Here is a 57,671-nt window from a genome sequence, read left to right as displayed (position 1 = left end):
CACCTTCCGGATAACGAACATCGGTTATGCCCACACGTGCGGCCACTGTCTGAAGTTCGCAATTCCCATTTACCTCGCAGGTTAAACAATCCAATGGGTGATCCGTCAGGACCAGCTCAATGATATTTTTCCGCAAGCGCTGAATGTTCGGTGAATCGGTGTAAATGAACTGCCCTTCTGCCACAGGCGTATGGCAGGAAGCGAAGACCTTCGTCGGACCGTTCTTTTCCAACGCAACATCCACACTGCACACCCGGCACGAGCCGAAAGGCTCCAGATTGGGTGCGTCGCACAAAGTGGGGATCGAGTCCTTACCGAGTGCTCTTCTAGCTAACGAAATCATGGTTTCGCCGGGAACGATCTCGTGAGGTTTGTTGTTGATGTAGGCTATCTTAGACATGGCTCACCTCCTTGGTAAAATAGGGTTCCAACTCTTCTTCAAAATATTGCAAAGCGTTTCGCACCGGAAGCGGGATGCCACCTCCATGGGCACAGAGCGATCCTTGGGTTAAGGTGTGCAAAAGATCGTCAAACAGTTCAGTATCGATTCGGTAACTACTCGTATTGGCAGACTCGAGCATCTCATGAGCCCGCTTGGTTCCCAAACGACAGGGGAAACATTTGCCGCAACTTTCAACAGCAGCAAAATCCATCAGTTCAACCAGGTAAGTCATAATAGGAAACGTTTCGGGAATACAAACCACAGAGGCGTGTCCTAATAAAAACCCGCCCGATGCAAAGGATTCGAAATCGATCGTCAGCTCATCGATCTTGCTTGCCGGAACCATCCCGCCCAAGGGGCCACCAATGTGTAACGCTTTGACCGGCTCTTTGAATCCACCACCCAATTCGTTTACAACCGTCGAGAGTGGCGTACCCATCTCTACCTCATAAATGCCGGGTCGATTGAAATAGCTGTCCAGGCTCACCAGTTTGGTTCCGTTGGACTTCTCGGTTCCCAAAGCAGCGTAAGCAGCGCCACCGTTTTTGATGACATAAGGCACCACCGCCAGCGTTTCCACGTTGTTCACAATGGTCGGCTTATTAAACAAACCCTTTTGGGCCGGAAATGGCGGACGCACCCGCACTTCAGGACGTTGACCTTCAATGCTGCTGATCAGCGCCGTTTCTTCGCCGCAAATGTAAGAGCCTTGCCCCGGCACAATCTTGAAATCGAAATTGAATCCACTTCCATTGATGTCCTGACCTAACAGTCCGGAACTGCGAAAGTCCTCGATGGCGGATTCGATAATCGGAAAGGATTCCGGATACTCGGCGCGAATGTAAAGAACGCCCCACTCTGCTCCCATACAGTAGCCGCCGATAATCATTCCAAAGAGAACCGCATGAGGCCGCTGCTCCAGGAGGTAACGATCCGAGTAGGCACCGGGATCACCTTCATCGGCGTTGCAGATAATAAACTTCAGATCACTTTTCGCATTGCGGGCGAATTCCCATTTTACCCCCATGGGAAATCCAGCTCCACCCCGTCCACGAACTCCTGCTGCTTTCACTTCTTCCAGGACTTCAGCGGAATCTTTAGCCAGTGCCGTCTTCAACAAATCCGCGTAGACCTCCATGCCTTCAAAGGGAGCGGTCAGCACTGCATGGCCGTGAGACCCGACAGCATAATCATCCTGATTCTTACCTTCGCCCTTAAATACAGATTCAAAACCATCCTTATCCAAGGCACTGTAATTCTTGCCATCGTAATGAAACGCACCATTTTCGTGACAGCGTCCCAAACAAGTCATGTGGCCGATCTCCTCTTCTTTAAATTTCCCCTTGAGGTCGGAAATTAACCCATCCTGAGTCCCCGCACACAAACAGGCCGATCCGTTACAGACATAGACCTTCTTACCCTGGTTTTCCGGTTTAAGGAAGTCGTAGAAGGTCGCAGTTCCATAGATATTGGCCTTCCCAATGAGGAATTCATCGGCTAACCGATTCAGTTCTTCCAATGAAGGCGTACCACCGCCATTTGCGGCTAATTCACCTATTTTGGTGAACAGATTCTCTTGGACGCCTTTGCGGCCTGTCAGGTCACTTAAGTTTTTGGACATGCTTGGTATCTAATCGGGATGACTAAAATAGTTAAAAGAAGATGATTCCATGTATGCATACCGAATCAAGCGAAACGAGCGAAATCGAAGCTTTCTGCGCTCGGGAAAGTGCTAAGTAATTAATCGGCGCAGTTTGGTCAAATATTCGGGAATGGCTTTAATTGGATCTTCCTCACCCTCGTACTCAAGGGTGATGTAGCCACGGTAATTGGCATTCCGCAAAATGCCAATGACGCGCCCCAGGTCAGACGGTTCTTTTTTCCCATTCACAGGAATGTCGGTTTTGATCTGGGCATTCACGGTGTATGGAGCGATGCGAGCGAGTTCACGATAAGGATCGTCGGTTGGCGCAATATTCCCCGAATCAAAGTTTACTCCAAACCAGGGAGAATCGACCGCATCAATAATCGGCATCAATCGATCGATTTCGATTAGAAAGTCATGGTTCTCAATTCCAAGGATCACGCCTTTTTCGGCAGCGTAATCACAAGCAATTTTCAAATTCGAAATGATATTCTCAACGGCTTTCGCTTCACTGACATCTCCGACAGGTTTACCACCAAAAACACGAATCACGGGCGCACCCAAGATTGAATAATGATCGATCCAGGTTCGCGTATACTTCATTTGGCTACGACCTTCATCGCTCCCTGGATCATGCGTAAAATTGTTCCCAATGGCGCCGCCACTTATTCCCAGCCCATGGATATGAGCTCGTCGCTTCATCTCATTCAGCACCTCGGTCGTAAGCGGATGCGGCATAAAATAACCCGTCAACTCGACTGCATCGATTCCCAGAGTCGAGGCGTAATCGATGAAACCCAAAAGATCCATTGTACCAACCGCGTTAGGATCTTTCCTCGTATCGGGCAAAGACCTGCGCATGGAGTATGCCGCCAGGCTCAATTTCAAAGGTGCCTCGCTCGAACGAAGCACAGGTTGAATTGCCTGAGCCAAGGGTACCACACAGAGTCCTGTTAAAAATGCACCTGCGTTAGTGAGAACTTCGCGTCGGGATAGTTTATTAGTGAAAGAAGTGTTGGGTTCCATAGTGGGGTGTAAGGTGGTGATCTGCTCGAAATTATTTATGAAATGAGCAAGTATCCTAGCTCATACATTAGGTGTGGCACAGAAAATTCTTCATCTCTTTTAAAGGATAGGATCCATTCTTTTTACCTTTTGAAATCCTCAAAGTGCGGTAGTGGCACGTTGACACAACTGAAGGGGCATTCCAAATGGATCGCGCAACATAATGAGGCGGACATTTTCTACCGGATTGCGCTCTTCAACATAGCTGCAACCAGCAGCCAAAAGGCGTTCTTTCTCTGCTCCGGCATCCCTGACGGAGAATGCCATATGATACTGGAGATGATGCATATTTAAATAATCAGGCATCGGCGCTTCAGGATTAGAATACACTTCCAAAAACATATGTCCTGTTTCGTCCGCCAGAAAACGGGTAAAAGGCATATGATCAAGGGCTACCACGGCTAGAAGGTCGCAGTGTTCACAATACCAATCGCTGACCGCGATGGAATCTTCGACGTTAATCGCGTAATGCTCAAACTTCATAGTGCTTGAACCGAGCAAAAAAAGTCCCGGCAATCAAGTGAAGAGCATGAGTCACCCACAAGGAAATACTTCTAAAGAGCTATTCCAAATGGAACAATCTTTCCAAACTCATCCTCAGATTTCACAAAATCCAATCCTAACACATCTACCGATTAAAGATTGAAACTCCCTATTAAATCACCCATCCCAAGTCGCCAAATAATTTGGATTCACAGAATAAACCCCTTTCTGATAGTTTGCTGTACCAAGGCATGAAACAATTCATAAGCACTCTATTGACGTTATCAATAATCCCCTCAGTTGCCTTTGCCCAATTGGGAGACAAAAAAGATGGGGATGGAGATATTCAGATAGATCCCATTCCCGCAGAACTTATACCACCTTCTCCATTTCTTTCAGTCCATGAAGCGATGCAGACATTCGAACTCGCGGAAGGGTTTGTCATAGAGCCGGTGGCTGTAGAGCCGCTGATTGAAAATCCCGTAGCGCTCGCCTTTGACCCAAACGGACGGATGTGGGTAGCGGAAATGCGTAGCTATATGCCAGATATCGACGGCAATGGTGAGGATACGCCGAATGGCCGCATCCGGGTATTGGAAGATACAAACGGTGACGGTCAGATAGACAAGACCACGGACTTTCTAAGCAACCTTGTTCTTCCACGCCTTGTATCTTTTTCACAAGGCGGAGTCATTTTTAATGATGGGGATGCGCTTTATTACATCAAACGTGCCGGACTAAAACCGGTGGGGGAACGCGAATTGATCGATCCGGACTATGCGAAGGGTGGCAATCCGGAGCACAAGGCCAATGGTATGGTATACGGTCACGATAACTGGTTTTATAACGCCAATTCAACGAGCCGCTACCGCAGAATCGACGGCACATGGATAAAGGAAAAAACCTCAAACCGTGGACAGTTCGGAATCTCCAAAGATAATGTCGGACGATTTTTCTATAACTCAAATAGCACCCTGCTGATAGGCGATACGTTTACTCCAGGTTTCTTAAACAGAATGCGAGCCAATCAGGTAGGCAGTAATCGGGTTTACTCATCACGGATTAATCCTGGAACTAATCGGGCCTACCGCGAAGGTAGCCTGAATGCAGCGGGAAAACTGGTGAACGCAACTGGGGCGAGCGGCGTGGCCGTTTATCGGGGAGACAATTTTCCTGAGCAGTTTAGCAACTACGCATTCGCCGGTGAATCTACCTCTAATCTCGTTAAGGCGATTGAATTAACGGGCTTGAATCAGTTTCAACAATCCGGAACGCATCCGTATGGAGAAAAGGAATTCTTAACCTCCACCGATGAACGCTTTCGACCGGTTAATGCCTACACAGCACCAAATGGAACGCTTCTCATTGTGGATATGTACCACGGATTGATTCAGCACAAAGCCTACGTCACCTCCTACCTGCGGAAGCAGTACGAAAGCCGGGATCTCGACAAACATAACAACCTAGCAGGGCGGATCTACAGCATTCATTGGAAAGCAAATCCCGCAAACGAAGTTCCAGCGCTGGAAGGGAAGTCTACAGCTGAATTGCTCCCCTACCTGTCTCACCCAAATGGTTTTTGGCGCGATACGGCACAACGGCTCATCGTGGAATCTGGTGAGGTATCTCTTGCTGACGAGATAACCAAAATAGTAACCGATAAAACTCAGCCTCTCGGCCAAATCCATGCACTATGGACACTTGAAGGCTTGTGTCATGTCAATGCCACCGCCATCAATGCTGCGTTTCGCTCAAACGACTCAAGCGTACGCATGACGGCATTCGAACTGGCTCCCAAATGTCAGAAAGATTCAATTAACCAGATAATTGCCACCTGCATTGATACACCGGACAATGATCAAGTCTACAAGGCACGTAGCCTGGCACGCCTGGGTAGTGAAGAGGCCTGGCAGGCTCTGATTAGCATCATCGAGAATCCAATTGATAAAGACTTGATGGTTGAGGTCATTTTCAAAGGAATTGAAAGGCACTTCGAGGCATTCCAGACATTTCTCCTGAGAAAGAATAAGGAATCGATCACCCAATTCTCCGTAGCTCTCACCGAGATGGACAAATTGTGGAAGGCAAGAAATGAAGTAAAAGAAATCCGTTTGAAAGGAAAAGCACTTGACGCTTTCGTCCAAGGGAAATTGGTCTATGAAGGAAAGGCTGTATGCATGGGATGTCATGGAATGGACGGAGAAGGTTTACTGAATCTTGGACCACCGCTTGCAGGCTCGGACTGGGTGACAGGTGACGGCGACCGACTCATCAAAGTGCTCCTGCACGGTCTACAGGGTCCCATTGTTGTGAGTGGGACGACCTACACACCACAAGCTGTTATGCCCGGCCTTGGATCAAATCCAACCATTTCCGATAAGGAGATCGCCAACGTGATCACCTATATTCGCAACGCCTGGGGCAATAGCGCAGATCTTGTTAAGGATAGAACCGTTACGAGCATAAGAAAAGAAACTGCTTCGCGAGGCGACCAGCTTTATAGCGCTGAAGACTTTAATTAGCCGGTTCAGTCCAAAAGCACATTCCTATCAAAGGGAGTAAGCTCCCAAACCATTAGTGCTTGTAGAAACCAACCTTTCAAAAGAATTTGATTTGAAAATAAAGCCTATGAAAGAAGTAACGATAGCAAAAGAGCCGGTGGAGCTCTGCAAAATTCTGAAATTCGAGAACCTGGTTGAAAGCGGAGGTCAAGCGAAGTTTGTCATCAATGAAGGGCAGGTAAAAGTGAACGGAACCGTTGAAACCCGAAAACGAAAAAAGATGGTAGCGGGTGACACCATTGAATTTCAGAACAAAACCTACATCATTAAACTGGACGAAACATCAGCTGAGTGAAGCCAGGACCATTCTCCTTCGATACCCTACTATCGCTTCTACTCATTTGTTTGGTTCTCTAAGAATAATAACGGAGGACCTTCTTTTACCAACTGGAGAAATTTATCCTCATGATTAGCCATCATCCCTACCGGAGAATAGGCTGCGCCGAGAACGATGTCTTTGTCACCATCGCCATCAATGTCACCAGAATCCATGGTTAACCAACGGCCATTGTAGGTGGCAGGGTGTGTCTTCGGGGCGAAAGTGAGCGGTTCAGTTTGTTCGAGAAAAACGAAGTTCTCTGGTTTTTCAGGATAGAAGTCCGGATGGAATGAAATGGCCGCGATGTCCAAGTCTCCATCGAGGTCAAAGTCTTCTATTTCGGCACCGTAAACACCATACATCGGATAGAAATAAGCCTCTTCGAATTTCAGATCTCCCTGATTGAGGTAGATGCGAATTCCTTGATCGCGTTTCAGTGTGTTGTAGGGATCAGAATCACCATTGTCGCCGTTGAGTGTGATCAAGTCCATCCGACCATCGTTATTAAAATCGCGCAGCACCAACCCCGTGTACCCATAAGATGGATTCCCCTCAATAATGATATTTCTTTCAAAGCTGCCGTTTGCCTGGTTCAGAAAAATACTCACGTTTTCGCGAGCTGCGCTCATCATAGTTACAATGTCGAGAAATCCATCTTCATTGAAGTCAAAGGCCTCGCTTTGAACGATTCCCGCTTCAGAGCTGAGAATTTCCGCTTCAGATAACAACTCCCCGTTCGATAGATCTCGTCTAAACAAAGACAGGTTTCCTGTGTAATCACCAAAGTTGCTCACAAGAAGTTCCTCCACCCCATTATTTTGAAAATCTGCAAAAGAAAAATCTGATGGCCGATGAAGATTATCCAAAAGAATCTTTAAGTCATAGTGCACGCCACCACGCAGCTTCGCGTGCTGAACCTCGCCATAGGATTTTCCGATTTCCGATGCGAAGAGATCACCAATATTGAGCAGGTAGATTTCGTTATCCCGGGTTATCGCTTCAATCAGAAAAACACCTGGCGCTTCGTGTGAATCATGAAAATCCAAATCCTTATCCAGTATGGTGAGCCGTTGCGCACCACTATCATGAATCAAAAGGAATCCGTTCTTTTCATCGATGGATACGAGCGACGTGATGGCCGCCTTTTGTCGGTACTGGATCGACTTAACCGAAAATAAAGAAAGGTCCTCGACAACTTTCGGTTTGTCGACCTGGGGGATCGCCGCTTCCGGCGCATGACTCATATAATACTCCCGCAACATTTTCCATTGTTCCCCGGAAAGCATGGGAGTATCAGGCAACAAATGAGCCGCACGAACAAACTCCTCCCGGGCCTCAATGACGTCCATGGTTCGCTCCGAGCTGCCTTCCAAATAAGAGTAATCCACAACACCCAGAAAGAACCCCATATAGGTTAGCAAAAATTCCCAGCTCTCTTTCGGTAGCAGGTCCGGTTCGGGAAATGAATGGCAGGCGATACAATATTGTTGGGCGAGTCCTTCACCAACTGATTTCTCAACCAGTTCCTCATTTTTTCCACAGCCAATAAATAAAAGGGATAATCCAAAGTGAAAAATCAGAACTTTAAATTGAGCGGTTGAAGCATCAAATGTTTTACAGGGTGTCATTGGAATATTCTCACGAACTCAACCAAGGCGGAGAACATTTTTACCTGGAATGTTCTTATCAAAGGTCAGCAACTTCAGTTCGTGTCGCTTGGCAATTGCCAGTAAATGCGCGTCGGTAACTTGTTTTGGTCCTGAAACCCAGGTTCCAAGTTGTTCATTCTCAATATCGTCTGCGACGGTTTCTATATTATAAAATTCCCTAAATGCCGCGATGGCAGAAATTATTTTTTGCATTTTCTTCTCTCCTGAAACAGTCATCAAAATCCTTAAACAGCCCGTCATAACCAGTGGCGCAACTCGAAGACCATGATCTTTATTTTCAAGCATCCATGTTCGCATAACGGCATAGTGCTCGTGATCTTCATATACACCAGCAATCAACGCATTTACGTCGAGTAGATAGTTCATTCGGATTCTTCAAGGAGCTTCGCAACTTGCGCTGAAGCGAGTATCTGTTTTTTCTTGAAAGAAAGAACAGGGCCGCCATCGATCTTGCTTTTTTTAACGAAGTTTCCATCTGAAGAGCTCGTGTGTAATGGCTCAATCAATATTCCCGCACCCGTATCAAAAATATTGACCGGACTTCCTGCCGTAATCCCGTACTTTCTCCTCAACTTGCTCGGTAGAACCAACTGTCCTTTAACTGAAATCGACTTAATCATAAAAAAGTCTTACTTTTACTTCTTACTTTTGTCAAGCAGACCTCTACTTGAGTAGATTTTGGAAGATCGTGGAGACTTACCCACTACGAATTGATTTGCCCAATTGATGTTCAAAAACGAAAACTGACTTGTGAACCCTTTAATACCCCTATGCTTCGGCACTCTTTTGATTTGTGCCTCTACTCTGGCCCAATCTCCCATCAAACACGCTGACGATCAGTGGCCAATGGCCTCCGGTCCCTCGGGAACCTGGACTACCACAACAGACCAGAAAATCCCAACAGAATGGAGTGTAAGCAGCGATTCCAACATCCTTTGGAAAACCGTGTTACCGGAAGGCGGGCAAAGCGGGATTGCCGTTTGGGAGAACCGAATATTCCTCACCATCAATAAACCACTGCCAATGGGCACTCCGTTGGAAAAGGCGGAGGGAAGTGATATCATTGGTTATTGTCTGAATTCTCAAACCGGAGAAATTCTTTGGACCAAGGACATTCCCAGCCCTAAGACAATGCCTTACTCGGGGTTGTTTTCCGATAACACCAGCGCAACTCCCATTACGGACGGAAACCATGTATGGTTCATCAACCAGGGCGGAACCATGGTCTGCCTCGACATGGAGGGGAATGTAGTTTGGACCCGATCCTTTGAATCACGCTCAAGACACAATGCCAAACAATCCGAACCGATCCTCGTCGATAATCAGTTACTCTTTGTTCTGATGCGTGACGCAGATGATCCATTGCGGCGACCGATGAAAGCCGAACCTGGAAATCGCAATTCGCCGGCGGAAGATTGGCCTTGGACTTTTATTCGAAGCTTTGATGCAGCGACCGGAAAACCACTCTGGACCGAGTCAACTGGAACCTCCGTTCACAACACACCGCGATTGGGATACATCAACGGCCAACCACACATATTTCACGGACGAGGTGGTGGACACCAACCTCCGGAAGTTCCCTATGGATTTAGTATGTCCAAAGTATCCGGGGAAAACCTCTGGAATTATGACTCCACAGGAACTGCAACCTATGCCGTATCACACTTCAATGAGCATTACGCCTACGGTTTTGATTCGGGCAATCTGCTTAAGCTCGATTCTCAAACCGGAAAACTGGCAGCCAAATTCCCGGTCTTCGAAATTGCAGACATCCGGCTTTGGAACAGCTCAAAGAATAAATACGAAACACACCGGGATTCTCCTTTCACGAAGGTGATAGAAAAATTTAAACCGGAGCCCACGAACCAAACACCCATACTGGTCGGAAAATATTTTTTATTCCTTACCCACGCAGGTCATTGCATCGGTCGCGTGAATACAGAGACCGGCAAGTCTGAATTCCTCCAGGTTCCTATCCAGGTAGTTCGCCAGCCCAAAGCTCACGATCAGATCCTCTGGGACAAACACATCCCCAGCAATGGCACCAATTCAAGAGGCATCGAAACCGCCAACGACAGGCGTTCAAAAGGCGACGGTTGGGGTCACGTCACAGCAGGCAGCCCGATCGCAGTAAATCAATACGTCTTCTTCCCTACCATGATCGGCATGACCTACGTTATCGATTCAGAAGCCAGCACGTTCGATGATACCGCTTTGGTATCAATCAACGACCTTGGCCCCGCCGGAGAAACCTGGAGCCTTAATTCACCCAGCTATTCGCAAGGCAAGATCTTCCACCGTGGGTTGAAGCATATTGTTTGTATCGGTGAAGGCAATTGATAGCCGGCTACTTCGCCAGATAGGTCTCTATATCGGAAGCTGCTTTCGTTCGAACACCTGGTTTTTGTAAAAACCCAAGATCGCGAAACCAGTCGATGAAGCGGTCCGGCCAGGTACCATAGGGGATGCCTCCACGATCAGTAATTCCACCTCCATGCCAGCCGTTGCCGTACATGTGTATTTCGATGTTGGGTACCTCTTTATCGAGCATGGCCATGTAGTAATCGAAAGACCACTTGGTATGACTCGCGTTTCCATAGCTGGCGGAAACAAGGAAGGCGGGAGGAACATCCTTGGGGATTACGACCGTCTCAGGACTCTTGGTAATTGCTGATGGGCCGGTGTAAATAAGACCCACAAAATCAGGTCGGGAGGAAACCCCGGCAAGAGAGTCGTTTGGCCCATTGTTTTCAGCGTCGAACTTCAGGTACTGCAAAGCAGCGTTTGCCGAAGGTTCTCCACCAGCCGAGAATCCCATAGCACCGATCTTGTTCGGATCAATCCCCCACTCCGCTGCCCGTGAACGAACCAGGCGAATGGCTTGCAGGGTATCGCTCACGGCATCCACCTCGGCATTGTAACCGTCATCCCGCAAACGGTAGCGCAAAATAATCGTATTGATCCCGTAGTTGAAAAAATACGGCACGAGGTCCGTTCCTTCCGAACCAATGATCAGACGTTTGTGACCTCCACCGGCTAACACAATCATTCCTACGCCCGTGTTGCTGTTCTTGGAGACGGTGTGAACTTCGATCGACGGATTGTGCACGTTAACAATACTTTGGATGCGACCAGGCACTTCATGCATAGCGTACACTTCCGCTTCCCTGACCCGGTCCTGTTTCAGAAACGGTGAATTCGGCGGATAAATGGGGATGACAATCCCACCTGGTGAAATTGCCTGTGGCTGATAGGGCTTATCCGTCGCTTCTGCTGCCCGGGGGATTAACTGCGGCTCTGGATCCACTCCAAAAACGTTCAATCCCCACATGAGAAAGATATTAATTAATAAGATTAACTTAGATGCAGATTGAGAAGGCATAATTAATTCTGATTGCGGGGTTATTGGTTAGCCCAATTTTCCTTCACATACTCCAACCACCAAAGGATACCGGCGTCAGGATGCAAGGTATCAATGCCCTGGTTCCATGGAGCCTCTAGATTGTCACTAGAACCAAGATTTGAAAAACCACCAGGATTGGTAAAAGGTCCTCCGACACTTTCGTCAGGTGCGCATTGTAACCAGGTACTGGCTAGCATGATTCCGTTATATTCGTTCATGCCAGTGAGAGATTGTTCCAGTTGCCTCGCTTTCATTTCATTCGTGTAGCGACCAATCCGGGAATAATTATAGTAGGTCTCGTCTGAGACGTGGGCCTCTTTACTGAAATCACTCCAGTATCCACTGAGTGGCACGGACTCCTTGGGTGTCGACTCACTATCAAACCAGGGCTTACCGGGTTTCTGCGGACCGAAGTGCATATTCAGATCTTCGCTGCGGGTCTCCTGGCGTGTGTTGTTCGCTACCACCAAATCCGGATTAGCGGCCTTGGCCGCCAGAATAAATCCTTCGGTTTTCCATTTCATTTCCCGACCCGCCATACCCTCGTTGTCGGGGTCAAGAATCACATGCCTGAAATTATTCTCATTCAACCAACGTGCGGTATTGGCAATGGCCCGATTGGCATCTTCCTGAGCCCAACTGGACAAATCCTCTTTCGCACGGGAAGTACTCCAGTAAAGACAGCCAACAATCGTGATCACGCCTTTCTCCTCAGTAGCCCGTAAGATTCGCTCAAAGCGGTTCCTATAAACCGGGTTCAAACTGCCGTCCGGCAAATAGCCTTTGACGTCCCCAAACCGGGATCCCATTAAAAACACCGAAACGGTATTTACTCCATAACTGTGATAGAGATCCAGGACATTGATAAGATCCTCCGTTGTGGAATCACTGATTAACGCGTTAGAACAGCGTAAGCCGATAATCTTAACGGGTTGGTCATCAAATAGGATATCCGTGCCATCTACCCGCACCTGATTTTCTCCCAAAAGAATTCCGAGAGGGAATAGAAGAATCCAAAGATGCAATACCCAGTTCCAACCCAGCCTATAGTTTAGGATGATCATTTTATCCCAGCTTTTGAACGGATAATACAAGCCTTTTACTACACCGCCTAAAGTTTCTCTAGCAATATGCATATCATAGAAACGGATACTTAATGACAGAACTGGATAATTCCCCGTTGCTTGCAGAGGAGAGTAGCATTTTTAAGAGCATTGGATTCCTTCCTTCAATCAGGCAATTTTTAGCGGCACGACCTCTTGATCAATAGTGGCACCAAGCTCTTCCCGCGCCTTACGTAAATCGTACTCTTTCTGTAATCCGAGCCAGAATTCGGCGCTAGTTCCAAAGTAACGAGACAAGCGCAAAGCTGTATCAGGAGTAACCGACCGCTTTCCTTTTATGATTGCTGTTATGCGACTGTGCGGAATGCCAATATCCGTCGCCAAACGATACTGCGTAAGGTTCATTTCATCGAGAAACTCTTCACGAAGGATGATACCTGGATGTGGAAACTTCAATTTACTGGTACTCATAATAAAAACGGGCGTTTTATGGTTAACGGTAATCTGTTATCTCAACATCGTATACATCTCCATTTTCCCACCGGAAACAAATGCGCCATTGTTGGTTGATTCGTATACTAAATTGTCCACGTCGATTTCCGGAGAGAGCCTCTAGTCTGTTTGACGGTGGGATTCGAAGATCTTTGAGGTCACTAGCTTGACTGAGCATCGCGAGCTTGTTGAGAGATCTCTGTTGGATGTTACCAGGTAGTCGCCGTGAACGCTGTTGATTCCATATTTTTTGTGTTTCATTGTCAGCGAAACTTTTAATCACAGTGAAAGATTCGCTATATTTACGTGTAGCGTCAATGTTTATTTACGCATAGCGTTAATATCACGCTAACTATACGGCTCATAGAGGAATTAAATTCCTTGGGTTTTTCTACTCACTAACCAAAAACTCCACAGCCTCCGGAATCCATCCAGTGTCCCAGGCATGCTTGCGGTTCGGTTCCATTACGTAGCGATGGGGGATATTGTTCTCAACCAGAAGCCGGTGAATCTCGACCCCGCCGATCGCACGCGTTCCTTCGGTGCTATAATAAAACAGGCGAGCTTTATCTCCGAGATCCTTGCCACGTTTTTTAACAAGATTGGATAGGCGATTGGCTTCGAAGTTTTTAACCGTCCCCCACTCACGAGCTATGCGCTCCGCGCGTTCCTCTTCCGTAATGGGTCCCGTGTCAGCCCGAATTCCTATGTCCCAACCCACGGCTTTTCCGAAGAGTTTGGGATTCCTAAGAATCAGCGCTATGGCACCCCACCCCGACTTACTAAAGCCGATCAATAGGCGGCCATCCGCATTAGGCTGCGTAGGGTAGTGCTCATCCACAAACGGAATCACTGTTTTCAGAAGATGACTCTCATCCCGTTTGTGCGGATTTAGGTCGTGATCGGCGAACCAGGGCTTGGTGGTAAAAGCCGGAGCTACACAAATCAGCTGATGCGTATTGTGGTAGTTATGTTTTTTTACTTCCACCAGTCCATCACCGTGATTGCACAAACCGTCCTCGTGGACAGGCAAGACGTAGAGAACACGGTAAATAGTTTCCGAATCGAAATTGTCGGGTAACAAAACCCTGAGTGTCGTATCTCCCGCCTGAAATGGGGAAACCAATCGATACTCTTGGAATCCCTCAGAGGTCACCTGAAATGATTCGTCCGAAGCACTTACTAACGAAGCAGCAAAAAAGAGAAATAGGGCAGAAAGTAGTCTCATAGATTATTTATAGAGTAAGTAGAATTGGTTTTGCGATACACAAAACGGTGGACAAAGTATTGAGATTGCTGACTCAATCAAAATAGTAAGAACTTTTCGATGACCACCCATACAAAAAAACCACCCGCGGTGACCTTGTCGAAACCGAACGTCCTGCTAATCGTTGCCGATGATATGGGTTACGGTGATTTCGGAACGTTTAATCCAGGTGTTGTTCAGACTCCGAACCTGGATACTCTAATGGGCCAAGGCACCTGCTTTCGCCAGCATTATTCTGCATCGCCCATCTGTTCTCCGGCTCGAGCCTCACTTGTAACAGGAAGAGTTCCTCATCGCACGGGCGCAATCACCCAACATGAACTTCATGGACTGGACCGGATCGCGTTGAGGGAAATAACCATGGCCGACATGTTTAAGAATTCCGGATACGCAACCGGACTGGTGGGCAAGTGGCACAACGGTGCTTTGGACCGAAGATACGAACCGAACGCCCGGGGCTTTCAGGAGTTTGTCGGATTTTGTGGTGGGTGGTCCGACTATTATGATTACACTCTACGCGTTAACGATTCTTATCGAAAATCGGACGGAACCTATTTGACCGACGTGTTCACTGATGAAGCGTTGTCCTTTATCAAACGACATCGGGAGGATCCTTTTTTCCTCCAGCTCGCTTACACAGCCCCGCACGCACCCTTCCAGGCACCAGCAGAGTTAGTTGAAAAATACAAAGCCAAAGGTTTTGACCGGATCACCGCCACCACTTATGCGATGATCGAAGTTATGGATCAAGGTGTCGGTCGTATCCTTCAATACCTGGAAGACGCACAACTCGACGAAAACACCATCGTCCTGTTCACGAGTGATAATGGCCCCGCCTTTTTTAACCCCTCCCGTCAGCTCGAGCCGGGAGAGAACAACTTCAATGAGCGCTTCAATTGCGGCATGCGAGGAAGTAAGGGTTGGGTCTATGAAGGTGGTATCCGTGTACCGATGATTGTTCGATATCCAGACCGAATAAAAGCGAATCAGTTGAACGACGACCTCGTCCATTTCACAGACTGGCTCCCTACACTCATTGGTCTATCAGGCATCGATCCATTGGAAGGCCCAGCGTTCGATGGGCATGATATTTCCCCTATGCTACTAGGCGGCAGTGTAGATATAGACCCTCGACGTTTCTGGCAATGGAACTTCTACGTTCCGAACATCGGCACCAACGCAGCGATGCGCGACGGGGATTGGAAACTGGTGCGCCCAATGATAAAAGGAACCCGCTACTTCAGCAAGGAGCTCTACGTCAGCGAGGAAGACGAACTACGTACTAAGGCATTTTCTGCCGCCGACTCTCAGCACAAAAAAGATCCGCAATCCATTACCGAATTGCTCCCCATCCCTCGAGTTAAACTGCCAGATCCTGAGCCACCCGAACTCTATAATCTCGCAGAAGATCCTGGCGAACAAAACGACCTGGCAGAGAAATTCCCTGACAAAACAAGTAATATGTTGAGCCAACTTGAAACCTGGTTCGAAGACGTAGAGGCAGAACGTCTAACCATTCCGGGAGCGCTGCATAGGTAAACATAAACTCTTTTATGACCTGATCAAAATCTAAAGATAGAACTAAGCTTTAGAGTAGTATCCATCTGCTTGCGCACAAAGCCGGTCCTTTCATCAAGATAACTCTGGTTCAGCACCAAAAACACCCGCTTCCCTGGTTTGTATTCCCAGACCAACCGGCTGTTGATACCCATTGTATTCGAAACATTATCGTACTGCACCAAGTTAGACCAACTAAAGTCGGGAGTAAAATTGATCAGCGCTGTAAGTGAGGTCAGTTTTATATCAAAGTCCCCGGTTGGCAGTTCGACATCCTGTTTAGAGTAGCTGAGCACGGCCCCAAAATGCTTGGACGGTAAATAGGTTAGCTCGGACGTATTCTCAATCCTGGTACCATTATAAAAATCCCCGAAAGAAAAATCGTGATTCAATTGAAGCTTTCTCCTGGTGGAGGTTTGAAACGCAAGAATCCCTCGCGTCCATGAATAATCTCCGGCCGGAATGAGAACGTCATCCGCTTCGCCATCGACATTGTAGATCGGGAACTGGCTGTTAGGTACGTCGGCTGAACTCTCCATTTCAAAAATGATTTCGTCCCCTGACTCGAACAAAAGTTGGAGGGGTGTGAAAATGTGACGGGAAGATGCAAGCTTGTTGGAAAGGTCCGTGATATATTCTCCTTCGTATGAGTAATACATCTGGCGCAGCCACTCTTTCGACTCTATGTAGGGTTTGTACAACAGTCTTGTGTAGTATCTTCGAACTCCTGTCCGCGGAGCAAATCCAAGAGCCGGATGAAAGTTTTCATCCACATGCGCGAAGGCCATTTCGGCTTCGAATTCAGCAGCTGGAAGAATCGCACTACCGCCCACTACAGGAGCCAATCCACTTTCAAAATTCGGATGGTCCGAATCCGTGGCCATGGCAAAAGCATTCACTTCCAGTCGGTATTTATTGAGGAACTGGTTCGTCAGGTACTGAAAATCTCCCCCGAGCAGAAGATTATTGTATTCGGAATTGGGATCACCGTGTGTAGCTAGGACTCCGATTGAGGACTGGTCAAAGATCTGCCGCTTTACCCGCCCCACAAAAGCGTTCTGGCTATTCAGCTCTCCGTTGGCGTCCACTACCGCATTGATGACACCTATATTGTAGTCTCCTATCCTACCAGACAGCTTGGCCGCACCTAGCAAAGGCACGACCTCTCCACTGTTGTTCAAGCCAATACGTCGACTGAAAAACGGAAGGATGACAGGAGATGCTCTCGATCCCGTCCTCCGACTGAATCTGCCGGCCAGGCCGCCGTAGTTGAATACCCCGGCATCTTCTAGAAAGAAGCTGCGCTTTTCGGGAAAGAACAGGGAAAATCGTGTCAGATTAACCTGCCTAGCATCGGTCTCGGCGGCGGCAAAATCAGTATTGTAGCTCAAAGTTGCACTCATCTTGGGAGTGATCCGGTAACGAATGTCTCCTCCCCATTCGAAATCGAAATCATCCGTCCCCAGAACCTTGTCGTCCGATTGCTTACCAAGAATGTATGGATTGATCTCAAGCCCCAGTCCCTGTTTGAGACCACTTAAGCCATTGAGTTTTCCTGCTTCCGACATGTAATAGCCGCGAACAGAATTTCTCGGAGAGGACCATATACCCTGTTGATCCAGGCGCTTGATCCTCCTGACCACATTGAGGCCCCATTGGGAAGCTTCTGGATCAAAGCTAAACGTCGTAAGCGGAAAAGCCATTTCGGTCTGCCATCCATAATCCGTTATCTGAGTTTTTGCCTCCCAGACGCCATCCCACTGGGAATTGTAGTTAGCATTGTTGGTGGCTAACGCGTCATGGCGAGTTCCGTTCGGATTCGCGATGAACGAATAGGCATTTCGCTCATCATTGAAGGTATCTAGGTTTACAGTGATGGAGTCATCATCCCACAGAGTATCATCCCGACGCATATAACGGGCTACAATTTTATCCGGTTCCGTATCCCAACACCAGAGTGCAAAATAAAGATAGTGATCGTCGTATGCCACGCGAAAGAATGTCTGCTGGTCCATATGGGTATACGACTGGGGCTGATTCTGCAGTAATGGGCCAGCAAGCGGGGCAGTCTGCCACACCTCCTCATCAAGATGGCCGTCTATCTTCGGCGGTGTTTCGACACGCACGGCAGTGATTTCTGGCCGGTAGTCCCTATCCAAACGATAGGGAGGAATCTCCTGGCGTTCGGGAATAGGTGAATCGGATGCAAGTAGGATCCTATTGAAAACACACAGGCAGATGAAAATTCTCAGCAGATTAATAGACATGGATGGCGATCGAAAAACCCTTTGAAAAAAGGGTAGCGTTCAATACCAAATTGATCCTCGATCACAGTCGAGTCATTCTTAAAATGAAAAACTGTCGATTTCTCCCTCCGGATTGGTGAATTCTCCATTTCGCTTCCGAAATATAGTATTCCGGCAATTGAGATTGCCGACTGATAGGATGCCATTCCAATATTGAACTCATACCAACCACCCCGACATGAGATTCCTCGCCACTCCCCTGCTTCTGCTTTCCTTGTTCATGTCAGGATGTGGACCCCAAGTTGAAGATCGAGCTCCCAACTTCGTCATCATCTTCACCGACGACCAAGGTTACGCTGACCTCAGTTGTTTTGGTGGTGAACACGTCTATACACCAAACATAGATCAGATGGCAGCCGAAGGTATGAAGCTCACCAGTTTCTATATGGCCGCAGCTCTCTGCACGCCTTCCCGCGCAGCATTGATGACCGGAAGCTATCCCAAACGAGTCGATCTGGCTTACGGAACTGACTTCGTTGTATTGCTGGCCGGAGACGGCAAAGGTCTGAACCCCGAGGAAGTGACCATAGCTGAAGTGCTTAAATCGGTCGGTTACAAAACCGGCATTTTCGGGAAATGGCACCTGGGTGACCAACCGGAATTTCTTCCAACCAGGCAAGGATTCGACGAATTTTTCGGTATCCCCTATAGCCACGATATTCATCAACAACATCCCCGACAGGATCACTTTTCTGGACACATTAAAAAAGCACGGGCTCGATGATAACACCCTGGTAATTTTCACATCCGACAATGGTCCTGCCGTAGGAAAAGCCACGCCCTTACAGGGTAAAAAAGGAAGCACCTTTGAAGGGGGCATGCGCGAACCCACCGTCATTCGCTGGCCGGGAAAGATCCCAGCAGGCAAGGCAAACAATGAATTGATGACCGCCATGGACTTGCTCCCACCTTTGCCAAACTAGCTGGAGCTCAAATCCCAACCGACCGGGTAATAGATGGCAGAGACATCTGGCCTGTTCTAACCCAAGGTGCCCCCACACCGCACGAGGCATTCTTTTATCACAGTTCCACGAATCTTAGAGCAGTCAGATCTGGAAACTGGAAACTACACGTCGAGGAAGGCGTACCCAAAGCGTTATACAATCTAGAAAGCGATATTGGAGAATCAAAAAATCTTTTAGACGGGAGTGATACCATCACAAATCGATTGCTCGCCTACATTGAAACGTTTGAAAACGACCTGGCGCAAAACAGCCGACCGTCCGCTTGGGTAGAAAACGCGGTACCCTTGTCAAAATAAGTGTTTACACAATTCAGCTACGCATGGGTTGCTTAAATACAATTTGGGTAATCAGAGACCTATCGAAACTTCGAAGGACTCCACCCAACCCAACGTTTGAATAAAGTAGAGAAGGTAAAAGGGTTTTCGTAACCAACTGCTCGGGCAATGGTTTCAATTTTGTCGTTGGTCGTGCTTAGCAAGGTTTTGGACCGTTGCATCCTTAGAAAGGTCAATTGCTGCATGGGACTTCTGCCGTAATGTTTGCGGCATAATCGACGCAGGTGCTCCTCACTTAGGTGGGCTATATCCGAGAGTTCCGCCAAACTCCACTTACGAGCCAAGCGAGGCTCGACCTGCTGCCAGAGTTTCCAAAGTCGATCGTCGTAATCGTGTGGTTGAGCGAAGCGCAGGACATACTGGTGAATCAAATCGATCCAGTGATTCAGCGCGCCAGGATTATTTAGACCTCTACTCTCAGCATGCAGTCCATTGATGGCTGCCAACATCGGTGTATGATCGTAAGATCCAAGCACAGGAGAATTTTCGGAAACAATGGGTTTTATTTCTCTAGACTCAAGATAACGCACCCAACAAAAATGCCAGGGCGTACCTTCAAGGCATTTAAAAGTGTTCAACACAAAGGGCGGCAGGAGACAGGCTTCACCTGCACGAAGATGTTTCCAGTTTCCGTCGACAAGCACCTTCCCTTCACCTGCGAAACAAGCCATCATATAGGAACCAGATTGATTGGTCCGCATGAGCTCAAAAGGAAACCGAGCCCATAGAATGCCGACATGAGCAATATGGTGTTGAGAAAGCAATGGACAAATCGGGCTGTCCGATAGCCAATCACGCTTATCCGAATCATCCGAGCGGACCACCTGATACTGAGAGTCAGCCAGATTTTGAATATCCTCCAAAGGAACTGATTGCTGAGAGTCGAATATCATATTTTAGGCGAATCAATGTAGGATAATAGATAGTATTTCTATTTTAAAAGCTTATTTAGGGGTTATCAATTATCTGCAATGTGTATATTCGATATATTCATGTTGAGCAAAAGGAGTTGCCGGATAGATTGAGAAGCAGTAAATATCTCCACATGCCAAATAAATGGACAGGAAAAGGAAACCCCTACACAAGAACTGAAGTGCTGGAGCGCTTGCATGATACTCTCAGCAAAGGCGAACCGATCATTGCCGCTGGTGCAGGAACGGGCATCAGCGCCAAGTTTATAGAGAAAGGCGGAGCCGATGTCATCATCATTTATAACTCGGGACGCTTTCGTATGGCAGGCCATGGATCCACCGCCGGGTTGATGTCCTACGGTGATGCGAACGCCATTGCCATGGAGATTGGTGAATTCGAAGTGCTGCCGGTGGTCGAAGAGATCCCCGTGATCTGCGGGGTCCATGCCACAGATCCACGACGCCGTATGTGGCACTGGTTACTCCAGGTTCAGAACATGGGGTTCAGCGGGGTTAACAATTTTCCCACTCACATGATCGTAGATGGCCAGTACCGCCAGACCCTTGAAGAAACCGGCATGAGCGTGAAAAAGGAATTCGAAATGGTCGCCATGGCCCGCAAGATGGATATGTTTTCCATTGTTTATGTCGCCAAACCCGAGGAGGCTAAAGCCATGGCCGAAGCCGGGGCGGATGTCATCATTGCGCATGTGGGTTGCACCGTCGGCGGTTCCATCGGCGTAACCGACGCCGCGATATCTCTCGATGATGCCGCTACCCAAACTCAAGCAATCATCGATGCCGGAAAATCCGTGCGCGACGACATTATTTACCTCAGTCACGGTGGCCCCATACTCAGCCCATCCGATGCAGCGTTTATTAATGAACGTACCGATGCCGTTGGATTCGTGGGTGCCTCCAGCCTGGAACGTATTGCAGTCGAAAAGGCCCTGGTAAACATCACACAAGAATTCAAATCCATACCGGTTAAGCGCAAAGGCTGATATATCTATGTTTTCAACAATACTGGTCATTTGGAATGCCTTCATCCGATCGGCGGCGGAGCCAGGATGCTTCTGCCCTACCAAGACAGCTCAAGGTAAGGCTACTGCGTCCTCGAAGTGCCGGTCGTGTATCTTGGAATTCATACCCATACAAATTTAAGAACTAACACGGACAAAATACCCCATGGCAACAATCGCAATTCTAGGAACACTCGACTCCAAGGCCGACGAACATTTATTTGTCGCAGACCGGATTCGGGATCGAGGACACCAGGTAGTACTCATTGATGTGGGAACGGGTGGTGAGCCAAAAGTAACTCCCGACTATTCCAAATACGACGTGGCCACAGCAACCGGACTTGACCTCGTTCCTCTCATGAAACGGCACGACCGCGGTGAATGCGTGGTGGCCATTTCTAAAGCCGTACCCGTATTTCTGGCACAGCTTGTCGAAGCGGGGAAAATTGACGGTGTTATTTCCCTCGGTGGCGGAGGCGGTACAGCGATCGGAACAGCAGCCATGCGAGCACTTCCCATCGGATTTCCGAAACTTATGGTGTCTACGGTAGCGAGCGGAAATACGGCTCATTACGTAGGGACGAAAGACATTGTTATGATGCCCAGTATTGTGGATGTGAGTGGATTGAACCGTATATCACGAATGATTTTCACCCGAGCGGCAGGCGCTATTTCCGGGATGGTTGAAGCAAAGGTAGATGAAGAGGCAGGTAGGCCTCTCATTGTAGCCAGTATGTTTGGAAACACCACCACCTGCGTGAACCTCGCAAAAGAAGTTCTCGAAAATGCCGGTTACGAAGTGCTGGTCTTCCACGCCACCGGATCAGGCGGTCAGGCAATGGAGAGTCTAATCGAAAGCGGCATGGTCTCAGGCATCCTCGACGTTACGACCACTGAATGGGCGGACGAAGTGGTGGGAGCTACCTTATCCGCCGGACCAACCCGCATGGATGCCATGACCAAGGCCAAGGTACCTGCAGTGGTCGCGCCAGGCTGTGTCGACATGGCAAACTTTGGTCCACGCGAGACAGTACCCGAGCAGTTCGCCGATCGTACCTTCTACATTCACAATCCCCAGGTCACACTCATGCGAACCAATGCGAATGAGTGTTCGAAGATTGGTAAGATCATCGCAGAAAAAGCCAACGCTAACTCTGCGCCAGTAGTTATCCTCAATCCACTCAAAGCCGTCAGCGAAATCAATGGAGAAGGATTGGCTTTCCACGACCCAGATGCCGACAAAGCTTTGTTCGAAGCCATTCGTGAAAATGCAGAAGTGGAAGTGATCGATTTCGAACTCGAAATCAACGACCCTGAATTTGCTAAAGCCTGCGCAGAGAAATTATTAGAACTGATAAATCAATCCTAATTCATTTCAATTATAGCGTATCAATCCTTTGAATGCTTATCATCTTTTATAATAACCATGTCCGATAAAACAAACCGTTTCATGCAAGCCGCAGACGTCAAACAGGAGAAAGATCCTTGGGCTACCGTCGAATGGCTATCCAATCAAGAACTTGTAGGAGCTGAAGAGCTTCTGATGGTGCGGGCCACCATAGAGGCTGGCCATTCCCATCCCTTCCACCGACACCCTACTCGAGAAGAAATAATTTACGTAGTCTCAGGCCAGGCCGAGCAGTGGGTTGAGGACGAATACCGCATTTTAAAAGCCGGTGAAATGGCACTCATACCCCAAGACGCCGTTCACGGAACCTACAACCCTTTCGATGAAGACGTAACTTTCCTGGCCATCCTCTCCCCCTTGAAAGGTGGAGAACCCAATATCGTAGACGTATCCGAAGAATCCCCCTGGACCCAGCTACGCGCCCAACACAACCGACCGCCGGTAAGCTAACCTGAATTTTTCACCGATGCAGGAAAATCGATTCCAAAGGCAATTTCCAGATAAGTACCCCATATGAAAAACTACCTATTCCTTCTTTTCACTTTGGCTCTCTTTGCAACCACCTTGCAATCCGCCGATCCGATTCGGGTCTTTATACGCGCAGGAGAAAAAACACACGCCCCCGGCGCCCATGAGCATCCTCAATTCCTGAAAAACTGGACGGCGCTACTCGAATCACGCGGAGTTCAGTGTGATGGCAGCCTTGAGTTTCCTACACAGGAACAACTTAACAATTCGGACGTGCTCATCCTCAACGCGAAGGAGGCGGCAATATTACCAAGGGCGAGCAGCGCAATAACCTGGAATCATTTCTCAAGCGCGGTGGAGGGCTGGTTGTTATTCACGCCGGGGCCGTTTCGCGCGATCCCGATTGGTACAAATCCATCATCGGCGGCTCCTGGCGCTTTGGTACCACTCGCTTCCTCGAAGCGCCTATGAGCTTGTATTTCACCAATCTGGAAAGTCCGATCACCAAGGATCTTTCCAACTTCGATCTCGAGGACGAGATATACTACGACATGGACATGCTTCCGGAGGTGAAAGTCCTTGCCGCCGTCTACACTCCCAAGGGTAAGGACACTAAAGGTAAAGGAAACTTGGATGCCCAAGCCCGGGCAGCTGAAGCAGTTGCCAAAAGAAAAGGCGTAAACATCTACGATATTCAGCCACAAATCTGGACCTACGAAAACCAGCTCGAAGGAGGTTCACCCTACCGGTCCTTCGTTCACATTCCCGGACACTGGAATAAGAATTTCTCGCACACGGGTGTTCAAACCATGATTCTTCGCGGTATCGCTTGGGCAGCCAAGCGCGACAACGTAGACGAACTTTGCAAACCCAATGAACTGGGTGACGCACTCCGCTACGTGGAAGGTGGCGTCCCCCACCCCGAAGTTCTTCCAACGCACCTCGAAATACATCCGGAATTTGAACTGTCTCTCGTGGCCTCCGAGCCGCTTATCAACAATCCCATGAAAATTAATTGGGATCACCAAGGTCGCCTTTGGGTTGCTGAGACTCCCGAGTATCCCAATGGTAGGCGCGAACAGAATGTGGTTCCATGGATGGATTCCGGTTCATTGGTACCCGGGGTCTACGACCGCGATCCCTTCGACCGAATTAGTATCCTGACCGATAGCGACGGCGACGGTGTCATGGATAAGAAGAAGGTCTTCGCCGACAAACTGGAACTGGTTAATAGTTTTGTCTTTCATAAAAACGGCGTCATTGCCGCTAGTGCTCCCGACATCTGGTTTCTCGAAGATACCGATGGGGACGACCTCGCAGACAAGCGAACCAAGCTCTACACCAATCTTGGAATCCGCGATACTCACGCTGTCATCAATAATCTCCATTACGGCGCAGATGGCTGGGTGTATGCGACACATGGATACTCAAGCTCCCAAAATGTCACCTCAGGGGACGGCAGCCAAGACTTCGGTGCGATCGGTAGTGGAGTCGTTCGTTTCAAAGCCGACGGAACCGCCTTTGAGCAATACGCATCGCGCAGTGGAAATACCTGGGGAATGGACACCACCATGGCGGGCGAAGTTTTCTACACTCAACCTACCACCGGCAATCCGCTCCTCCACGTTGTTTTACCCGAAGCCATTCTGGCCAAGGGCAAGCTGCCCGGAGTCATAGGAACCAACGGTCTTCTCCCCGGAGCCCTAACCTTTCCAGCCATGCAATGGGAACAGCAAGCTTACGTGCAAATCGACCAGGTCGGTCGCTATACCGCGGGAGCAGGCTGCGTCATCTACGAAGGAGGCGCATGGCCCGATAAATGGAATCACAGCTACTTCACCACTGAACCGACCCTAAACATAATCGGCCATTTCAACATGGCCAAAGAAGGAATCAGTTACAAAGCCACCAAGGAAGCAGGTCGTGAACAAACGGAATTCATTCGCAGTACAAACCTTTGGTTCCGTCCGATAGACGTTATGACCGGACCCGATGGAGCGATGTATGTCGTGGATTTTTGTAATCAAGCCGTTATACACAACGATACGCGTGGGCCTACCCACGGACCGGCAAACGCAGCTGTCCGGCCCGATCGCGACCACTATTACGGACGTATCTGGAAAGTTCAGCACAAACAGGCCAAGGCTATAGGACCGACTTCATTGAATCCCAAAGACGTTGCCGCGTTAAAGAAAGCGACTCAAAGCCCGAACGAACAAATTCGAAGCACGGCTCAACGTCTGCTACTCGAACGAGACAGCACTTCGCCCAGTTTCGTTGGAAGCGATGCCGTGAGAAGCTACGAAAAGGCATCCCAATTGAGTCCAACAGAAATCGTTGCTCAAGCGAAGAGTGCCCAGGACGACTGGACCCGATCCGCATTAGTATCGGCATCCGTTGACAAGGCCGTGGCCGTTCTGACCGCAACCCTCAAGACGGATCCCAACACGTCGTTACTGGCCTTCACCTCCGCTCTCACACCTGCGGCACTCAACGGCAACAAGGCCGCGGCCAACGCAGCCCGACTACTCAAAGCCTGCGGTCAAGCTGGAGCGAATGTTGCTTCCACGAAAGGCATAATCTTGCGAGGTCTCGCCGAAAGCACCCAAGCCCCACCACCACTCAACCGATCTCTGAAAACTTCGTTGGCATCTTTACTTAAGGACGACGAAGTCAGCACGCTCGTACTGCCTATGGCTGTTAGATGGGATTCCAAAGGAGAACTCGTCTCACAAACGAAAGCGCTCACTCGTTCACTGCTAGACAATCTCAAAAAAACCAACCTGAGTGAATCGCAACGAGCTATGGTCGCTCGAAGCTTAGTCAGTATCCGTGGTAGCGATATAGCGATACTGCCAGCCATAAAAACCATCCTCAACGGCCATGGCAGTGACTCTCTAAAAGAGGGTATTCTCGCGGCGATTGGAGATGTGGAAGGAGCAGATTTAGGGAAGATACTGATCGATTACTTCATCGCTCAACAAGGTCCATTAAAGTTGAAAACTTTCGACCAAATCATCAAGCGCCCAAAATGGACCCAGGAATTACTCAAGCTGATAGATGACGGAACGATTCCACCCGCAGATCTTGGCCCCGGCAACCTGTCGCGTATGAGGAAACATCCGGATAGTGACACCTCTCGTGCCGCCTATATAATTCTCTATAAAGTGGCTCCTGAAATTGCAGAAAAAGATGATCTAATCGCAAATCTCCTTCCTGATGTGGATAAACCTGGAGATCCCAATAAAGGAAAAGTTTTATTTGCCGCCTGTACTGTCTGCCACCAGCTCGGAGGAGTTGGAACGGCGGTCGGCCCCTCCCTGGACGGAATGGGCGCCCACGGAGCGGCAGAGCTACTCGGCCAGATCATTGATCCTAACCGCGTCATAGAACAAAACTATTTGGCTCACAATATCACGACTAAGAGCGGTGAGACCTTTGTCGGCATCATATCATCAGAAAACGCGTCTTCCGTAAACCTCGCAACGCAAGCTGGAGTTAGGGAAATCGCCACCTCGAATATCGCCAAGCGTGAGAACACCAACCGCAGCTTAATGCCGGAAGGATTCGAAGCTCTGGGAGCCGAAGGCCTGCGCGACATTCTAGCCTTTATTAGAAATCAAGCCAGCCCTCAACAAGCACAGCAAACAAACACCGCCAAACCGGCCACGCCCTCTGCCCCCGTTCAAAGTAAGCCCAAGTGGCCACCCCCCATCCCGGCGACACCCGTCGAGTGGGAAGCAGGTAAAACCTCCGTCCTCATCATTAGCGGTGGATCCTCGCACGAGTTTCACAAATTCTTCGGAGAGACCGATTCCAAAACGCTGGAAGCAGCAGGACTCACCGTTCACTACACAGAAGACAATGCGCAAGCGACCAAGGAACTGGCCAATGCCGATGTCGCCATCATAAGCGTCAACCGCACAGATTTCGACACTCCCGAATACCGCAAAGCACTTATGGATCGCATCGCCGCGGGCAAAGGCGTCATCATGCATCACCCGGGCACCTGGTACGGTTACAAGGATTGGCCTGAGCTCAACATGAAGGTCGTAGGCGGTGGCACACGCGGACACGACAAGCTCGGCCCGATGGACGTTCGCGTGGTCGATAAGCGTCACCCAATCATGAAAGGCGTATCTGCCGAATTTGGATTCGCCGATGAACTTTACATGATGAATGCGGGAGGTCCTCCTGAGGGAGCCAGTAAGATTCAAGTGCTCGCCGAAACAAGCGTCAGCGTGAAATCTGGCGAACGCCACCCTGCAGTCTGGATCACCGAGCATCCGAAGGCTAGAATAGTCGGCTATACCCTAGGTCATGACGAACGAGCCCACGATCACATCGACTACAAAAAAATCCTGATCAACGCAGCCAAATGGGTCGCACGGGAGTAGCACATTTTCAATTTCGTGGTGCAAAGCCACATACCCACATCATCAAGCCCTAAAACGATGTCACCTCGAATACTGCCCCATATTAAAACTGCACTGGGCCTAAGCATTCTGTTTCTTGGAGCAGCAAACCTGCCGGCCAAGAAAACCCATTCCTTCCGAACGGAAATCTGGACACCCGAAGAAGAGCTCGCTGGCTTTGAATTACCAGAAGGATTTATAATAGAACTCGTGGCCAGTGAGAAGGACGGCATTGTCAATCCGATCGATCTGACCTTCGATGACGCAGGAAGACTCTGGACGCAGACTGCGATCATGTATCCGCTGGATCCTTTTGCCGACGTGCAATTTGGCGAGATCCGCAAACTGATGGAAGATCCCGATATCATGCAAAAGAATCCGGAGTTCGAACGTATTCGGAAGTTTTATGAAGGAAAGGAACAGGGGGACGACAAGATTCTAATCATAGACGATCCGCACGCAAAAAATCCATCCAAACCACGCGTGTGGGCCGACGGTTTGGCCATACCACAAAGTATTCTTCCTTACAAGAATGGCGCCTATGTGGCTCAAGGATCCGAGCTGTTCTTTCTAAATGATACTGACGGAGATGGTTTTGCAGATGAACGGAAAAGGACACTGACCGGTTTCGGGTTTATCGATACCCACACCATGGCTCATTTGCTGATTCGCAGTCCTGGAGACTGGATTCATTTCAGTCAGGGTGCTCTGAACTGGAGCAATGTAGAATCCCTGGTCAGCGGAGATACATTGCAAATAGATTACAGCAAGATTGTACGCATGTCGATGGATGGAGCGCGGCTTGAATTGGTTTCATCCGGTTTAAATAACATCTGGGGATTCCAAATGCGGGCCAATGGCCTGTATTATGGAACAGAAGCCAATGATCTAAGCTGGTCGGTGGTTCCCATGGAGCCAGGTACCGGATATAAAGGAATTGGAAATGCCCGCCTACGTCCCTATCAGCCTTGGATTCCTGAATTGCACGATTTCCGTGTAGGGGGAACCGGCATTTCGGGACTGGAATTCGCCGATGGGATGGAAAACAGTTTTCCTCCCGAATGGGGAGATGTCGCGCTGCTGGCAAATTGTATTACCAGCAGCATCAACGCCGTACGCATCGTCCGTAATCCCGATGGGACCGTATCGGCTGAGCATTTGCCAGACCTGCTTAAATCGAAGGACGATTGGTTTCGTCCCGTGAACCTGGAGTTTGGACCCGACGGCTGCCTCTACATCGCCGACTGGTACAACAAAATCATTTCACACAATGAGCTTGCCCGCAGTCACCCCGACCGGGACAAATCCCACGGCCGCATCTGGCGTATCCGTCACGAAAGTCAAAAGCCCGGCAAGATTCCCAACCTCTACGAAGTACCCACCAAGGATCTGGTCTCCCATTTGAAGGGCCCATCGCTCTGGGAAAAACGTGCGGCCTGGCATCAGATTACCGACCGTGCCGCCAAGGAACTCGCACCCCAGTTGATCAAACTGGCCAAGGACAAACGAGCGGATGTCACCACACGCATCCACGCTCTATGGTCCCTGGAAGGGCTCCATCATTTTGATTCCCGCCTGATGAAAACACTCCTCGATTCTTCCGAGGACGAGTTGCGCCGGGAGGCGATTCGGTCACTGGCCAGCTTCGATATACCTCCGTCACGTATGGCAGACTATTTGGAAGATTTCATAAACGACAAGAACGTGATGGTGCGCTCGCAGGTATTGCGCACCCTGGCGGATTATGGCCAAGCCAACAACGAAACCATCGACATCCTTTTGAGCTATTGCCGGCCGGACATTCCCGGTGAAGCTTTGGGCGGACCTTACGAACGCAAGTTTGAACGCTACCTGGCCCGCGTGGCACTGGAAAAATATGAAGACGAATTGACCGTTTATCTCGAAAGCCCACTTTCGCAAAAACAATCGGCCGAGCATCGTTTCTGGGCCATCCAGGCTCTGAGTCCGGAAAAGCGTGAGCCCTACTTTCTGGCGCTCTGGGATTCAATTCAGGCCAAGCCCTGGGATGCCCCAACCTTTATCGAGATCATTAATAACCTAAATACCTCGGCCATTCGAAAGGTCGTTGAACCCCCATTCGGAAACTTGTGGAATGCCAGGCACCTGGTAACAACGGCCAACCAGGTTCTCGGACAAGTCGACTCCCAAGCATTAAAACCATTGCTGGAACCTGCTGTGGGTTATTTGCTCACTACACCGGACCTTAACGACCAGGCAATCGGATTGAAGGCGGCAGTAGGCTATAGGATTTCCAGCTTTGAGGATTCAATCATTCACCTGCTCGAATCTCCCGCTTCGGATACCGTGGTTTTAACTGGAGCCATCGCCGCCCTGGAAAGAGAACCAACAGCAAAAACAAAAGCCGCCTTTCAAAGCCTGTTCGAAAATCCATCCATGAGTTTTGACCTGCGACTGGCCGCCATCAACGCGCTGATTAAGGCAAAAGGAAATGTAGATTTAAAGCTGCTCAATCCTTTCCTGAGTTCCTTAAGCGACTTTCAAAGAGACGCGTTCATAAAGGCCTTATCCGCATCCAGACCCGGTTCTCAAACCTTGCTGACTCTGTTGGAAAAAGGCATATTGAAGGAGGACCAGATCGATACCTGGAATCTTGAACGTATGGTTGGAAACAAGATCAAATCCAAACGACTTGAGACACTCCTTCAGCAACGCCAAACCGAGAAGATTGCAGCTTATCAGGAAACTTACGATGCCTTCATGGATATTGCCGAGTCTGAGTCAGGAGATCCTCAATTGGGTAAACCACTTTTCACCGCGATCTGTCTTGCCTGCCACAGTGTGGGGTCTGAGGGACCAGGATGGGCGCCTGCATTGGATGGCTCTGGTTATCGCGACCATGAAGCCTTGCTCACCGCCATCCTGGATCCGAACGCTGCCATGGAAGGTGCCTATACGGTACGTCGCGTCCAGAAAACGGATGGCAGCCTGGTGGAAGGCTATTTGGAAAAAGAAAATGAACGCGGTGTCACGCTTCGTTTTATGGGAGGCGGTTCACTGTTTATTCCAAAAAACGAAATCAAAAGTCTGGATCAGGTCATGGGACGTTCCACCATGCCGGAAGGGTTGATTGACCAATTACCCCACGAACAAGTGGCCGATCTCCTCGCCTACATTCGAACGCTGAAATAGAAATGGGATCATTTTAATTATCAAACTGTAGGAGGGGGGGTTATCCCCCGATTTTCAAACGATTACAAACAATCGGGGGATAAACCCCCTCCTACAGTGTCAACCTTATAGAATATGAGAGACCCTTCAAAAGGTCATGCAGCTCTACGCAAAGGCAGATGGTCCGCCCAAGACACGATGTATTTCTTAACCATCTGTCTGAGGACTGGTCAGTCGGGTTTGGATTCGAAGGAACTATTCGAATCGAGTCTGACCCATTTGAAAACGCTCGAAAAAGACAAATGTCGGGCCGTCCATGGCATCGTTCATATGCCGGATCATGTTCACCTACTAGTTGAATTAAACACCGAAACAAACTTGCAAGATCTGGTTCGTCTATACAAAGGACGAATGACCCCGGAATTGAGAAAAAACGAATTAAAATGGGAGAATGGTTACTTTGATCGTCGACTGCGTCCTGAAGATTCCGTCGGCTCTGTGTTGCGATACATGCTGATGAATCCTTATCGAAAAGGCTTGATAACCACTGACAGCGAATGGCCTTATTTCCACTGCAGGGAGGAAGCCAAGTCGTGGATTAATATAGCTGGAGAAAAGAATCTGCCCATGCCAGAGTGGATTGGATCAGCAGGAAAGAAAAACATAAATGCCTAACCGCTACATTCAAAATTTATTTTCAAACTGTAGGAGCGGGATTATCTCGCGATATTTTCGAACGACCTCCAAGCAATCGGGGGATAAACCCCCTCCTACAACAATCTCCATTACCCCATGAAAATACTCCTACTTTTTACTGCGCTTCTTACTATCCCCTCGCCTCTCGTCCTGATGGCCTCGTCACATGCGGCTTCGCCGCCAAACGTCGTGGTCATCTTTGCGGATGATCTTGGCTATGGCGACACGGGCTGTTACGGTGCGACCAAACTCAAGACGCCGAACATCGACCGCCTGGCAATCGAGGGTCGCAGATTCACCGATGGGCATTCCGCATCGGCCGTTTGCACGCCTTCGCGCTATAACTTAATCACAGGCGAGTACGCGTTCCGCGGAGACCACTGGTCACCCGTGTTCCTGAAAGTTGGGCTACTTATTGATCCGGATCAGACAACCGTGGCCGATGTCATGAAACGTGCGGGTTACGCAACATCCATCATCGGCAAGTGGCACTTGGGCTTCGGCGAAGAGACACCCAACTGGAATGGAGATTTGAAACCTGGTCCCCTTGAATTGGGATTCGATTACTATTTCGGCGTACCCGTAGTGAACAGCCACCCACCCTTTGTCTATGTGGAAAACCACCGCGTAGTCGGACTGGTTCCGGAAGATCCGTTCGTCTACGGTCAATTGGCGAACACGGAGATGTTTCCCGAAAAGAGAAAACTCGATGACATTGGTGGAGCCGATGCCGCACACGCGCTTTACAAGGATCGCGAAGTCGGAACCAAGCTCACCGAGAAATCGGTCCAATGGATCCGCGAACACAAGGAAGATCCTTTCTTCCTCATTCTTTCTACCACCAACATCCACCATCCCTTCACGCCGGCTCCAAGATTTGTAGGCACCAGTGAATGTGGCCGTTACGGCGACTATGTCCATGAACTCGATTGGATGGTTGGTGAGGTCATGAATACTCTTAAGGAAGAGGGGCTGGACGACAGTACACTTGTTATCTTCACCAGCGACAATGGTGGTATGTTCAACGTCGGAGGACAGGACGCCTGGAAGGCTGGACATCGGCTGAACGGAGATCTACTCGGCTTCAAATTCGGTGCCTGGGAAGGCGGACACCGTGTTCCATTCATCGCACGCTGGCCTGGGAAGATCCCTGCTGGCTCGGTTTCCGATCAACTGATCAGTAATGTGGATCTGCTGGCAACCATGGCTGCCTTGACTGAGCAAACCTTAGCCAAAGCCGAAGGCCCGGATAGCTTTAACGTTTTACCTGCTTTAACTGGATCTCCCAAGGAGCAGATTCGCGATCATCTGGTCCTGAGTCCCTCAAGAAAAACGAATCTTTCCATTCGAAAAGGCAAATGGATGTATATCAGCGCTCAGGGAAGTGGAGGATTCAGTGGAAAACTTGAAACCGACTACGAACGTGGCGGCCCTGGCGCTCATTTGCTCACAAAGCATGTGAACAGCGATATCGAAAACGGCATATACAAAGCCGACGCTCCACCTGCTCAACTCTACGACTTGGAAAAAGATCTATCTCAGACAATAAATTTATATAATCAATACCCCGAAATCGTTCGTGAAATGAAAGCCCTCCTTGACCAATGCGTAAAAGCCAAGCGCACTGCACCGGAACGAGGGTGACTTAGCTGTAGGAGGGGGTTTATCCCCCGATCTTTCGAAGGCCTCCAAGCAATCGGGGGATAAACCCCCTCCTACAATTTTAATACACCAATACCCCATGAAAAAACTCATAACTCGGGAAAAATAGAAAGACACATTGATTATATTAAAATAGTTGGCTCTTGGATCCTTTATTCATAACTTATTACGAAACTGTAGGAGGGGGTTTATCCCCCGATCATTGTACGACCTCGAAGCAATCGGGGGATAAACCCCCTCCTACAGTTTTCTATATAATATACCCTATGAAAATACTCCGACTCTTTATTTCACTTCTCATTATCCCCTCGCCTCTCGCCTTGGTGACCTCGACCCTTGCGGCTTCGCCGCCCAACGTCGTCGTCATCTTTGCTGACGATCTAGGCTACGGCGATACGAGCGTTTACGGCGCGACAAAGATACGAACGCCAAATATTGATAAGTTGGCTCTACAAGGTCGGCGCTTCACCGATGCTCACACCGCTTCAGCGGTTTGCACCCCGTCACGTTATTGCCTTCTCACCGGTGAGTATGCGTTCAGAGGAGATCACTGGTCGCCCGTGTTTCTGAAAGTGGGACTCATTTTTGATGAGAACAAAAAGACGGTGGCCGATGTGATGAAGGATGCCGGCTATGCTACAGCCTGCATCGGGAAGTGGCACTTGGGCTTCGGAGAAGGGACTCCCAATTGGAATGGCGATCTCAAACCGGGACCACTCGAACTGGGTTTCGATTACTACTTCGGCATGCCCGTAGTCGGTAGCCATCCGCCGTTTGTCTATGTGGAAAACCATCGCGTGGTAGGCCTGGATGAAAACGATCCATTCGTTTACGACACCGTAGCCAAGACCAAACCCTTTCTGGAAAAAATGGGAATCGACCAGATTGGTGGCGCTGAAGCTGCGCATGCTGTGTTTGACGACACCATGGTCGGAACTGAACTTGCAGGAAGAGCTGTTAAATGGATCAAGGAGCACAAAGACGAACCGTTCTTTCTCTATTTCCCCACCACCAACATCCATCACCCATTTACTCCACACCCCCAATTCCGCGGCACCAGTGAGGCTGGTCGTTACGGCGACTTCGTCCACGAGCTGGACTGGATCGTTGGGGAAGTGACTCGCACTCTGGATGAAGAAGGATTGGCGGACAATACACTGGTCATTTTCACCAGTGACAACGGTGGCATGATCAACCTGGGAGGCCAGGATGCCTGGAAGCTGGGGCACAAACAAAATGGAGATCTCCTCGGCTTTAAGTTTGACGCCTGGGAAGGTGGACACCGCGTGCCCTTCATTGCTCGCTGGCCCGGAAAAATTCCCGCCGGAAGCGTATCAGATCAGTTGGTATCCAATGTCGATTTGATGGCTACGCTCGCCGCCGTCACGGGTCGGGAGCTGCAAGATGGCGAAGCCCCAGATAGCTTCAATATTCTGCCAGCATTAACTGAAAATACGTCAGTCCGGGTTCGTGATCACCTGGTGCTTGCACCTCAAAAGAGTACCCACCTGTCTCTGCGAGCTGGTGACTGGATGTATATCAGCGCACAAGCTGGTGGAGGCTTCACTAGTCCCCACGCAGGAACCCATCTTTTCGGTGGCCCTGCTGCCATCCACTTTGCAGGCGAAGTGAACAGCGACCTCGAAAATGGAAAAATAAAACCGGACGCACCCAAAGAGCAGCTCTACAACTTACGAGCAGACCCCTATCAGGCGACCAATGTCATCCGGGATAATCCAGTCATTGCCCAAACCATGCGCGAGCACCTGGCTTCCATTCAATCAGGCAAGGGCACACGGTAGATAAAAGTTTATTATCAAAACTATGATCTATCAATTGGCTTGTTTTATAGGCGTTGGGAATACAATTTGAATGGAATATCAGTCGGCTCAAAAAAGTATTCAAAGACCTAGAACTAGTTGCCCTTTTTCTTATCCCCAAAATGTTTCCCATGAAAACCAGTTCCTTCCCAAAAACAGTAATCGCAGGTTCTTTGCTAATGCTAGCCAGTTATTGTTCTACTGTCGCTGCGGCGAAAGAGAGTGAAAAACCCAATCGATTTCGAGGTCATGATGGCTCCGGCGTTTATTCAGCTCCCACTATTCCCAGCAGTTGGTCAGAGGAAGACTATTTATGGAGTATTGAGCTTCCCGGTGATGGACACTCCTCCCCCATTATCTGGAAAGATCATTTGTACCTTACGAGCAGCGTAGCAGGCCAACCCAATTCACTTTTGTTATGTTTGAACCCGAAAACAGGTAAAGAAATCTGGAGATTGTCCTTTGAATCCGCATTCCGGAAACTTCACCAATTCAATACCTTTGCATCATCCTCTCCGGCTGTTGACACCCAACATGTCTACGTCGCCTGGAGCGATGCGAATCGCTTTCAACTGGCTGCAGTCAATCACAAGGGCCAAGCCGTTTGGCAACGCGACCTTGGAGCCCACGACACCCAACACGGCGGAGGTATTTCTCCTATTGTATTTGAAGATTTGGTCCTCATTGCAAACGACTGCCGGAGTCCCAGTAAGATTCATGCGTTAAATAAATTCACCGGCGAAACCGTTTGGGACATTGACCGGGCATGGGATCCAAATGGAAAGACCTCGTACAGCACCCCTCTACTATATCGATCTAAGGACGGTCAGACGCAAATAATTTTTAATTCAGCATCCAGTGGAATGACAGCGATCAATCCACGCACGGGTGAAACGATCTGGCAGCTACCAGACTTATTTCCAAAAAGAACCATTGGGTCGCCCATTCTAGTCAGCGACTTAATCATAGCCAGCTGTGGAGATGGCAATGCAGGCCACTTCCTGGCAGCAGTTCGACCACCCTCCAAAAAAGGTGGCGTACCTGAGGTGGTTTATAAAATCCAGAAGTCCGCACCCTATGTGCCGACACCCGTCGCCAAGGATAATAAACTCTTCCTGGTGAGTGATGGCGGCATAGCCACCTGCATCGACGCCCCCACGGGTGAGGAAGTCTGGAAAGGCAATTTACGTGATACCTTTTTCAGTTCACCCATTCGAATCGACGATCGGATTTTTGCGGTATCGCGACGAGCGGAAGTGGTGGTTTTCAAAGCGGACGATTCGTTTGAAATACTGGGACGTACTTTGATTAATGAAGCCACCCACTCTACACCCATCGTGGATAACGGTCGTTTGTATCTGCGCACGGTTTCGAAATTGTATTGTTTAGCAGGAAAGTAGATTATGAAAGGTGACGAATCTTAAGATGAAAATCCCGGTAAGCTTAACCCTACTGTTCACCACCCTTATTTCGTATTCCTTAACCGCTGCCACCATCATGACTGTGAGCGGCCCCATTGACTCTCAAGAATTGGGGATGACCTTGGAACACGAACATATTTTAGTGGATTTTATTGGGGCGGAAGAAACAGGTTATCACCGCTGGGACCGTGCAAGCGTGAAGAAACAGGTTTTAGCTCACCTTCTCCAGGCACGATCATTGGGATTCAATAGTCTGGTGGAATGTACGCCTGCATTCCTGGGTCGCGATCCGCTTTTATTGAAGTCATTGGCCGAGGAAACAGGACTGAACATAATCACCAATACCGGCTACTATGGGGCCCGAGAAAATAAGTTTATCCCCTCGGACATTCAGAAACTGACGGCCGATGAGTTGGCTGAGTTGTGGATCAAGGAATTCAAGACCGGAATTGAGGGAACGGGCATCCGTCCCGGATTCATCAAGATCGGCGTTGATCGTGATCCTGAATTGTCAGCCATGCACGAGAAACTTTTGAGAGCGGCGTGCAGAACCCACCTGGCAACCGGACTTACGATCGCATGTCACACCGGACCCACGATCGCTATTTTTCAGATGGCCGGAATACTGCAGGAAGAAGGAGTCGCTACAGATACACTCATTTGGGTGCATGCCACTCAGGATACTCCCGAGAATCAAATCAAAGCAGCCGAAATGGGATTATGGGTTTCCATAGACAATGTAACCGATGCGGACAATCGTATCGAGTATGTGGCGACAGGCTTAAGCAGGTTAAAGGAAGCGGGCTTACTTCATAGAGTTCTCATTTCCCACGACGCAGGCTGGTACCGACCCGGAGAACCCGATGGCGGCAGTTTTCGCCCCTACACAGCCATCTCTGAAAAACTGATTCCTAAACTTCAATCAATGGGTTTTAACCAAGCAGACTTGGATCAACTGTTGGTTGAAAATCCCAGCCGGGCATTTGCGATTCAGATCAGAAGGTAGGCGGTAAAAAGACATCATCACAGGGAAGAAATTCTTGTCCTCCCACAACGGAAACATCGTTTACAAATAACCGTTGGAAGAATCGTTTTGCGTCTCCAAAAGATTGACTGTGTTTCAGAATGCAGAGGAGCCCATCAGACATGCCACGGTGATAACTGATACCAAATTCGATTTGGTATCAGTTAAAGAACGAACAGGAATTGGATTGAGCGACGTTTCATAAGACTCGGTAGAGCGAATAAGTGTGGCTGCTGTATGGCAAATGCATCTTGTGGGTCCTGCGGATCATTTCAAAAATAGATAAACAAGCCAATCCCGGCAATCATGAAGCAGATTTACCTGCCTTCGTTGAACAACAAATAGGTCCCGGACTTTCCAGCCAACGCCAGGTCTAGATCTCCATCACCATCGAGATCATGGGTACTGATCTGCAAACCAATGCCAACAACACCCGAGTCATCGATAGTATGGCGTTCAAATGAGCTACTGGATTTGTTCCAATCATAGTAATAAACCACGGATGGATCGGTGCCTCCTTCGTCCCTTCCATTGTGGGCAAAAACCCGTTTCCCAGTGATAAGCTCATCTTCACCGTCTCCATCAATATCGGCCCAATGTAATGCATGGGGCTGGGAAAAAGAATCGTCGATCAGGTGTTCCTTCCATTGGGGTTCTCCCTTCGAATCCACACCCTGACCTTCCCACCAATAAAGTCCATAAGCATGGCCTTTCCCCCAGATAACATCATTGATTCCATCTTCGTTCATGTCGCGAACAAGACAAGGAACCGAGGCATGCCAGTTTTCACCACCGTGGGGATGCCAGATCCATTTCTGGCCAAGCGGGTCTCCTTCGGGGCGTTCGTACCACCCCATACCCACCATAATGTCTTCACGTCCGTCACCATTGATATCACCAAAAGCCAGACCATGGCCGTTGCCGGAATCGCCGATGAGATGTTTCTTAAGCGTAGGCACCCATTGTTTTTCGGTAACCATCTTTTTGTCTTTGACCACTTGAACTTCCCGCTCCTCTGAGGAAAACGACCATATCGCCATGGCGTTCTTAACATTGTAGCTATTCGTGATCCACTCAGGGATGCCGTCGCCATTGATATCGTGCATCATGGACCCTTCGTTTTGGCTTAACCCGGTATCAGCTAAAAAGTGTTTAATAAACTGGTGCCCAAGCGAAAGGCGAGCAGGTCCCGGATTTTCATACCAGTGGACTTCGGTTGGCTGAAATGACCCCGCAACAACATCCATATGCCCGTCTTTATTTACATCGTAGGCGAAGTCTCCATTGGATTGTACATAACCATTCCAATCGTCGAATCCACGAAGAGGATGACTGATGTAATCGGGAGCCGGATACCAATTTCTTCCTGCCGAGATATCGGGTAATCCATCTCCATTAAAATCGGCTACCGCGATTCCTTCGTTAGCGTCCAAAGCCAGTTGTTTAACCGTCCAACGGATCTCCCCGGATTTGGAACAGCCGAGAAACAGTAGTGAGAGAAAAGAGAATAAAATGAGAATTGTTTTCATGGGGTTACTATAGAAGAAGTGAAAAACTATTTGTTGGGGTTCGCGACGAAGGGTCGCAACGAACCTCCGTAAGCATCTTTTTTGATATCTGTTCTTAGTCGCATGCTGAAGAGAACAGAAGCGTATTCAGGATCATGGGCAACATTTTCCAGTTCATCCGGATCCTTTCGCAGGTCGTGCAGAAATTCGTAAGGCCCGTCCTGATCGAAATAACGGGCATATTTATAGTTGCGATCTCTCAACCCTTCCCACGAAAGCAGGGGCCGCAGGGTCACATGCTCATGAAACATCTCTGAACGCCAAATGGCAGGAGTTTCACCAGCGACCATTCCGGAAAGGTCCAGGCCTTGATAACGTTCAGGAACAGGAACGCCTGCCCAGGATAGAAACGTGACCGGCAGATCAAGATTCATGGCAAATTGATCTACAACCCGACCTCCGCCTTTCTTTTGCCTTGGATCATATACAATCAAGGGAACGCGTAATGACTGATCGTAGTGCGACCATTTACCGGCAAACCCTCGATCACCCAGGTAGTAACCGTTGTCTGCTGAATAGACTATGATAGTGTTATCAGCCAAGCCTTCGTCTTCGAGAACTTTTAAAACGCGCGCAATGGCATTGTCCAATCCACTTATCATGCGCAGGTAGGCTCGCATGTTGATCTGGTATTTCTCGGGGGTATCCCACCGCCAATGGAATCGTTCACGATTGATAGACGCTTTCAAAAAATCGGGATGATTTTCGTAAATGGCTGGATCATTCAATCGCGGCTCCGGCATGACCAAGTCGTCATACATTCCATCAACCGCTTTCGGCCATGGGAAATGACCAATGCCCGGACGCTTATCGCGGTCCTCAGCATGGGCCACATTGAACCAAAGATTTAGAAGGAAGGGTTTATCCTTGGGTTGTGATTTTAAAAATTTAACCCCGCCATCAGCGATGAGTTCGGTGGTGTGCCGTTTGGATCCGTCTGGCTGATCCTTAAAGTAGGGATTTCTAAAGATGCTCTCAAACTCGTCGAAATGATCTTCCGGTTTATAACCTTTGGGCATTTTGGCGTGCCACTTTCCGTAATGACCCGTCCGATAACCCGCATCCATCAACCTATCCGTAAACAAGGTGGATACGGCGTCAGCTCGGGCAGCATCGGGTTGATCCGCTTTACCAAAAGAACGAGCCGTGAGACCGCATAGAATAGAGGTCCTGCTCACCCAGCAGATGGAGTGACTTACATACATGTTTGTAAAGCGCACCCCTTGGTTTGCCAAGCGGTCGATCGTGGGTGTTTTCACGATAGGATGTCCGGCGATACCCAAAGTATCGTGCCGCTGATCATCGGCGAAAAAGAACAGGATGTTCGGAAGTGAAACATTTTCTTCGGCGGAGTGACAAACCGAGCCGAAGAGAATAACAAACAGGAAGGAAACCGGGCAGCGCATAGGGAAACTATTGAGTAGGCTCCCAGATGTGTCCAAATCTTTTACGGTTGGCAACCTTGTTCATCGATTTCCCTGAACCCGAGATTGGTAGGGCGACTGCGTCCTCGCAGTGCCGTGTATTTCCGGGACCTTCGGCGGCGATGCGGGGACGCACCTGCCCTACCTGCTCGTCTGTGGAAACCGTAAATCAGTTGCGCTAATTTCGTGGCTCCCCACTCTTTTAATTAAATCCCCAACTACATCGGAGCTATTCGCCTGGATCCCACGTCTGTGGTTGAAAGCACATGATTATCGAAGCTTTCGTAAATAAGCTCATGCTTTAGGGACTGATGCTCAGGACTGTCCCAAAGGTTGTTGTGCTCCCAAGGATCGGATGCCAGATCATAGAGTTCACCCAGTTTCAAACCGTGGTAAACGCATAACTTGTACTGTCCTCGCCGGTACATGGTTGCGAAGGTTCCATTGCCGTCCGTGAAATGGGCATCCACCGCATCAAAATATTCACAACGAACCGAATCGCGGATCTGCTCTCCACTGGCCTTTCCTTCGAGATGTGAACGCAGGGAGTTGCCTTGAAAATACTCGGGAATCTCGAGGCCTGCAAAATCAAGAATCGTCGCTGACATATCCAGCAGTTCCACAAGTCCACCGACCTGGACGTTTTGCTGAACGACACCCGGCCAACTAAAAATAAGAGGCACACGGACAAGACCTTCATAAAACCGGCAGCCTTTTAATATGAGCCCGTGATCTCCCAACGCTTCACCATGGTCGCTGCTGAAAACAATTAAGGTATTGTTCCGCTGATCCGAATCGTCCAAGGCTTGTAAGAGACGGGCAAACTGGTCATCGATCTGGGCTATCATGGCGTAATAAAGCGCTTGCTCTTTCTTGCCATCGAACTCAGCCGGGCTTCGATATACTTTAGAGGCTTTTTGAAAGTCCGCCCCTTTCAGTTTTTCGTGCATGACCCGGTCTGATTCCTTATGGTGTGCGCCCGGCATGTCTTTCGGATCAAACCGGTCGGCATACTCTTTCGGCGGAACAAAGGGCGGATGAGGATCGTAAATATTGACCGTTAGAAACCACGGCTGGTCCTCATTCCGGGAAATGAATTCAATCGAACGGTCGGTCGCCCAGGTTGTTTGATGAAACTCGGGGGGAACGTTATCCGGGCTGGCACGCAACGCATCGAGGTCTCCCCCTTTCTCCCTGACCCAGTCCGCGTAATCGTGTCCCTCTTTCCAATCATCCCGTGGAGCATGGCTGAATTTCCAATAGCTATAGCCGTCGTCGAGACGAGGCTCGGTGCGAAGACCCGAACTCGTGAGGTGAAACTTTCCGACATTGCCACACACATAACCAGAGTCAGCCAACAGCTTGGAAATCAAAGGAGGCGCATCCGCGGGCCAGGTGTCGTTACCGTTGCGCGTGTTGTGAACGCGTGACGGGTACAAACCGGTCATGAAACTCGAACGACTTGGCGTGCAAATAGGGCTCTGACAATAGGCGTGGGTAAAGGCGGTCCCCTCTTGAACGAGCTGGTCAAGGCGTGGAGTTTGCACATAGGGATTTCCCAGCGCACCGATGGTGTCGAAACGTTGTTGGTCAGTGCAGTAGAAAAGTATGTTGGGTCGTGCCATAGTTCAGAAGTCTCGCCGGACGTAGGAAAAGGCGGCACCGCGAGGACGCGATTGCCCTACCCCTTTAAGCTTTGTTGGCAGGGAAACTGCGTCCTCGCAGTGCCGTTTCATTTTGGGCAAAAAACTCATTTTTAGTTTAATGTTCAGCGACTGTGGGCATGTCATTAACAAACTTAACATCGGTCCGCCGGAGTTCTTTAATCATCGCTTTACGATAATCTAAAAGCACCTTTTTATAATTCTTATCGAAGGCCAGGTTTTTCAATTCATCCGGATCACTAATCACATCATACAGCTCCTCCGTTTCACCTTCAACCAGGGTTCGGACGTATTTGTAACGGCCCTGACTCAGCATGACATACCAGGGAACTCCTACATCGGGTGGATGAAACAATAACTCTGGTGAATCATTTCCCGGAACACGGTGTGTATTCGATCCAAACTGACGAGCGGTATGGACCATCACAGCGGGATGTTTCCACTGAGCTTCTGGGTCTAGCAAAAGAGGAGTCAGATCATGACCATGCATTTTCCAAGGCATCTTCAAACCGGCCAAAGAGAACAAAGTAACCGGCAAATCTACACCACCTACTTGCGTATCCACAACCGTACCTCGACTGCGATTGGAATCGGCCAGTTTTGGAGGAAGCCGAACAATCAAAGGTGCAGCGATCGCCGCCCGGTAAGGAGCCATCTTGCCTTTGTAGCCATGCTGCCCCCAGGCGAATCCCTGGTCCGATGTAAACACCACAATGGTGTTTTCATCCTGCCCCGAATCCTTCAATGCCTGCAATAGCCGGGCCACTCCTTCGTCGATAGCAAGAACTCCCTGCTGATATTGCCGAATCCAATCTTTCAGCGGCCGACCAGGGGTATCCACCATGCCAACCGGAGTAGGTCCAACCCGTTTTTTTTCAATCGGCTCTCCATTGGGTCCCGGTTCCCACAATTCCCACTGGTTGGCGTAAGCTGGTTTCCCGAGTCTGGGTGGGTAAATATCCTTAATGTCAGGCGTATCGGCATTGGGGTAATCGTCCAAATGACGATCCGCCGGAGTGAACGGACCATGCACGGCACCATAGCACAACCACAGGTACCAGGGCTTCGTTTCGTCCCGTGTTTTTCCTTCAATAAATTCAACCGCCCAATCGGTATAGTTATCTGTTGAGTAGCCTTGAACCTTTACCGGAGGCTGACCATTGATTTCAATCAGTTGGTCGTAATAGTAGTTGGGAGAATTCGCAGGATAACGGGGTCTGTTCCAAACGACCTGGTAGTCCCAGTCCCGCCCATAACCGGTGTCCGTTCCCGTATGCCATTTGCCGATTTGAGCGGTATAGTAGCCTTGTTCCCGAAACGATTTGGGCCAGAACTGACAAAGCTCAGGATCGTACTCACATCCCGGGTACTCTCCTTCCATTCGCATGGATTCAATGGCATGTTGATGTAAACCAGTAAGAAAAGTTGCTCGAGATGGCATACACCACGATCCGATATAAGCATTTTTAAAAAGAACACCTTCCCCTGCCAGGCGATCAATATTGGGAGTATGGGTCCAGTGATAAGCATCGGGATAGGCGCTAACCGTTCTCGTAGACTGATCGTCAGTGTAGATGTAAAGAATGTTAGGATGATCTTTAGCGGAAGCCAGGCACGAAAAGGTCCAAACAGTCAGCACAATAAGTAGTGATTTCATAAGTTTAAGAAGCGGAAAAGAAAAGGAGTGGTTCAATGAAAGGTAGTTATTTATGGATGATAAGGAGAATGCGAAAATTGATTACTAATGCGAACAAAACATGTTTTTATGAAGTTCGTCTGATTGAAATATTCTTCTCAAAGACTTGCCAGGGCAATGGGTCATAGACCCCGAACCATGTATTGGAACAACGGAAGTTTTTCAGCATTAGTCTTTAGTTTCTCAATGATCCATTGGGGGTAATTCGACTCCCCGATAAAACATCCATTGATTAGTCCCCACTGCGTGTTCCCTTCCAATATTTGGATTCCGTCGGGCGTATAAATGATGTCCCATGCAATAGAAAAGCAGTCCGGAAATTCAAGGTGAGCAGCTTTCACAAAAGCTTCCACCTCGGGCCAGCAATCCAGTCGCTTTCCAAAAATTTGCTCCCCCGTCACCGGGTGCGTAGTCGATACTCCCAAGGTTGGAGTTGACCAAACCAGGTTTTCCAAACAATGGGTTTTAAGGTTCATCTTTACCTTAAGCCCCCCTCTCGGACCGTGGTTGATGGGACTATCGCCAACAGGAATAGCTATGTAGTTATGAACCACCTCAATTTCTTTATCAATCGAGCACAGGCTGAGTACTCGTAGCGTACAAACGCCTTCTTCCGACATACCTTCAAAGAAAGAATGATGCTTTGCCGAGGGTTGAAGAATATAAGTCCCTGTTTCCGAAAGGGCTTTGAAATGATCCAGCAGCGATTGCTCGTTGAGACTCTGTTCAAGATGGCTCCATAGCTGAGTGGCTTCCGACCATTTCCAACGTTCAATATTATAGCCTGCCATTCCTTGGCTTAATTTAAAGTAGAGATCTTCTTGGGGAAGCTTTGAGAAGGTCACCTCATCACCTATTCCTCCATTCTTAAAAACGGCATATACAGGGACCATCGCATACCCCAGTTCCATACATCGAAGGTAAAACCTCAATTTGTTATCAACTGCCTCGGAATCCACCCCACGAACGACCGCAACGTTTAATCTTGAGACATCCCGACCCGACAAAAATCGATCGTAATTGCTGTGCTTTCCATACTCGTAGAAGTAGAAGCAGCAAAAGGGCACTGGTCCATAGCCTCGCCAACAAAGAAACCACAATCGCTTACCGAGCTGAGAGATTATACCTACCTTAAAAACCCGTTTCACCTCTCCTGCATTACAGGCCCAATCCATGATATGGCCGAGCAGTGCAACAAACGGCCAGACAAGTGATTTAAAGATCACAATATTCTTGGCGCCACCACTCTTCGTATTGAACCACACAAATCTGCTTCCCAATTTTCGAACAAGTGTCTCATCATTACGAAACCAGTACCAAGGGTACCAGGGCAAAATAAGCGGACAAGCAAAATTGGTGATTTTGTCATACAAAGAATTCTTTCTTACTGCCACTTACACAAAAGAACAAGGGCGACCAAATTCGACAACTTAAAAGAAACAAGATGTCCCAACTTATGCTAACTACTTAAAGAAACCTTTTAACAGGTTAGCCCTGAAAAATCTACACAACCGAACCTTCGACCAGCAATGTCAGCTTGCTGATCCAGACTGATATCGTCGAAAAATCGGAACAATAATAAGAACGATAGAAATACTCACAAAGAGTAAAGCTATGGGACGGGTAACTAACGGAAGAAAACTTCCGTTGGAGGCCATTAAACCGGTTAACAAATTTTCTTCCGCGACAGGAGCGAGTACGAAGCCGATCACAAAAGGCGCCAAAGGAATCTTAAAGTGCTCAAAGGCAAATCCAAGTAACCCGAAAACGATCATGGTCCACACATCAAACATGCGGGTGGAAAGCGCAAATGACCCAACAATACAAAATACCAGGATGACCGGCATCAAAAAACCACGCGGAATCATTGAAAGGCGGGCGAGGTATTTTACGGCGAAAATCATGAAGAAAAACATAAAGAAATTCGCCACAATCATGGTGCCCATAATCGTATAGACCATAGTTGGATTTTGCTGAAAGAGCAATGGCCCCGGTTGCAAACCGTGAACCAATAAAGCACCCAATAAAATAGCATCAATTACACTACCCGGGATACCCAAGGATATCAGCGGAATAAGAGCCCCACCGATGGTTGCATTGTTGGCCGACTCAGAAGCAACAATTGCCGACTCCGCACCTTTCCCAAACATATCTTTCTCTTCAGCTTTGGCCATGGACTTGGCTGCGCTGTAAGCAGCTACCGAACCTATATTCGCTCCGACTCCGGGAAGAATTCCTACCCAGGTGCCTATGACTGAAGATCGCAAAAGATTGATCGCTTGATCTTTCCAATCTTTCAATTTGAAAAACATATCGCCGCGTTTGTGTATCGGAATCACTTCTATCTTTTCCTCGATCTGTCTGATGTCTGAAATTACCTGGCTTATAGCAAACAGCCCTATCAAAACAGGGAGTAACTTAAGGCCTCCATTGAGTTCTTCAAATCCGAAGGTGAGTCGTAGATTGCCGGTTGCAGTATCAATTCCAGGCAAAGTGGCAAGAATGCCACAAAAGGCTGAAAAGAAGGATCGACTCAGAGATTTTCCCCCGACTGAAGCGATGAGAACCAAAGCCATGAGGATGAGCGCAAAAAAATCAAAGGCGCCCAACCGAGTCGAATAAAGAGCGATAGGCGCGGACAAGGTAATAAGAAAGAGCCAGGAAACGAATCCTCCAACAAACGATGCGGTAATACCCAATCCCAGGGCCCGACCCGGCTTACCGGATTTGGCCATAGGGTACCCGTCCAGCGTTGTCATAATGGAAGCCGGCGTTCCTGGCATTCGAAGCAGAGTGGCGGTTATCAAGCCTCCGCTCACGGCTCCCACATACATGCTTATTAAAAGCACAAATGCTGCGACCGGATTCATGCTGAAAGTCAGAGGCAAGGTCAGCGAGATCAACATCGCCCCGGTCAACCCCGGAATAGCTCCAACAATAATCCCCAGAATGGTTCCGACCACCACAAGCAGTATTCCCTGGAGGCTGAAAAGGAAATTGGTGGCTTCGGCTAATCCGTCCATCTGGAATCAGTCGAAAATTGTTCGTAAAAAGACGGTGCAAATGCAGGAGCAAACTTGTTCGCGACTGGAGTCGACAAAGCGCTAAAGAAACATGGAGTCAGTTTCGGAGAAATACGAATGCCATCAAGGGTCCTGAATTTAGTTAACCGAAACCGAATGTAGCAATGATGGTGAAACCATTTAAGCGGGAGACGACAGTAAACCGAACAACAATTCCAGTACCCTTTGATGGTCTCACGACCATGATTACATTTTGAACTTAGTTGCAGAGCAGACCCGAAACAAAGGAAAAGGTCGCGAACAAGTTTGCTCCTGCACAAAGTAATGCACATCGAAATTGAGAATGTTTGGTCAACGAAATCATGAATTTTCTCCAGAGGTCTATTTCTCATTACATATCAAGGCAGAGACACCGTAAAGATTTCGGTAAACACATAGTGAAGTCCGAAGGACATCAGAAAAGTAATTTCCAACAAATACACCACTTTGGTTTTTTGGAGCCCGTTCAGCATCGTCGCACAGATCAACACAAACAGAATCGTTGCCCAAACGAATGATATAAAATCCAATGCCATTACTGCAACGTAAACGACAACCAGGGCAATCGTCTTCCACGCCAGGTCAAAGCGTTTCGGAATCGATTCGATTGATTCGGATTTTACTACAGGAGTTGTAAGGCAACTCCTTATTATTCCCGCTCCAAAAACAAGTAATGCACCTATCGTCCAAGCAACCACGTTTGGCAACTCGAGCATACGGGGCGGATCGAATTTTGAAAAATATTCCATACGCTGATCGATTTTCTCTTGAAGCTCCTCGCCCACAATGACTCGAGGTAAAATCTTGAACTCATCCATGCGTGTTCTCACATAGTCGGTTTGCATCGCCTTATCCAGCACCTTGCTAAAATAGCGGACAATTTCAGGATCGGTACCTTTGGGGAACCACCAGTAGTGCAGATTAGTGGAAGTGACAGGAAACCCCAATTCGTTGGCTGTCGGTACTTCCGGGATACTCGGGTCACGCCTATCGTCAAACAAGGCCAATGGCCTCAACCCATTATCCTTGAAACTAATATACTCACTCACCGAAAAAAATGCAGCATCCATGTGCCCGCCAATAAGAGAAGCCAAACGATTTGCGCCACCTCCCGCCGATACGAAACGGAATTTTGTCCCTGGAACCGTGGCCTCAAGATTCAAATAAGCAAAATACGTGGGCGTGTTCAGATTAGAGCCTAGAATAATCTCGTTCGGCCGTTTTTTTGCATCGGCCATAAATTCGCTCAAAGTGTAGTAAGGCGATTCATTCGGGACCAGGATCATGAGCGAGAATTCACCGGTAGCTGCCACAGCCTCGAATGATTCCGGGCCATAACGCGATTGACCGGTAAGTTTAGCCGTCATGATGGCTTCGTGAAGACAAAGAACCGTATAGCCATCATCGCGCGCATCCCGCACATAATTAATTCCGATAGTAGAACTGCCCCCGGCTTTGTTCACAATAACCAGCGGTTGAGGCATCAGATCGTAGTCATTTACTGCCTTCTGGAAAATCCGGGCGAAGGTATCGGAAGCGCCTCCTGGATTGAACGGGACTACCACCTGAATCGGTTTTTGAGGATAGTCGTCCCCAGCACCGGAATTCACGAACAGGTATTGGAACGCCGTATAAAGGATCAACAATCCAACCAACCCATGCCAACCCACAAAATAAGCCCGACGATTCATAAAGGACCAAATAAAGTTCGAACAGGAGCCACAGCACAATTACGAAAACCAGAACTGCTTCGCTGACAATGAAAAAGTTTGGTCAACGCCCACTGCACAACATTCTTATCGCCTATTTCGGTGCACATCAGGATCCAGTGTGTTGCCACGGAAGTTCCTTAACTATTTACTTAACAACGTTCCTTTCAGTCACTTGATCCACCATTGGCGGAACGGGACCGCCACGCGAACAGGCATTTTTTCTTTTTTTCAAACTCATCTGAAGCGGACCGCTCGCCGAGCGGTCCGATATCATGGAAGGTTGGTTCGTTTATTACCAATCAACTTCAAAGATGCCAAGCTGGGGCTTGGCGTTCCCGGGGGGGAATGCAGTTTCGGATTTCGGGTCTGATTCTTTGACTGAATAAATGATTCTGTACCCATGATTCTGTGAAAAAGAAATACTTTCAGTTTTTGCGTAATTCCGCGCTTTTCGTAGTTAAATCATTTTTCTTAGTAGTTTGTTTCTCTGTCGGTAGCAAAATCATTACCTGTTATTTGTGTCAATTGGTCCATTCGTGGTTAAGTTTTTTCTCTAAAAAAGCTAAACTTTCGCTACCATTACGAAATACTCCGAAAACCAGGCAAATATGGCCGTTTTCCACGGTAAATACGCAATCATTCTTAAAACTAATAATGAAACCACTGGAACTTCGGAGCTTTTCTGCCAAAAACAGGGTTGCTTTGAAGGCGCAACGCCCCATAGTTTTTAGAAATGCTTTACAACTAGTTCGATTTGGTAGTTAATACCAATTAGTCGCTCCCAACCCACATTGGGCTACATCAATTCACTTTTCTTCCACACTGTTAATAAACCACTAGACACACCCTTCCCACAATGGGCTTCAATAAATCAATTTTCTTTCACTTAATAGTTACGCCCACACACTGGGCTTCAACATTCCATTTTTCTTCCACTTTGTAAAAAGCACGCCCTTCCCACAAAGGGCCTCATAAATCTTCAACTCTGTTTTTGTACCGCAATCTGTCCGCGTGGCTCCTCCAGGCAAAGTACAAATACAGGATTACCCATAATCAACCTCTACATCACACAAATAAACCACACCACTATATGAAACAAACTAACAACCACCTGGACGACTGGCTAGGAGCCATGTCACACAAAGGACTATTTTTTGTCCTTGGATTACTGCTGACTCCACTGAGCATTTTCGCTCAAGAAGATGACAATGAAGATGACATCTTTGAGATTTCGCCCTTTGTGGTTGAGGACGATTCGGATATCGGTTACCTCGCCTCTCAAACCATGGCCGGAGGCCGTCTCAGAACGGATCTCCGCAATGTGGGATCCTCCATTCAGGTGGTAACCGCTGAATTCATGGAAGATATCGGCGCCACCGGTATTGACGAACTCCTGCAATACACCACCAGCACGGAAGTCGCAGGAAACCTGGGTAATTTTACCGGAGTTAGTGAAGGCCTGGACGGTCAGGTCAATACCGGTGGAGCCCGCGGCAACCCGGACGGTACTTCCCGTGTTCGTGGTCTGGCAGCTCCCGACCGGACAAGAAACTTTTACAAAACCGACATCCCTTTCGATACTTACACTACGGAGCGTATCGATATCAATCGGGGTGCCAATTCCTTCCTTTTCGGCTTGGGGTCACCCGCCGGTTTGATCAACAACGGCATTACCCGCGCCAACTTTAATGATTCCGGGCAAGTGGAAATTCGAATTGGCAGCGGCGGCAAACGCCCCTCAGTTCGCTTGTCGGGCAATTACAATAAAGTCCTGATCGAAGACAAGTTGGCAATAAGAGTAGCATACCTGGATGACAGAACCCAGAACCGCCAGAGACCCACCTACGAAGATGACAAACGCTACTTCGGAACGGTCACCTGGCAACCATTCGGAAGCCCCAACACCGTCATTCGCGCTTATTTTGAAACCGGAAGTATCGACGGTAACGCGGCGGATACGGTTGGTCCGGTGGAAAACTTATCTAGTTTCTTTGAAGCCGAAAACTATCCCAGAATGTCGTTTGATACGGTTGCTAACGCTAGAAACTTCAACCACGTCGAAGGACCCAATAATGAGAGAAACTCCAGGCCAGACCGAAATCCGGATGGTCTTCCTCTCAGAGACATTGGCCACGGGTCAGAAATAGAAAATGCTATCGGTGTTGGTTGGGGACTTATCTGGGATGGTTCTAACGGCCGGTATCCATCTGGAACGTTTAATGGAAATATCCGTGGTGCGGATCAGACGAATGGGCGTACGACTGGGAAGGCTAATCAGATTACGGGCCCGAATCCTTTTTGGAAGCCAAAAACGTTCTTCGGAAGAACGGCCCATATCTGGATGCTCGGCCATGGTAATTACTCTCAAACCGCCGGTGAAGGGAATGCCTTCAGAGGCCTGACTGACCTCGAAATCTTTGACTTCTCCAAATACAATTTGGGTTGGGATAACGATTTTTACACCCGGGACTTTGACAACTATAACATCTCGCTCGAACAGGTACTGTTTAATGGCAATGTCGGATTTGAATTTGGCTACGACTTTCAGACCTTGTATCGTTCGGATTTCAATGCATTCAGTAATGGGGCCGCTCGCATTACCCTTGATATTAATCGTTCACTACCGATACCGAATGACCTCAATTACGCGGAATCCGGAGATCTCAGTTACCCTGAAAACCCCAACTTCGGCCGCGTCTGGATTGAAACCAATGGCAATTTCCGGGAATCCACTTTCGATCGTGAAACAGCCCGATTCACCGGTTTCTTGAAGCACAGCTTTAGAGAACAACTGGATGAGAGCTTCTTAGGCAAGATTCTGGGAAGCCACACGATAACTTCTCTTCTCGATGATTATACTGAGGAAGAGAGATTCGTTCCTTGGCAACTCTCCTCGTTTGCCGACCAGGATCCAGGCATTCATCTAGGCCATCCCGATGCGGGGATAGCAAATAACGGTCAAAGGAATATACGTAATATAGTCTATTTAGGCCCTCCACAATTGGCTGCCTTTACCGACCCAAGCTTCACGATGCAGGACCTCGAATTTGGACCGGCAATGTTCGACCTGCGGGGTGTAGCCGGCATGGAATTCGATCACATTTATTGGGACATGGGTCCTGATGCTACTCGAGAAAATACAGGCGACGATCTTAACGATAACGGCAATGAAGGATTTAAACTCGGTAACTTAATACCCAATCTCACTCCGCACAAGAATCACCGCATTCAAAAAACCGAGGTCGAATCAGTTGCGTTCAATTCACAGTCTTTCCTCTTTGACAATCTTCTGGTTGTTAACATGGGATGGCGCAACGATAAGGTTAAAACCTGGTTGAACACGGAAGCGCAAGTTATGGGAATAGAAGAAATTCCCGACCTGAGCGAACAGGGCTGGAATCTAACCAGCGGACATGCCACTTTTAGAGAGATCGATTCTGAAATCTTCGGCTACGGCGGCGTATTAAACTGGCCGCATCAATTGATCAAATTACCCAGTGGCGTGGATATCGCGTTCCACTATAATGAGACCGAGAACTTTGTTCCCGCTGCCACCCGGGTCGATCAATTCCGCCAACCACTGGAATCTCCGTCAGGTTTGAGTAAGGACTGGGGTGTCACCCTCTTCCTCTTCGATAACAAAGTGGTTTCCCGCTTCAATTGGTATGATGCAGACCTCAAGGGTGCAACCGCGAACTTAGGGGGAGTGTTTAACGGATCCATCCAACGAATGTTCACACACTGGGGTTCTGCAAACGCCGATATTCAGCGTGCCGACGCTAATGCTGACGGCGTTATCGATCCGTCATTCATCGAGGAAAATAGAGAGATAGAGTTGGATGAAGACGATCCGGGCGTGATCATTGGCCAAGAAACAGACGAGGAAGTTATCGCCCGATTAGCCCCGAACTTTGAGCGAACCATCGCCGACAGGGATGCTATAACACCCTACTTAACCGATGATCTGAAAGCTTCATACAATTTCCGCTTGAACAACTCTGGAACTGTTGAAGTACAACCCGCAGGTGGAGTGTCTGATACCCAGGATATACAAGCCAAAGGCTTTGAGTGGGAATTGACCATGAATCCAACCAGAGCCTGGCGGGTGTCCCTCAACTTCGCCGATACGGAAACCGTTCTGACAAATATCGGGCCACGGATGACCAAACTTTTTAATGAATTCTGGATTCCAATCATTGAAGATTTCGGTGACCTCGACTGGAACAATCCCATGGGACTGAACACCGGAAATACTTTAAAAGAACAAGTGAATGCGGACGTCCTGGAATACCTGGAGCAGAAAGCACAAGAGGGAACACCTACAAAGGAACAACGCCGATACCGGGTTAACTTTGTAACGAACTACCGCTTTAACGAAGGATTCCTGCAAGGATTCTCAGTTGGGGGTGCCGCCCGGTGGCAAAGTGACAACTCTGTAGGTTTTCCACTCATCCCAAGAGAGGACGGCATCGTTCAACCTGATGTGGACAATCCCTGGCTGAATGAGGATGTCTACAACTACGACCTCACATTCGCCTATAGGAAAAAGATCACCGATAAGATCAATTGGACCATTCAACTGAATATCCGGAATCTTCAAAACCTGAGGAATGACGACATCAGCACCATTCGCCGCCAACCTAATGGCGATGTAGCTCGTATTCGCTTCGATCCACCTTCTCAGTTCCTTCTGACGAATACCTTCCGCTTCTAATCGGAACCAAATAGTTTTAAATCCCCAAGGCCCGGTGGAAACGCCGGGTCTTTTTGTTTTCGATCATAAATTTCTTGAGTGATTAAAAATATCCTAATTTAAAATGAAGAATAATAGTTTGCTCATGCGCGATACCTGAGATCCAAAAAGAACGGATGTTTTGTAACCCACCCTGATAGCTTTACGTTAATAATTCTAATAACCCCAATTGAATCCTAATGAAATCTCCCTTATATCCAACCCTCGCGGCCACCTTACTGGCATGCTTGATATTAACAACTGACCTTCAAGCTGCCAACAGAGTCGTACTGAAAGCGCAAGCCTCAGAAGACTTTGTCAAGGCCAGGGCCCTGGATCCTACCAAGAAGATTCAGACCTATCAGTTTATGAAGGGGAATGTCCATGTGGGTTTAACCAGCGATCCTTCGATGAAGGGTATTCCATTTGAGAGTATTTTAAATGATCTCGCCATAAATCTCCAAAAAGAAGGCTTCTACATGCATAAGGATAAAAGCAAAGGAGATTTGCTAATTGTCGTTCATTATGGAGTTACCGATGTGGAAATATCCTACGAAGAATTTATGGGCTACAATACGGAGGAAGATTTTGGACTCACAGATGAAGTATTTAGCGCTGGTGCTGGTGGAGCTGCGATTGACTTCGCCACCATCGACGCCATTAACTCAGCAAGCTTTAATCTGGGATCATCCGCTACGGGTGCTACATCGAATAGACAAGGGGAATTTTACAAAGCCCAACTTCTCGGTATGGAGCGTGCTTATAGTGATAAAATTACACAGGGTGAGGAACACGACCTCAAATCTATGCTCGCCGAAGAAAGATACTTCATCGTTTTGATGGCGTATGATTACACAAAGTTCAAAAATGCGGAGGCGGAACTCTTATGGAGTACCCGCTATAGCATAAGAACGTTGGGCCAATCTTTTGGAGAGGCCATACAAGAATTGAACTACATCGCATCTGACTATTTTGGAAAGAACATTGAGGGCTTGACCAAACAAAGAGTGACAGATGAATCCCGCGTTAAAATGGGTGAGATCGAAGTTCTAAAAGATCAAAAGATAGAAAATACCGATCCAAAATAGCCAGATCGGCGCAAAATCAAAGAGATTTTAAGATTCAAAAATGCCCAGTGAAAACACTGGGCATTTTTTGTAGATGGAAGGCAAATTAACTCACACATGTCGCACTTAAAAAGGTAGGGCGGTTTTGCCAAAACCGCCGATTCCAAGACGGCTCGCTCAGGCTTCGCATCGCTACGACCCGACACAGTCGGCGATCGAGCCCTACCTAAATCAAAAGATTGTGACTATTTATCGTTTAACTGCTCTAGATTACATCAACTTTTCTTCACTCCTTTTCAGTCTTCAACTTGTGATTCCCCGTGGTCTCTGCCACGGGGTTGGTGATTGATGGGAAAGTTTGAGCATCCCGAAATCGGCAGCAAGCTACCTTCCTACAGTTGAGTTGCGATGGTAGTCTGTAGGAGTGGAGCTTGCTCCCGATCCGAACATCAAATGTGTGCGCTTCGTCATTTGGAAGAAATGAGAAAAATAAGATAAAAGCTAGCATTTGATTCGTTGTTTTAGTCTTTCATACCCTGTGGTCTCTGCCACAGGGTCTTGATTCCCACCGTCACAGTTTTTCCACGATCACATAGTAAGCACCCAACTGCTCATCATCCTCGGTATGAAAGTAGGCCTCGATGAATGTCTTACCCTCGGGTAAAGTCATATTGAAAGTAGTTCCTTCCCCGCCGGTGACTTGCTTCTCTGAGGTTTGATCTCCGACTTTAACGGTAGCGGTTTTGAGTTTGAGGCTTTTGCCTGGAGTTTCGCGAAAAGCCTTCAGGCCATCGACTGGTTTGCCCGGTGCCAACGGAGCATCCATGTCCAAACCTGTCTCACGAGGCCAGCGTCGCAAAGTGAGTTTGTAATCACCGGCTTCGGCAATCTTTACCGCCCAGATACCGGTATAGCCATATCCGAGCTTTGCTTCTCGAATGGCGCTCTGGTGCCAGGGAACTCCCAAGTTACCAGTCAACCAATCATGAGCCGTCAATTGAGCAGGATTGTCAGAAGGGTGCCCTAAAGTGATAGTGGCGAATTTTTCAAATGCCGGTTGCAGGCTCTCCCACCAGACATCGTAGTCTCCACGAAGACGAGCCACCACGTTAGGATGGTTAACGGCAACATCGGTTTTCTGTCCAGGGTCGATGTTCATATCGTATAACTCTTTACCATCAATGAGTCGCCAGCGCCGAGTCATCACGCTGCTGGATTTCCACTTGATGGGATCCTGAACTCGCTGCGAGTCGGTGATAATAGTCCGGTCGGGCCAGGGCGTGGGTTGTTGAAAAATGAGTGGCGCCAAAGATCTTCCATCCAAAGCGTAGTCCAATGGTGCCTCCAAACCACACAAATCGACAAAGGTAGGTAACATGTCGATATGCGCGCTGAGTTCTGGGATATCGCGCCCTTCGGCCAGACCTCCTTTGGGCCAATGCATAAAGAAGGGAACCCGGTGGCCGCCTTCATACTGACTGCCTTTTTTTGCACGCATGCCCGCGTTGAAGACCTTTTCACCAGTAGCGGTACCATTGTCCGTGGTGAAAATAAAGATGGTATTTTCAGCCAAACCTTTCTCAGACAGAAAAGCTCGCAACTTGCCGACATTCTCATCGGCGTTGGCAATCATACCGAAAAATATGGCCTCTTGGTCACTGATGCCTTTCCCCTGGTAGGGTTTCCAATATTTGTCTTCTACGTGGAAGGGACCATGGGGTGCGTTCGTGCAAATGTAGGCAAAGAATGGTTTTCCCTTGGCTGCGCTATCCGCGATAAAGGTTTTGGCAGAATCAAAAAATACATCCGAACAATAGCCTTTATATTTCTGCGGTGTCCCATTGTGCCAGTAGGTATCATCAAAATAAGAGTTATCCCAGAAATCCGGTGTTTGCCCTACTCCACCGCCACCGTGTCTGACTACTTCCTGAAAGCCACGGTCTTCCGGACGATAGGGATAGTTGTCTCCCAAGTGCCATTTCCCAAACATTCCTGTTGCGTAACCCGAGTCCCCAAACACTTCTCCCAAGGTGGCCTCTCCTTCAAACAACATGGAACGCCCCATGATCGTATGCCAAGGTCCTGCCCGGTTCGTATAATGCCCACTCATCAACGCACCGCGAGTCGGAGCACAAGTGGGAGTCACATGATAGTTGGTTAGCCGCAGGCTCTCTGCATAGAGGGCATCGATCGCCGGTGTCTTTAAGATCGGGTTTCCGTGTGCACTTATGTCTCCATAACCCTGGTCATCGGTCATAATAAACACAACATTGGGTCGCTCATTGGCAGCAGTCGCCATCCCAGAAACAGCGAAAAACAAGGCGAACAGAAAACAATGTAGAGATCGGGACATAATCAGAGTAGATTGATTGTTGAATTCAATAAACCAAAATGGATACAGACAGCCAATAGAAGTAGACAAATCAATTATCTGTTTTTGTTCATGAGTATCCTTTCAGGACCAAGCTCGAAAATGACCCCATTTATCCATAGATAGGATTGCCCGGATTAAAACAGGACTATTGAATGCGATCTTCTTTAAAGCCTTCGCCACACCAAGCGAACGCCTACTTGCAATATATAAAATACATAACCTGTCATCATGCTCATTGGAATCTCTCCCGTATTAAGCCCTGAATTGTTAAACGCTCTTTACCGTATGGGGCATGGCGACGAGATCGTCCTGGCAGACGCTCATTTCCCGGGAGAAACGTTTAACCAGAATGTCATTCGGGCTGATGGTCTCAAAATCGCACCGCTCTTGGAAGGAATCGTTCCGCTGTTTATCCTGGATCAATACGTCGACAACCCCCTCGCCATGATGGCGGCCGTCCCAGGAGATGAACTCGATCCCACTGTCGAGACAGGGTATATGAAAGCGATACACACTTCCTGGCCAGATATCACCGCACCCGAACGAGTCGAGCGCTTTGCCTTTTACGACCGGGCGCGCAGCGCCTTCGCGGTCGTCATGACGGGAGAAACCGCCAAGTATGGGAACATTATTTTGAAAAAGGGCGTAACGCCTTGCTAGAAAATCGTCCTCCTACTCCTACTCCTACTCCTACTCCTACTCCTACTCCTACTTCTACTCCTACTCCTACTCCTACTTCTACTCCTACTCCTACTCCTACTCCTACTTCTACTCCTACTCCTACTCCTACTCTTCCTCTAC

Annotated in this window: 39 protein-coding genes and 1 pseudogene (1 of these 40 running past the window's edge); 18 read left to right on the top strand and 22 right to left on the bottom strand. The window is 48.5% G+C overall.

Annotation, left to right across the window (positions count from 1 at the left end; all coding sequences use genetic code 11):
* The 4 genes from fdhF to O3C43_07240 all read right to left on the bottom strand — a co-directional run.
* Window positions 1–400 carry the start of a formate dehydrogenase subunit alpha gene (gene fdhF, locus O3C43_07255; GenBank protein MDA1066283.1) on the bottom strand. Its footprint begins 2,321 nt before the window's first position, so 400 of the gene's 2,721 nt are visible here — the first part of the coding sequence; the start codon lies at window positions 398–400; its stop codon lies off the left edge, out of view.
* Window positions 393–2,063, bottom strand: a complete 1,671-nt coding sequence (locus O3C43_07250; protein MDA1066282.1) for an NAD(P)H-dependent oxidoreductase subunit E — start codon at window positions 2,061–2,063, stop codon at window positions 393–395. Before O3C43_07250 ends, fdhF begins: the two co-directional genes overlap by 8 nt.
* Window positions 2,064–2,174: 111 nt before the next feature.
* Window positions 2,175–3,113, bottom strand: a complete 939-nt coding sequence (locus O3C43_07245) for a sugar phosphate isomerase/epimerase (GenBank protein ID MDA1066281.1) — start codon at window positions 3,111–3,113, stop codon at window positions 2,175–2,177.
* Window positions 3,114–3,251: 138 nt separating this feature from the next.
* Entirely contained in the window at window positions 3,252–3,635 is a 384-nt protein-coding gene (locus O3C43_07240; protein ID MDA1066280.1) for a VOC family protein, read from the bottom strand.
* A 251-nt stretch (window positions 3,636–3,886) separates the two neighbouring features.
* Between O3C43_07240 and O3C43_07235 the strand changes: the two genes are divergently transcribed.
* Window positions 3,887–6,157, top strand: a complete 2,271-nt coding sequence (locus tag O3C43_07235; protein MDA1066279.1) for a c-type cytochrome — start codon at window positions 3,887–3,889, stop codon at window positions 6,155–6,157.
* 106 nt (window positions 6,158–6,263) lie between these two features.
* Window positions 6,264–6,491, top strand: coding sequence for an RNA-binding S4 domain-containing protein (locus O3C43_07230; protein MDA1066278.1), 228 nt, complete (start codon window positions 6,264–6,266; stop codon window positions 6,489–6,491).
* Window positions 6,492–6,529: 38 nt separating this feature from the next.
* Here O3C43_07230 and O3C43_07225 read toward each other — a convergent pair whose 3' ends face one another.
* The 3 genes from O3C43_07225 to O3C43_07215 are packed head-to-tail and all read right to left on the bottom strand — an operon-like array spanning window position 6,530 to window position 8,805.
* Complete coding sequence (locus O3C43_07225; protein ID MDA1066277.1) at window positions 6,530–8,143, bottom strand: VCBS repeat-containing protein; 1,614 nt, start codon at window positions 8,141–8,143, stop codon at window positions 6,530–6,532.
* Between the two features lie 18 nt (window positions 8,144–8,161).
* The gene (locus O3C43_07220) at window positions 8,162–8,551 is read right to left on the bottom strand and encodes a PIN domain-containing protein (protein ID MDA1066276.1); all 390 of its coding nucleotides are present in this window, start codon (window positions 8,549–8,551) and stop codon (window positions 8,162–8,164) included.
* On the bottom strand, window positions 8,548–8,805 hold the full coding sequence (locus O3C43_07215) for an AbrB/MazE/SpoVT family DNA-binding domain-containing protein (protein ID MDA1066275.1): 258 nt from the start codon (window positions 8,803–8,805) through the stop codon (window positions 8,548–8,550). The genes O3C43_07220 and O3C43_07215 overlap by 4 nt, the downstream gene beginning before the upstream one ends.
* Before the next feature lie 130 nt (window positions 8,806–8,935).
* Here O3C43_07215 and O3C43_07210 point away from each other — a divergent pair, with 130 nt between their 5' ends.
* Entirely contained in the window at window positions 8,936–10,525 is a 1,590-nt protein-coding gene (locus O3C43_07210) for a PQQ-binding-like beta-propeller repeat protein (protein MDA1066274.1), read from the top strand.
* Window positions 10,526–10,532: 7 nt separating this feature from the next.
* Here O3C43_07210 and O3C43_07205 read toward each other — a convergent pair whose 3' ends face one another.
* From O3C43_07205 to O3C43_07185, 5 genes are all read right to left on the bottom strand, one after another.
* Window positions 10,533–11,567 (bottom strand): alpha/beta hydrolase fold domain-containing protein, encoded by a 1,035-nt coding sequence (locus O3C43_07205; GenBank protein ID MDA1066273.1) that lies wholly within the window; start codon window positions 11,565–11,567, stop codon window positions 10,533–10,535.
* A 20-nt stretch (window positions 11,568–11,587) separates the two neighbouring features.
* Window positions 11,588–12,724, bottom strand: a complete 1,137-nt coding sequence (locus O3C43_07200; GenBank protein MDA1066272.1) for a hypothetical protein — start codon at window positions 12,722–12,724, stop codon at window positions 11,588–11,590.
* Window positions 12,725–12,820: 96 nt separating this feature from the next.
* Entirely contained in the window at window positions 12,821–13,123 is a 303-nt protein-coding gene (locus O3C43_07195) for a HigA family addiction module antitoxin (GenBank protein ID MDA1066271.1), read from the bottom strand.
* A gap of 22 nt (window positions 13,124–13,145) precedes the next feature.
* Entirely contained in the window at window positions 13,146–13,427 is a 282-nt protein-coding gene (locus O3C43_07190; protein MDA1066270.1) for a type II toxin-antitoxin system RelE/ParE family toxin, read from the bottom strand.
* A 108-nt stretch (window positions 13,428–13,535) separates the two neighbouring features.
* Window positions 13,536–14,372 (bottom strand): alpha/beta hydrolase-fold protein, encoded by an 837-nt coding sequence (locus O3C43_07185; protein MDA1066269.1) that lies wholly within the window; start codon window positions 14,370–14,372, stop codon window positions 13,536–13,538.
* Between the two features lie 99 nt (window positions 14,373–14,471).
* On the opposite strand from O3C43_07185, the gene O3C43_07180 reads away from it, so the two are divergent.
* Window positions 14,472–15,950 (top strand): sulfatase-like hydrolase/transferase, encoded by a 1,479-nt coding sequence (locus O3C43_07180; GenBank protein MDA1066268.1) that lies wholly within the window; start codon window positions 14,472–14,474, stop codon window positions 15,948–15,950.
* A gap of 23 nt (window positions 15,951–15,973) precedes the next feature.
* On the opposite strand, the gene O3C43_07175 is transcribed toward O3C43_07180, so the two are convergent.
* Window positions 15,974–18,235, bottom strand: coding sequence for a DUF5916 domain-containing protein (locus tag O3C43_07175; protein MDA1066267.1), 2,262 nt, complete (start codon window positions 18,233–18,235; stop codon window positions 15,974–15,976).
* Window positions 18,236–18,494: 259 nt separating this feature from the next.
* On the opposite strand from O3C43_07175, the pseudogene O3C43_07170 reads away from it, so the two are divergent.
* Window positions 18,495–19,535 (top strand): annotated as a pseudogene (locus O3C43_07170) (sulfatase-like hydrolase/transferase).
* Between the two features lie 59 nt (window positions 19,536–19,594).
* On the opposite strand, the gene O3C43_07165 reads toward O3C43_07170, so the two are convergent.
* Window positions 19,595–20,467: an AraC family transcriptional regulator gene (locus tag O3C43_07165; protein MDA1066266.1), complete on the bottom strand. Its 873-nt coding sequence runs from the start codon at window positions 20,465–20,467 to the stop codon at window positions 19,595–19,597.
* A gap of 152 nt (window positions 20,468–20,619) precedes the next feature.
* Here O3C43_07165 and O3C43_07160 point away from each other — a divergent pair, with 152 nt between their 5' ends.
* The 10 genes from O3C43_07160 to O3C43_07115 all read left to right on the top strand — a co-directional run bounded on the left by O3C43_07160 (window position 20,620) and on the right by O3C43_07115 (window position 37,553).
* The gene (locus tag O3C43_07160) at window positions 20,620–21,489 is read left to right on the top strand and encodes a phosphoenolpyruvate hydrolase family protein (protein MDA1066265.1); all 870 of its coding nucleotides are present in this window, start codon (window positions 20,620–20,622) and stop codon (window positions 21,487–21,489) included.
* Between the two features lie 184 nt (window positions 21,490–21,673).
* Entirely contained in the window at window positions 21,674–22,876 is a 1,203-nt protein-coding gene (locus O3C43_07155; protein ID MDA1066264.1) for a Tm-1-like ATP-binding domain-containing protein, read from the top strand.
* Between the two features lie 57 nt (window positions 22,877–22,933).
* Window positions 22,934–23,365 carry a cupin domain-containing protein gene (locus tag O3C43_07150; protein ID MDA1066263.1) on the top strand — a complete coding sequence of 144 codons (432 nt, stop codon included), beginning with the start codon at window positions 22,934–22,936 and terminating at the stop codon, window positions 23,363–23,365.
* Between the two features lie 350 nt (window positions 23,366–23,715).
* Window positions 23,716–27,780, top strand: coding sequence for a ThuA domain-containing protein (locus O3C43_07145; protein ID MDA1066262.1), 4,065 nt, complete (start codon window positions 23,716–23,718; stop codon window positions 27,778–27,780).
* A 57-nt stretch (window positions 27,781–27,837) separates the two neighbouring features.
* Entirely contained in the window at window positions 27,838–30,969 is a 3,132-nt protein-coding gene (locus O3C43_07140) for a HEAT repeat domain-containing protein (protein ID MDA1066261.1), read from the top strand.
* A 114-nt stretch (window positions 30,970–31,083) separates the two neighbouring features.
* On the top strand, window positions 31,084–31,623 hold the full coding sequence (locus O3C43_07135; protein MDA1066260.1) for a transposase: 540 nt from the start codon (window positions 31,084–31,086) through the stop codon (window positions 31,621–31,623).
* A 117-nt stretch (window positions 31,624–31,740) separates the two neighbouring features.
* Entirely contained in the window at window positions 31,741–33,288 is a 1,548-nt protein-coding gene (locus O3C43_07130) for a sulfatase-like hydrolase/transferase (protein MDA1066259.1), read from the top strand.
* Between the two features lie 284 nt (window positions 33,289–33,572).
* On the top strand, window positions 33,573–35,108 hold the full coding sequence (locus tag O3C43_07125; GenBank protein ID MDA1066258.1) for an arylsulfatase: 1,536 nt from the start codon (window positions 33,573–33,575) through the stop codon (window positions 35,106–35,108).
* Window positions 35,109–35,257: 149 nt separating this feature from the next.
* A complete protein-coding gene (locus tag O3C43_07120) occupies window positions 35,258–36,526 on the top strand; it encodes a PQQ-binding-like beta-propeller repeat protein (GenBank protein ID MDA1066257.1) in 1,269 nt (422 codons plus the stop codon).
* Window positions 36,527–36,551: 25 nt separating this feature from the next.
* Window positions 36,552–37,553 (top strand): phosphotriesterase, encoded by a 1,002-nt coding sequence (locus tag O3C43_07115; GenBank protein ID MDA1066256.1) that lies wholly within the window; start codon window positions 36,552–36,554, stop codon window positions 37,551–37,553.
* Window positions 37,554–37,888: 335 nt separating this feature from the next.
* Here the strand turns inward: O3C43_07115 and O3C43_07110 are convergent, their stop codons facing one another.
* From O3C43_07110 to O3C43_07080, 7 genes are all read right to left on the bottom strand, one after another.
* Entirely contained in the window at window positions 37,889–39,100 is a 1,212-nt protein-coding gene (locus O3C43_07110; GenBank protein MDA1066255.1) for a VCBS repeat-containing protein, read from the bottom strand.
* 26 nt (window positions 39,101–39,126) lie between these two features.
* Window positions 39,127–40,545 (bottom strand): sulfatase, encoded by a 1,419-nt coding sequence (locus O3C43_07105; protein MDA1066254.1) that lies wholly within the window; start codon window positions 40,543–40,545, stop codon window positions 39,127–39,129.
* Between the two features lie 236 nt (window positions 40,546–40,781).
* Window positions 40,782–42,188 carry a sulfatase-like hydrolase/transferase gene (locus tag O3C43_07100; protein MDA1066253.1) on the bottom strand — a complete coding sequence of 469 codons (1,407 nt, stop codon included), beginning with the start codon at window positions 42,186–42,188 and terminating at the stop codon, window positions 40,782–40,784.
* A gap of 136 nt (window positions 42,189–42,324) precedes the next feature.
* Window positions 42,325–43,884 carry a sulfatase-like hydrolase/transferase gene (locus O3C43_07095; protein MDA1066252.1) on the bottom strand — a complete coding sequence of 520 codons (1,560 nt, stop codon included), beginning with the start codon at window positions 43,882–43,884 and terminating at the stop codon, window positions 42,325–42,327.
* A gap of 161 nt (window positions 43,885–44,045) precedes the next feature.
* Window positions 44,046–45,257 carry a hypothetical protein gene (locus O3C43_07090; protein ID MDA1066251.1) on the bottom strand — a complete coding sequence of 404 codons (1,212 nt, stop codon included), beginning with the start codon at window positions 45,255–45,257 and terminating at the stop codon, window positions 44,046–44,048.
* A gap of 198 nt (window positions 45,258–45,455) precedes the next feature.
* On the bottom strand, window positions 45,456–46,946 hold the full coding sequence (locus tag O3C43_07085) for a tripartite tricarboxylate transporter permease (GenBank protein MDA1066250.1): 1,491 nt from the start codon (window positions 46,944–46,946) through the stop codon (window positions 45,456–45,458).
* 398 nt (window positions 46,947–47,344) lie between these two features.
* Window positions 47,345–48,676: a tripartite tricarboxylate transporter substrate-binding protein gene (locus tag O3C43_07080; protein ID MDA1066249.1), complete on the bottom strand. Its 1,332-nt coding sequence runs from the start codon at window positions 48,674–48,676 to the stop codon at window positions 47,345–47,347.
* 1,111 nt (window positions 48,677–49,787) lie between these two features.
* Here O3C43_07080 and O3C43_07075 point away from each other — a divergent pair.
* Complete coding sequence (locus O3C43_07075; GenBank protein ID MDA1066248.1) at window positions 49,788–53,411, top strand: TonB-dependent receptor plug domain-containing protein; 3,624 nt, start codon at window positions 49,788–49,790, stop codon at window positions 53,409–53,411.
* 218 nt (window positions 53,412–53,629) lie between these two features.
* Complete coding sequence (locus O3C43_07070) at window positions 53,630–54,517, top strand: hypothetical protein (protein ID MDA1066247.1); 888 nt, start codon at window positions 53,630–53,632, stop codon at window positions 54,515–54,517.
* A 550-nt stretch (window positions 54,518–55,067) separates the two neighbouring features.
* Here O3C43_07070 and O3C43_07065 read toward each other — a convergent pair.
* Window positions 55,068–56,849: an arylsulfatase gene (locus O3C43_07065; protein MDA1066246.1), complete on the bottom strand. Its 1,782-nt coding sequence runs from the start codon at window positions 56,847–56,849 to the stop codon at window positions 55,068–55,070.
* Between the two features lie 249 nt (window positions 56,850–57,098).
* On the opposite strand from O3C43_07065, the gene fucU reads away from it, so the two are divergent.
* Window positions 57,099–57,530 (top strand): L-fucose mutarotase, encoded by a 432-nt coding sequence (fucU, locus tag O3C43_07060; protein ID MDA1066245.1) that lies wholly within the window; start codon window positions 57,099–57,101, stop codon window positions 57,528–57,530.
* The last annotated feature ends 141 nt before the right edge of the window (window positions 57,531–57,671 follow it).

It is taken from the genome of Verrucomicrobiota bacterium, from assembly GCA_027622555.1.
In the GTDB taxonomy this organism is placed as follows: Bacteria; Verrucomicrobiota; Verrucomicrobiia; order Opitutales; family UBA2995; genus UBA2995.
This window is presented reverse-complemented; position numbering and strand designations above follow the sequence as displayed.

What these genes read in the sequence shown, in the direction of transcription:
- O3C43_07225 (MDA1066277.1), bottom strand. Translation starts at nt 8,143, where the DNA reads ATGACACCCTGTAAAACATTTGATGCTTCAACCGCTCAATTTAAAGTT.
- O3C43_07155 (MDA1066264.1), top strand. Translation starts at nt 21,674, where the DNA reads ATGGCAACAATCGCAATTCTAGGAACACTCGACTCCAAGGCCGACGAA.
- O3C43_07165 (MDA1066266.1), bottom strand. Translation starts at nt 20,467, where the DNA reads ATGATATTCGACTCTCAGCAATCAGTTCCTTTGGAGGATATTCAAAAT.
- O3C43_07250 (MDA1066282.1), bottom strand. Translation starts at nt 2,063, where the DNA reads ATGTCCAAAAACTTAAGTGACCTGACAGGCCGCAAAGGCGTCCAAGAG.
- O3C43_07245 (MDA1066281.1), bottom strand. Translation starts at nt 3,113, where the DNA reads ATGGAACCCAACACTTCTTTCACTAATAAACTATCCCGACGCGAAGTT.
- O3C43_07125 (MDA1066258.1), top strand. Translation starts at nt 33,573, where the DNA reads ATGAAAATACTCCGACTCTTTATTTCACTTCTCATTATCCCCTCGCCT.
- O3C43_07130 (MDA1066259.1), top strand. Translation starts at nt 31,741, where the DNA reads ATGAAAATACTCCTACTTTTTACTGCGCTTCTTACTATCCCCTCGCCT.
- O3C43_07080 (MDA1066249.1), bottom strand. Translation starts at nt 48,676, where the DNA reads ATGAATCGTCGGGCTTATTTTGTGGGTTGGCATGGGTTGGTTGGATTG.
- O3C43_07085 (MDA1066250.1), bottom strand. Translation starts at nt 46,946, where the DNA reads ATGGACGGATTAGCCGAAGCCACCAATTTCCTTTTCAGCCTCCAGGGA.
- O3C43_07215 (MDA1066275.1), bottom strand. Translation starts at nt 8,805, where the DNA reads ATGATTAAGTCGATTTCAGTTAAAGGACAGTTGGTTCTACCGAGCAAG.
- O3C43_07185 (MDA1066269.1), bottom strand. Translation starts at nt 14,372, where the DNA reads ATGAGACTACTTTCTGCCCTATTTCTCTTTTTTGCTGCTTCGTTAGTA.
- O3C43_07220 (MDA1066276.1), bottom strand. Translation starts at nt 8,551, where the DNA reads ATGAACTATCTACTCGACGTAAATGCGTTGATTGCTGGTGTATATGAA.
- O3C43_07100 (MDA1066253.1), bottom strand. Translation starts at nt 42,188, where the DNA reads ATGGCACGACCCAACATACTTTTCTACTGCACTGACCAACAACGTTTC.
- O3C43_07175 (MDA1066267.1), bottom strand. Translation starts at nt 18,235, where the DNA reads ATGTCTATTAATCTGCTGAGAATTTTCATCTGCCTGTGTGTTTTCAAT.
- O3C43_07230 (MDA1066278.1), top strand. Translation starts at nt 6,264, where the DNA reads ATGAAAGAAGTAACGATAGCAAAAGAGCCGGTGGAGCTCTGCAAAATT.
- O3C43_07150 (MDA1066263.1), top strand. Translation starts at nt 22,934, where the DNA reads ATGTCCGATAAAACAAACCGTTTCATGCAAGCCGCAGACGTCAAACAG.
- O3C43_07065 (MDA1066246.1), bottom strand. Translation starts at nt 56,849, where the DNA reads ATGTCCCGATCTCTACATTGTTTTCTGTTCGCCTTGTTTTTCGCTGTT.
- O3C43_07095 (MDA1066252.1), bottom strand. Translation starts at nt 43,884, where the DNA reads ATGAAATCACTACTTATTGTGCTGACTGTTTGGACCTTTTCGTGCCTG.
- O3C43_07110 (MDA1066255.1), bottom strand. Translation starts at nt 39,100, where the DNA reads ATGAAAACAATTCTCATTTTATTCTCTTTTCTCTCACTACTGTTTCTC.
- O3C43_07195 (MDA1066271.1), bottom strand. Translation starts at nt 13,123, where the DNA reads ATGAGTACCAGTAAATTGAAGTTTCCACATCCAGGTATCATCCTTCGT.
- O3C43_07180 (MDA1066268.1), top strand. Translation starts at nt 14,472, where the DNA reads ATGACCACCCATACAAAAAAACCACCCGCGGTGACCTTGTCGAAACCG.
- O3C43_07160 (MDA1066265.1), top strand. Translation starts at nt 20,620, where the DNA reads ATGCCAAATAAATGGACAGGAAAAGGAAACCCCTACACAAGAACTGAA.
- O3C43_07235 (MDA1066279.1), top strand. Translation starts at nt 3,887, where the DNA reads ATGAAACAATTCATAAGCACTCTATTGACGTTATCAATAATCCCCTCA.
- O3C43_07140 (MDA1066261.1), top strand. Translation starts at nt 27,838, where the DNA reads ATGTCACCTCGAATACTGCCCCATATTAAAACTGCACTGGGCCTAAGC.
- O3C43_07240 (MDA1066280.1), bottom strand. Translation starts at nt 3,635, where the DNA reads ATGAAGTTTGAGCATTACGCGATTAACGTCGAAGATTCCATCGCGGTC.
- O3C43_07070 (MDA1066247.1), top strand. Translation starts at nt 53,630, where the DNA reads ATGAAATCTCCCTTATATCCAACCCTCGCGGCCACCTTACTGGCATGC.
- O3C43_07105 (MDA1066254.1), bottom strand. Translation starts at nt 40,545, where the DNA reads ATGCGCTGCCCGGTTTCCTTCCTGTTTGTTATTCTCTTCGGCTCGGTT.
- O3C43_07115 (MDA1066256.1), top strand. Translation starts at nt 36,552, where the DNA reads ATGAAAATCCCGGTAAGCTTAACCCTACTGTTCACCACCCTTATTTCG.
- O3C43_07200 (MDA1066272.1), bottom strand. Translation starts at nt 12,724, where the DNA reads ATGCATATTGCTAGAGAAACTTTAGGCGGTGTAGTAAAAGGCTTGTAT.
- O3C43_07205 (MDA1066273.1), bottom strand. Translation starts at nt 11,567, where the DNA reads ATGCCTTCTCAATCTGCATCTAAGTTAATCTTATTAATTAATATCTTT.
- O3C43_07120 (MDA1066257.1), top strand. Translation starts at nt 35,258, where the DNA reads ATGAAAACCAGTTCCTTCCCAAAAACAGTAATCGCAGGTTCTTTGCTA.
- O3C43_07135 (MDA1066260.1), top strand. Translation starts at nt 31,084, where the DNA reads ATGAGAGACCCTTCAAAAGGTCATGCAGCTCTACGCAAAGGCAGATGG.
- O3C43_07075 (MDA1066248.1), top strand. Translation starts at nt 49,788, where the DNA reads ATGAAACAAACTAACAACCACCTGGACGACTGGCTAGGAGCCATGTCA.
- fucU (MDA1066245.1), top strand. Translation starts at nt 57,099, where the DNA reads ATGCTCATTGGAATCTCTCCCGTATTAAGCCCTGAATTGTTAAACGCT.